The organism is uncultured Eudoraea sp. (genome assembly GCF_947260015.1).
Taxonomy (GTDB): Bacteria; Bacteroidota; Bacteroidia; order Flavobacteriales; family Flavobacteriaceae; genus Eudoraea.
This window is the reverse complement of record NZ_CAMYOM010000030.1, coordinates 1-57671: the sequence shown is the minus strand read 5'-3', so window position 1 is coordinate 57671 and position 57671 is coordinate 1. Positions and strand designations below refer to the sequence as shown.

The 57671-nt window shown below is 35.9% G+C and carries 64 protein-coding genes, 5 tRNA genes and 1 pseudogene (1 of these 70 running past the window's edge); 34 read left to right on the top strand and 36 right to left on the bottom strand.

The annotated features are described in order from the left end of the window. From Q0X66_RS12105 to Q0X66_RS12070, 8 genes are all read right to left on the bottom strand, one after another. Positions 1-300, bottom strand: partial view of an ATP-binding protein gene (locus Q0X66_RS12105; RefSeq protein WP_297706697.1) — the 5' portion only. Its footprint begins 1866 nt before the window's first position; only the first 300 of its 2166 coding nucleotides appear in the window; its start codon is at positions 298-300; its stop codon lies off the left edge, out of view. 419 nt (positions 301-719) lie between these two features. Next, positions 720-1595 carry a lipoyl synthase gene (gene lipA, locus Q0X66_RS12100; RefSeq protein WP_297706695.1) on the bottom strand — a complete coding sequence of 292 codons (876 nt, stop codon included), beginning with the start codon at positions 1593-1595 and terminating at the stop codon, positions 720-722. A 93-nt stretch (positions 1596-1688) separates the two neighbouring features. Further along, on the bottom strand, positions 1689-2255 hold the full coding sequence (locus tag Q0X66_RS12095; RefSeq protein ID WP_297706693.1) for a sigma-70 family RNA polymerase sigma factor: 567 nt from the start codon (positions 2253-2255) through the stop codon (positions 1689-1691). A 37-nt stretch (positions 2256-2292) separates the two neighbouring features. Further along, positions 2293-2502 carry a membrane or secreted protein gene (locus tag Q0X66_RS12090; protein WP_297706691.1) on the bottom strand — a complete coding sequence of 70 codons (210 nt, stop codon included), beginning with the start codon at positions 2500-2502 and terminating at the stop codon, positions 2293-2295. A gap of 73 nt (positions 2503-2575) precedes the next feature. Continuing rightward, a complete protein-coding gene (locus Q0X66_RS12085; protein ID WP_297706689.1) occupies positions 2576-3334 on the bottom strand; it encodes an anti-sigma factor in 759 nt (252 codons plus the stop codon). Then, positions 3334-3897 (bottom strand): RNA polymerase sigma factor, encoded by a 564-nt coding sequence (locus Q0X66_RS12080; protein WP_297706687.1) that lies wholly within the window; start codon positions 3895-3897, stop codon positions 3334-3336. Before Q0X66_RS12080 ends, Q0X66_RS12085 begins: the two co-directional genes overlap by 1 nt. A 233-nt stretch (positions 3898-4130) precedes the next feature. After that, the gene (gene murB / locus Q0X66_RS12075; protein WP_297706685.1) at positions 4131-5147 is read right to left on the bottom strand and encodes a UDP-N-acetylmuramate dehydrogenase; all 1017 of its coding nucleotides are present in this window, start codon (positions 5145-5147) and stop codon (positions 4131-4133) included. Next, positions 5144-6337 (bottom strand): pyridoxal phosphate-dependent aminotransferase, encoded by a 1194-nt coding sequence (locus Q0X66_RS12070; RefSeq protein ID WP_297706684.1) that lies wholly within the window; start codon positions 6335-6337, stop codon positions 5144-5146. The genes murB and Q0X66_RS12070 overlap by 4 nt, the downstream gene beginning before the upstream one ends. A 179-nt stretch (positions 6338-6516) precedes the next feature. Between Q0X66_RS12070 and Q0X66_RS12065 the strand changes: the two genes are divergently transcribed. Next, positions 6517-7824 carry an aspartyl protease family protein gene (locus Q0X66_RS12065; RefSeq protein ID WP_297706683.1) on the top strand — a complete coding sequence of 436 codons (1308 nt, stop codon included), beginning with the start codon at positions 6517-6519 and terminating at the stop codon, positions 7822-7824. A gap of 53 nt (positions 7825-7877) precedes the next feature. Here Q0X66_RS12065 and Q0X66_RS12060 read toward each other — a convergent pair whose 3' ends face one another. Continuing rightward, on the bottom strand, positions 7878-8264 hold the full coding sequence (locus Q0X66_RS12060; protein ID WP_297706681.1) for a DUF1573 domain-containing protein: 387 nt from the start codon (positions 8262-8264) through the stop codon (positions 7878-7880). Positions 8265-8441: 177 nt separating this feature from the next. Between Q0X66_RS12060 and Q0X66_RS12055 the strand changes: the two genes are divergently transcribed. The 4 genes from Q0X66_RS12055 (at position 8442) to Q0X66_RS12040 (ending at position 13891) form a co-directional block, all read left to right on the top strand. Beyond that, positions 8442-11072: a valine--tRNA ligase gene (locus Q0X66_RS12055; RefSeq protein WP_297706679.1), complete on the top strand. Its 2631-nt coding sequence runs from the start codon at positions 8442-8444 to the stop codon at positions 11070-11072. Positions 11073-11155: 83 nt separating this feature from the next. Further along, positions 11156-11749, top strand: coding sequence for a hypothetical protein (locus tag Q0X66_RS12050; protein ID WP_297706677.1), 594 nt, complete (start codon positions 11156-11158; stop codon positions 11747-11749). A 96-nt stretch (positions 11750-11845) separates the two neighbouring features. After that, positions 11846-13114, top strand: coding sequence for a sterol desaturase family protein (locus Q0X66_RS12045; protein WP_297706675.1), 1269 nt, complete (start codon positions 11846-11848; stop codon positions 13112-13114). Between the two features lie 9 nt (positions 13115-13123). Further along, positions 13124-13891 (top strand): creatininase family protein, encoded by a 768-nt coding sequence (locus Q0X66_RS12040; RefSeq protein WP_297706674.1) that lies wholly within the window; start codon positions 13124-13126, stop codon positions 13889-13891. A gap of 6 nt (positions 13892-13897) precedes the next feature. Here Q0X66_RS12040 and Q0X66_RS12035 read toward each other — a convergent pair whose 3' ends face one another. From Q0X66_RS12035 to rsfS, 6 genes are read right to left on the bottom strand one after another with little or no spacing between them, the layout of a single operon-like run. Further along, complete coding sequence (locus Q0X66_RS12035) at positions 13898-14164, bottom strand: acyl-CoA-binding protein (RefSeq protein ID WP_297706672.1); 267 nt, start codon at positions 14162-14164, stop codon at positions 13898-13900. Next, entirely contained in the window at positions 14154-14822 is a 669-nt protein-coding gene (locus Q0X66_RS12030; protein ID WP_297706670.1) for a phosphatidylserine decarboxylase family protein, read from the bottom strand. The genes Q0X66_RS12035 and Q0X66_RS12030 overlap by 11 nt, the downstream gene beginning before the upstream one ends. Then, positions 14812-15615, bottom strand: coding sequence for a phosphatidate cytidylyltransferase (locus Q0X66_RS12025; RefSeq protein ID WP_297706668.1), 804 nt, complete (start codon positions 15613-15615; stop codon positions 14812-14814). The genes Q0X66_RS12030 and Q0X66_RS12025 overlap by 11 nt, the downstream gene beginning before the upstream one ends. A 1-nt stretch (position 15616) precedes the next feature. After that, entirely contained in the window at positions 15617-16228 is a 612-nt protein-coding gene (locus Q0X66_RS12020) for an LUD domain-containing protein (RefSeq protein ID WP_297706666.1), read from the bottom strand. Positions 16229-16286: 58 nt separating this feature from the next. Beyond that, positions 16287-18278 carry an ATP-dependent zinc metalloprotease FtsH gene (ftsH, locus tag Q0X66_RS12015; RefSeq protein WP_297706664.1) on the bottom strand — a complete coding sequence of 664 codons (1992 nt, stop codon included), beginning with the start codon at positions 18276-18278 and terminating at the stop codon, positions 16287-16289. A 9-nt stretch (positions 18279-18287) separates the two neighbouring features. Then, the gene (gene rsfS, locus Q0X66_RS12010; protein WP_297706663.1) at positions 18288-18665 is read right to left on the bottom strand and encodes a ribosome silencing factor; all 378 of its coding nucleotides are present in this window, start codon (positions 18663-18665) and stop codon (positions 18288-18290) included. Between the two features lie 73 nt (positions 18666-18738). On the opposite strand from rsfS, the gene Q0X66_RS12005 reads away from it, so the two are divergent. Beyond that, entirely contained in the window at positions 18739-19491 is a 753-nt protein-coding gene (locus Q0X66_RS12005; protein ID WP_366938694.1) for a biotin--[acetyl-CoA-carboxylase] ligase, read from the top strand. A gap of 30 nt (positions 19492-19521) precedes the next feature. Here the strand turns inward: Q0X66_RS12005 and Q0X66_RS12000 are convergent, their stop codons facing one another. Beyond that, positions 19522-19914 carry an SRPBCC family protein gene (locus Q0X66_RS12000; protein ID WP_297706660.1) on the bottom strand — a complete coding sequence of 131 codons (393 nt, stop codon included), beginning with the start codon at positions 19912-19914 and terminating at the stop codon, positions 19522-19524. 4 nt (positions 19915-19918) lie between these two features. Continuing rightward, positions 19919-20560 (bottom strand): orotate phosphoribosyltransferase, encoded by a 642-nt coding sequence (gene pyrE, locus Q0X66_RS11995; protein ID WP_297706658.1) that lies wholly within the window; start codon positions 20558-20560, stop codon positions 19919-19921. Positions 20561-20567: 7 nt separating this feature from the next. On the opposite strand from pyrE, the gene Q0X66_RS11990 reads away from it, so the two are divergent. Next, positions 20568-21155 (top strand): NUDIX domain-containing protein, encoded by a 588-nt coding sequence (locus tag Q0X66_RS11990; RefSeq protein WP_297706656.1) that lies wholly within the window; start codon positions 20568-20570, stop codon positions 21153-21155. Positions 21156-21166: 11 nt separating this feature from the next. Here the strand turns inward: Q0X66_RS11990 and Q0X66_RS11985 are convergent, their stop codons facing one another. From Q0X66_RS11985 to Q0X66_RS11965, 5 genes are all read right to left on the bottom strand, one after another. Then, a complete protein-coding gene (locus tag Q0X66_RS11985; RefSeq protein ID WP_297706654.1) occupies positions 21167-22921 on the bottom strand; it encodes a M14 family metallopeptidase in 1755 nt (584 codons plus the stop codon). Positions 22922-22986: 65 nt separating this feature from the next. Then, positions 22987-23391, bottom strand: coding sequence for a response regulator (locus Q0X66_RS11980; RefSeq protein ID WP_297706652.1), 405 nt, complete (start codon positions 23389-23391; stop codon positions 22987-22989). Continuing rightward, a complete protein-coding gene (locus Q0X66_RS11975) occupies positions 23378-26035 on the bottom strand; it encodes a PAS domain S-box protein (RefSeq protein WP_297706650.1) in 2658 nt (885 codons plus the stop codon). The genes Q0X66_RS11980 and Q0X66_RS11975 overlap by 14 nt, the downstream gene beginning before the upstream one ends. 193 nt (positions 26036-26228) lie before the next feature. Beyond that, entirely contained in the window at positions 26229-26681 is a 453-nt protein-coding gene (gene coaD, locus Q0X66_RS11970; protein WP_297706648.1) for a pantetheine-phosphate adenylyltransferase, read from the bottom strand. 35 nt (positions 26682-26716) lie between these two features. Then, positions 26717-27691, bottom strand: a complete 975-nt coding sequence (locus tag Q0X66_RS11965) for a D-alanine--D-alanine ligase (protein ID WP_297706646.1) — start codon at positions 27689-27691, stop codon at positions 26717-26719. Between the two features lie 108 nt (positions 27692-27799). Between Q0X66_RS11965 and Q0X66_RS11960 the strand changes: the two genes are divergently transcribed. The 4 genes from Q0X66_RS11960 to Q0X66_RS11945 all read left to right on the top strand — a co-directional run bounded on the left by Q0X66_RS11960 (position 27800) and on the right by Q0X66_RS11945 (position 30684). Beyond that, complete coding sequence (locus Q0X66_RS11960) at positions 27800-28387, top strand: PASTA domain-containing protein (protein WP_297706644.1); 588 nt, start codon at positions 27800-27802, stop codon at positions 28385-28387. Positions 28388-28390: 3 nt separating this feature from the next. Further along, a complete protein-coding gene (locus Q0X66_RS11955) occupies positions 28391-29416 on the top strand; it encodes an RluA family pseudouridine synthase (RefSeq protein WP_297706642.1) in 1026 nt (341 codons plus the stop codon). Positions 29417-29513: 97 nt separating this feature from the next. Next, entirely contained in the window at positions 29514-30275 is a 762-nt protein-coding gene (gene yaaA, locus Q0X66_RS11950) for a peroxide stress protein YaaA (RefSeq protein WP_297706640.1), read from the top strand. Between the two features lie 43 nt (positions 30276-30318). Further along, positions 30319-30684: a hypothetical protein gene (locus Q0X66_RS11945; RefSeq protein ID WP_297706638.1), complete on the top strand. Its 366-nt coding sequence runs from the start codon at positions 30319-30321 to the stop codon at positions 30682-30684. Here the strand turns inward: Q0X66_RS11945 and Q0X66_RS11940 are convergent. Continuing rightward, positions 30681-30812, bottom strand: coding sequence for a 30S ribosomal protein THX (locus Q0X66_RS11940; protein ID WP_297706737.1), 132 nt, complete (start codon positions 30810-30812; stop codon positions 30681-30683). The genes Q0X66_RS11945 and Q0X66_RS11940 overlap by 4 nt on opposite strands. 130 nt (positions 30813-30942) lie before the next feature. Here Q0X66_RS11940 and Q0X66_RS11935 point away from each other — a divergent pair, with 130 nt between their 5' ends. Next, entirely contained in the window at positions 30943-31611 is a 669-nt protein-coding gene (locus tag Q0X66_RS11935) for a uracil-DNA glycosylase family protein (protein ID WP_297706636.1), read from the top strand. Positions 31612-31974: 363 nt separating this feature from the next. After that, the gene (locus Q0X66_RS11930; RefSeq protein WP_366938693.1) at positions 31975-34341 is read left to right on the top strand and encodes a phosphoenolpyruvate carboxylase; all 2367 of its coding nucleotides are present in this window, start codon (positions 31975-31977) and stop codon (positions 34339-34341) included. A gap of 76 nt (positions 34342-34417) precedes the next feature. On the opposite strand, the gene Q0X66_RS11925 is transcribed toward Q0X66_RS11930, so the two are convergent. The 13 genes from Q0X66_RS11925 to Q0X66_RS11870 all read right to left on the bottom strand — a co-directional run bounded on the left by Q0X66_RS11925 (position 34418) and on the right by Q0X66_RS11870 (position 45048). Next, positions 34418-35911, bottom strand: coding sequence for a M20/M25/M40 family metallo-hydrolase (locus Q0X66_RS11925; protein ID WP_297706632.1), 1494 nt, complete (start codon positions 35909-35911; stop codon positions 34418-34420). Between the two features lie 40 nt (positions 35912-35951). Continuing rightward, on the bottom strand, positions 35952-36176 hold the full coding sequence (locus tag Q0X66_RS11920) for a hypothetical protein (RefSeq protein ID WP_297706630.1): 225 nt from the start codon (positions 36174-36176) through the stop codon (positions 35952-35954). Then, the gene (gene trpA, locus Q0X66_RS11915; protein ID WP_297706627.1) at positions 36173-36946 is read right to left on the bottom strand and encodes a tryptophan synthase subunit alpha; all 774 of its coding nucleotides are present in this window, start codon (positions 36944-36946) and stop codon (positions 36173-36175) included. Before trpA ends, Q0X66_RS11920 begins: the two co-directional genes overlap by 4 nt. Positions 36947-36960: 14 nt before the next feature. Next, the gene (trpB, locus tag Q0X66_RS11910) at positions 36961-38142 is read right to left on the bottom strand and encodes a tryptophan synthase subunit beta (RefSeq protein ID WP_297706625.1); all 1182 of its coding nucleotides are present in this window, start codon (positions 38140-38142) and stop codon (positions 36961-36963) included. Between the two features lie 13 nt (positions 38143-38155). Further along, positions 38156-38797: a phosphoribosylanthranilate isomerase gene (locus Q0X66_RS11905; RefSeq protein WP_297706623.1), complete on the bottom strand. Its 642-nt coding sequence runs from the start codon at positions 38795-38797 to the stop codon at positions 38156-38158. Further along, positions 38794-39579: an indole-3-glycerol phosphate synthase TrpC gene (gene trpC, locus Q0X66_RS11900; RefSeq protein ID WP_297706735.1), complete on the bottom strand. Its 786-nt coding sequence runs from the start codon at positions 39577-39579 to the stop codon at positions 38794-38796. The genes Q0X66_RS11905 and trpC overlap by 4 nt, the downstream gene beginning before the upstream one ends. Further along, positions 39579-40571: an anthranilate phosphoribosyltransferase gene (gene trpD / locus Q0X66_RS11895; protein ID WP_297706621.1), complete on the bottom strand. Its 993-nt coding sequence runs from the start codon at positions 40569-40571 to the stop codon at positions 39579-39581. The genes trpC and trpD overlap by 1 nt, the downstream gene beginning before the upstream one ends. Before the next feature lie 37 nt (positions 40572-40608). After that, on the bottom strand, positions 40609-41172 hold the full coding sequence (locus Q0X66_RS11890; RefSeq protein WP_297706619.1) for an aminodeoxychorismate/anthranilate synthase component II: 564 nt from the start codon (positions 41170-41172) through the stop codon (positions 40609-40611). Between the two features lie 19 nt (positions 41173-41191). Further along, positions 41192-42589: an anthranilate synthase component I family protein gene (locus Q0X66_RS11885; RefSeq protein WP_297706617.1), complete on the bottom strand. Its 1398-nt coding sequence runs from the start codon at positions 42587-42589 to the stop codon at positions 41192-41194. Positions 42590-43095: 506 nt separating this feature from the next. Continuing rightward, entirely contained in the window at positions 43096-43278 is a 183-nt protein-coding gene (locus Q0X66_RS15945) for an aryl-sulfate sulfotransferase N-terminal domain-containing protein (protein ID WP_366938692.1), read from the bottom strand. 58 nt (positions 43279-43336) lie between these two features. Further along, on the bottom strand, positions 43337-43915 hold the full coding sequence (locus Q0X66_RS11880) for a YceI family protein (protein ID WP_297706615.1): 579 nt from the start codon (positions 43913-43915) through the stop codon (positions 43337-43339). Positions 43916-43960: 45 nt separating this feature from the next. Further along, entirely contained in the window at positions 43961-44593 is a 633-nt protein-coding gene (locus Q0X66_RS11875; protein WP_297706613.1) for an NAD(P)H-dependent oxidoreductase, read from the bottom strand. Positions 44594-44601: 8 nt separating this feature from the next. Next, entirely contained in the window at positions 44602-45048 is a 447-nt protein-coding gene (locus Q0X66_RS11870; RefSeq protein WP_297706611.1) for a MarR family transcriptional regulator, read from the bottom strand. Between the two features lie 134 nt (positions 45049-45182). Here Q0X66_RS11870 and Q0X66_RS11865 point away from each other — a divergent pair, with 134 nt between their 5' ends. From Q0X66_RS11865 to Q0X66_RS11765, 21 genes and pseudogenes are all read left to right on the top strand, one after another. After that, complete coding sequence (locus tag Q0X66_RS11865; RefSeq protein WP_297706609.1) at positions 45183-45722, top strand: TlpA disulfide reductase family protein; 540 nt, start codon at positions 45183-45185, stop codon at positions 45720-45722. Between the two features lie 10 nt (positions 45723-45732). After that, entirely contained in the window at positions 45733-46347 is a 615-nt protein-coding gene (locus Q0X66_RS11860) for a thioredoxin family protein (RefSeq protein WP_297706607.1), read from the top strand. A 58-nt stretch (positions 46348-46405) separates the two neighbouring features. Next, positions 46406-46714 carry a rhodanese-like domain-containing protein gene (locus Q0X66_RS11855; protein WP_297706605.1) on the top strand — a complete coding sequence of 103 codons (309 nt, stop codon included), beginning with the start codon at positions 46406-46408 and terminating at the stop codon, positions 46712-46714. A 58-nt stretch (positions 46715-46772) separates the two neighbouring features. Further along, positions 46773-48053 (top strand): DUF2851 family protein, encoded by a 1281-nt coding sequence (locus Q0X66_RS11850; RefSeq protein WP_297706603.1) that lies wholly within the window; start codon positions 46773-46775, stop codon positions 48051-48053. 12 nt (positions 48054-48065) lie between these two features. After that, the gene (locus Q0X66_RS11845; RefSeq protein ID WP_297706601.1) at positions 48066-48293 is read left to right on the top strand and encodes a PspC domain-containing protein; all 228 of its coding nucleotides are present in this window, start codon (positions 48066-48068) and stop codon (positions 48291-48293) included. Between the two features lie 2 nt (positions 48294-48295). Next, positions 48296-49303 carry a TrkA family potassium uptake protein gene (locus Q0X66_RS11840; protein ID WP_297706599.1) on the top strand — a complete coding sequence of 336 codons (1008 nt, stop codon included), beginning with the start codon at positions 48296-48298 and terminating at the stop codon, positions 49301-49303. 88 nt (positions 49304-49391) lie between these two features. Then, complete coding sequence (locus Q0X66_RS11835) at positions 49392-51002, top strand: sodium:alanine symporter family protein (protein ID WP_297706596.1); 1611 nt, start codon at positions 49392-49394, stop codon at positions 51000-51002. Positions 51003-51010: 8 nt separating this feature from the next. Then, positions 51011-51880: a helix-hairpin-helix domain-containing protein gene (locus tag Q0X66_RS11830; RefSeq protein ID WP_297706594.1), complete on the top strand. Its 870-nt coding sequence runs from the start codon at positions 51011-51013 to the stop codon at positions 51878-51880. A 36-nt stretch (positions 51881-51916) separates the two neighbouring features. Then, positions 51917-53056 carry an acyl-CoA dehydrogenase family protein gene (locus Q0X66_RS11825; protein ID WP_297706733.1) on the top strand — a complete coding sequence of 380 codons (1140 nt, stop codon included), beginning with the start codon at positions 51917-51919 and terminating at the stop codon, positions 53054-53056. 71 nt (positions 53057-53127) lie between these two features. Beyond that, positions 53128-53322, top strand: coding sequence for a 30S ribosomal protein S21 (gene rpsU / locus Q0X66_RS11820; protein WP_297706592.1), 195 nt, complete (start codon positions 53128-53130; stop codon positions 53320-53322). 88 nt (positions 53323-53410) lie between these two features. Then, a complete protein-coding gene (locus Q0X66_RS11815; protein ID WP_297706590.1) occupies positions 53411-54301 on the top strand; it encodes a tyrosine-type recombinase/integrase in 891 nt (296 codons plus the stop codon). A gap of 42 nt (positions 54302-54343) precedes the next feature. Then, complete coding sequence (raiA, locus tag Q0X66_RS11810; protein WP_297706588.1) at positions 54344-54661, top strand: ribosome-associated translation inhibitor RaiA; 318 nt, start codon at positions 54344-54346, stop codon at positions 54659-54661. 85 nt (positions 54662-54746) lie between these two features. Then, positions 54747-54820, top strand: a tRNA-Thr gene (locus tag Q0X66_RS11805). Positions 54821-54844: 24 nt separating this feature from the next. Beyond that, positions 54845-54926, top strand: a tRNA-Tyr gene (locus Q0X66_RS11800). 138 nt (positions 54927-55064) lie between these two features. Next, a tRNA-Gly gene (locus Q0X66_RS11795) sits at positions 55065-55137 on the top strand. An 84-nt stretch (positions 55138-55221) separates the two neighbouring features. Next, a tRNA-Thr gene (locus Q0X66_RS11790) sits at positions 55222-55293 on the top strand. A gap of 61 nt (positions 55294-55354) precedes the next feature. After that, the gene (gene tuf, locus Q0X66_RS11785) at positions 55355-56542 is read left to right on the top strand and encodes an elongation factor Tu (RefSeq protein WP_297706586.1); all 1188 of its coding nucleotides are present in this window, start codon (positions 55355-55357) and stop codon (positions 56540-56542) included. Positions 56543-56587: 45 nt separating this feature from the next. After that, positions 56588-56660 (top strand) — tRNA-Trp (locus tag Q0X66_RS11780). A 110-nt stretch (positions 56661-56770) separates the two neighbouring features. Further along, positions 56771-56959, top strand: coding sequence for a preprotein translocase subunit SecE (gene secE / locus Q0X66_RS11775; protein ID WP_297706584.1), 189 nt, complete (start codon positions 56771-56773; stop codon positions 56957-56959). 11 nt (positions 56960-56970) lie between these two features. Next, entirely contained in the window at positions 56971-57522 is a 552-nt protein-coding gene (gene nusG, locus Q0X66_RS11770) for a transcription termination/antitermination protein NusG (RefSeq protein ID WP_297706581.1), read from the top strand. Between the two features lie 71 nt (positions 57523-57593). Continuing rightward, a pseudogene (locus Q0X66_RS11765) lies at positions 57594-57671 on the top strand (50S ribosomal protein L11); the annotation flags it as partial.

Here is a 57671-nt window from a genome sequence, read left to right as displayed (position 1 = left end):
AACTGCATGGCCATATGGATACTCCAGTTCATTCAGCAGTACTGCCGCACGATCCCAATAAAAAAGGGTGGTTTCTCTTTTATCCAGTTCCATATAAAGCAACGCAAACTTGTGATAACAACCCACAAGGGCCTTTTCATTTTCTGTCTCTTCGGCCAAGGCAGCAGCTTTATCCAGGGATTCCAGTGCAAGATTTATTTTGTTCTGGTTTTTATAAGTCCTGGTTTCATTAAAAAAAGTTTCTAAGGCATTTACCTGATTTGTTCGCTCTTGGGACAGGACAACAGGAAAGTAAGACATGAATATGAATAAGAAAAATGCCTTGGATATTATTATATGTTGTAAAAATAATCTCAAATGACTTTTTATTTAGCAAAGAAGTTAATAAAAACACATAATTCTTATACTGTACACTAGTTACTTTTTAATATATAGAATGTTATAATAAATGTTTAACAAACCTCACCTTTGAATCAAACGTCTAGGATAAGCAACTATTGTTTATTTCAACAGAAACTATAGGTTCTTGCCTATAAAAAAGACTGTATTTTAGTTCATTTTTGGAAAATCTATTAAAAGTATCATTTATTTCATGAATAATCACTGCTTTATTAACCTAAAATAGCATCGTTCAGCCCACAGTTTTTGGTCCGATATTGGTACTAAAACCAATATTTTCCTAAAGGAAATCTTTGGAATACAGAAAGTTTATAGACTTTTTAATGAATATGTTTATGTGCTTTGTAAGAAGACCTAACCAAAGCTCCACTTTCAACATGTCTGAATCCCATGTTAAGCCCTAATTCCTCGTACTTAGCAAATTGTTCGGGTGGAATAAATTCTTTCACAGGCAAGTGCCTTTTAGAAGGTTGAAGGTACTGTCCAATAGTAACTACATCAACCTTGGCATTTCTAAGGTCTTCCATGGTCTCAATAACTTCAGATTCAAGTTCTCCCAGACCCAACATAATTCCAGACTTGGTTCTTTTAACACCCTGCTCTTTCAGGTAATGCAGAACATTAAGGCTACGCTCATATTTTGCCTGTATCCTAACTTCCCGTGTAAGCCTTTTTACAGTTTCCATATTGTGAGAAACAACTTCGGGAGCAACGTCTACAATACGATCTAAATGAATTCCAAGCCCTTGAAAGTCAGGAATAAGGGTCTCCAAAGTAGTATTCGGATTCATTCTTCTAATAGCTTTTACAGTTTCGGACCATATAATAGAGCCCATATCTTTAAGATCATCCCTGTCTACAGAAGTAATTACAGCATGTTTAATACCCATAATTTTAATGGAACGTGCTACTTTTTCGGGTTCTTCCCAATCCACATTCTCCGGCCGGCCAGTTTTCACACCGCAAAACCCACAGGACCTCGTACAGATATTGCCTAAAATCATAAAAGTAGCTGTGCCTTCTCCCCAACATTCCCCCATATTCGGGCAGCTTCCTGAAGTACATATGGTATGCAAATCATATTTATCAACCAGACTTCTTAGCTGGGTATATTTTTTCCCAGTTGGCAATTTAACTCTTAACCATTTTGGTTTGCCTTTAGGCGGTAGCACATGGGAAATAGTTTCAATGCTCATGTAAAATTTTTAAACAAATATACGACCAAATAGAAAAACAAAAGCTATCGGAAAAGGGTTCAGCTTTTAAACAAAAACTTAACTTGCAAAAAACTATCGTTTGCTTTTGATGATTTCTGCTAATAATTTTTTTGCCCGGAGCAATTTTACTTTAACATTATTCACTGGTTCTCCTAATTCTTCGGCAATTTCTGTATAGGATAGTTCATTAAAATACCTAAGATTAATAACTTTTTGATAATGCGGCTTTAATTGTTTAATATTTTGAAGAAGCTTTGCGAGATTCTGATCGGTGATTAGTTGATCCTCGGCAGTTGGGGCATCGTCAAGAACCTTTTTTATGGCCTCGTTATTACCACTATCAGTGCTATTAAGAACATTCCTTTTTCTTTTTCTTATAAGGTCTACATGTAAATTTTTTGAAATAGTAATTAGCCATGTTTTAAACTCATAAGCGGAGTCATAAGAATCTAATTTGTCGAAAGCCCTGGAAAAGGTTTGTATTGTTATATCCTCGGCATCATTTTCATTTTTAGTCCGAATTAATTGAAAACCATATACATCATTCCAGAATATGTCAAGTAAACTACTAAAAGCAATCTGAGAACCCGCTTTAGCCCGTTCTATTGTACTCTTGAGTATTTCGCCAGTTTTATCCAAACCCTGCTCTTTAATAAATCTAAAAGTAATTTTAATGTTATTGTGATTTTGCAGAAGCCTCTTTTCCGCATTCCTGCTCGCTGGGAAGTTTACCACAAAAACCGCAGGCCTCTCCACCGCTATTAAGATAAGGATTTTGACTGGCGCAAGTGCCGGCAAACCTACCATCTTTTTTAGACCATATTTTAATTGCAATGCCAGCGAATGCCAGCGCAAGAAGACCTATAGTAAGTAAAATTAACTTCATAAAGAGAATTTTCACAAAGATACAAAAATAAAGCCCCTAAAAGGGGCTGTATAATCTACAAATCATTTGTTTCTCAATAGGAAATATTGGCTACAATATTCTGAACTGTAGGAGTGTCATTTCCGCCTTGGGGCTCAATAGTTATATAACCAATCGCGTTTTCGGCATAAGGTAAGGGTCTAAGGCGGTCTTTATCATCAACATTTTTAATTACCCCCAGATTGACCATTTCACCATTAACTTCAGCCCACATCTGATAACATTGGTTGTCAGGTAAATTAGGCAAACTCCTAACATTAATATATGAAAGTTTTTTAACAGGATTAATATAGGCCACGGCTTTTAATTCCTTTGCCTTTTTATTCCCATTTACGGTAAACTTTTTAGTCTGAGGATTATTTAGAACTATAAACTGGTTTCTTACATCTTCCAGTTGTTCTTTCATATCTTCTTCCAAGTTTCTGATCTTATTATTTACGATGACATTTTCATCTTGTAAATTTTGGTTTTGATTCCAAAAGAAATAAGATGAGCCAGCAAAAAGTAAAGCCGTTATACTTGCAGCAATAGCATATCTTTGAAACTTTCTTCTACCTGTATTCTGTGCTTTAATTCTATTTAGGATTTTGGCCTTAAGACCTTCCGGGGTTTTAAGGGAATGTAATTTTGCAAAGGTTTCAAGATTTGCCTGTAACTCATCATAGGTCTTTCTAACTTCAGGGTACATTGCTATATATCGCTCCACTTGCATTGATTCTTCAAGAGTGGTCGTTCCCAACAGATACTTTTCAAGTAAATCAGTACCTAAGAATATTCGTATTTTTTCTTTCATCACATTAAAATTAATAAGGGTAAAAGTATCATAGAGTTTCCATAAATCTTTTTAAGTTCTCTTAGTCCAATTTTTAACCTGGATTTGATAGTTCCCAACGGAATATTTAATTCATCGCTGGCCTCTTGTTGTGTCATTCCTTGAAAAAACAAGGCATCCAACACCACATGATATTTATGTTCTATCTTCTCCATGTTCTCTTTGACATCCATGAACTCGGGTCTGATACTGTCTACACCTAGATTATATACGTCAGAAACATCAATTTGGATTTCCTTATCAGATTTGGTGTTTACACTACGTAGCTTGTCAATTGCTGTGTTTCTTGTAATCCTGAAGAGCCAGGTAAATAATTTTGCTTTCGAGGAATCATAGGAGTCAGATTTTTTCCAGATCTTCACAAAACTCTCCTGTAATACGTCCTGTGCCAGTTCAGAATCTCTAACTACTTTAAAAGCTACCCCGTAAAGTGTATCGCCATAGTGTTCATACAGCAATGAGATAGCCTTCTCATTGCGTTCATGCAACAATTCAACAATATGTTTTTCAAGTAGTGAACTCATATTAGATTAAAGACATCAAATAATTCGGAAAGAAAGCATCCAAAATATTATTCTGCCCCGTATATAGTGTAAACGCTAAATTATAAAATTGATTGTTAAGAAAGCGTTTTCTCAATTTTAATTAGATAAATGTGCAACTGGTTATTGTACATTTAATTTTTGGTTAGTTTGGTTTGGTATAACCCCCGTGAATTCTTTCTCGGGGGTTATTTTATGGCTTTTTTCTGTTCTTTTTAGCTAATTATATTTACTTCAGGCTTAATTTCGATGCCAAATCGCGTTAATACGGCATCCTGAATTTTAGTTGCTAATAGTAGTAACTCCTGTCCACTTGCTCCTCCATAGTTCACCAAGACTAAGGCCTGATTCTTATGAACCCCGGCATCACCAAATCTTTTTCCTTTAAATCCGCATTGTTCAATAAGCCATGCAGCAGGTATTTTATAAGTAGTTTCTGAAATTTGATAAAAAGGCGCTTCAGGATTATTCTCCAAAAAAGTAATAAACTTCTCTTTTGTTATAACTGGGTTTTTAAAGAAACTTCCACTGTTGCCCAATTTAACAGGGTCTGGGAGTTTCTTTTGGCGAATTGCAACTACAGACTTGGATACATCCTTGATTGTAGGGTTGTCAATCTTATTTTCTTTTAATTCTGTTTCAATTGCACCATAAGACGTATTTAGTTTATGGGGCGGTTTATTTAGTTTTAAATTTACAGACGTAATAATATATTTACCCTTCCCTGAATTCTTGAAAATAGAATCTCTATAGCCAAACTGGCAGTCAGACTTAGTAAAAGTGATGAGTTGCTGAGTAGAAACATCCATGGCTTCACAACTTTCAAAACAATCCTTGAGTTCAACCCCGTATGCGCCTATATTTTGTATTGGTGAGGTACCTACATTTCCGGGAATTAATGATAGATTTTCTAGCCCTCCGTAGTCGTGATTAATGGTCCAAATTACTAATTCATGCCAGTTTTCTCCCGCCATAATCTTCAGGATTACGTGATTTTCATCTTCTGAAAGTATGGTAATTCCCTTGATGTTAATGTGCATAACTAATGCATTTAAATCATTGGTAATTAGCATGTTACTTCCGCCGCTTAACACAATTTTTTTCGGGTAACCCTTTTGTTGAAGTACTTCTTTGAGACTCTGGATTGTGGTTATTTCTACGAAATGACTTGCAAAGGCTTCAATACCAAAAGTATTATACTTCTTCAAAGATATATTATGGCGTATTTTCACAAAGCCCGGTAGGTTTTAAGTGCTTCTTTTAATATTTGCACTGCTTTTATTAAACGTTCTTTTTTAAGAACATAAGCAATTCGTATCTGATTCTTACCCATTCCTTCGGTTGCGTAGAATCCTGCAGCTGGTGCAACCATAACGGTCTCACCGTTTAAATCATATTTCTCCAGAAGCCATTGTGCAAAATGATCTGCGTCTGTTATAGGCAATTGCGCTATACAGTAAAATGCGCCGTGAGGCCTGCCTACAATTAAACCGTCTATTTTATTCAATTCAGTTATAAGCAAATCACGCCTTTCTACATATTCTTCTATAACTTCCTTAAAGTACTCCTGTGGTGTTTCTAAAGCAGCTTCACTGGCAATTTGGGCATATGTAGGAGGTGAAAGTCTGGCTTGGGCAAATTTTAGGGCTGTTTTTATAATCTCCTTGTTTTTAGAGACAAGACAACCAATTCTTGCGCCACACATACTATATCTCTTGGAAACAGAATCTATAACGATGGCGTGTTCTTCCAACCCGTTTTCCTGTAATATGGAATAGTGCTCTTTTCCATCGTAAGTGAACTCTCTATAGACCTCATCTGCAACCAGAAAAAGATTATATTTTTTTACCAATAATGCCAGGTTCTGAATTTCGGTTTTATTGTATAAATACCCAGTAGGATTTCCAGGGTTGCATATAAGGATTGCTCTAGTCTTATTTGTAATGAGCTTTTCGAAATCCTCAATGGGAGGTAGCGCAAAATTGTTTTCAATTTTTGAAAGCACGGGAGTTACTTTTATTCCCATAGCTGTTGCAAAACCGTTGTAATTGGCATAAAAAGGTTCAGGAATTATAATTTCATCCTGAGCATCAGCAATGCTTCCCATAGCAAAGGAAAGAGCTTCAGATCCCCCGGTTGTCACCAAAATGTCATTGTGTGCGACGTGTATTTTTTGCTTTTCGTAATATTTACTTAATTTTTTACGATAGATTTCGGAACCTTCGGTTCTACTGTAGGCTAAAACTTCAATTGTGTTATTTTTGACCGCATCCAACGCCTGTTTAGGAGTTTTTATATCTGGCTGGCCAATATTCAGATGAATTACTTCAATACCCCGAAATTTGGCATCTTCCGCATAGGGAACCAATTTCCGGATTGGGGATTCTGGCATTAATTGACCCTTCCTTGAGATGGCTGGCATAAAATTCTAAATTTTAGCAAAAATGGGAAATCATTATGGACAAAACAACATAAAGTTAAATATTATCAGTTCATCTAATGGAATGTTAAAGTACTATAAACTTCTGCTATTATTTAGTATCTTTAAGATATATTGAACTAATTATTAGCAAGTTGCGTCAAATTTTTAAATATTTTTTATTGTTAATTCTGTGGTTGCCATTTTATGGTATATCACAAGGTTTTGGATTGCCAAATGGGAAAAAATTCGAAAAGGTTAATTTTAAATTAATCAATAATCTTATAATTATTCCTATTGAAGTTAACGGGGCGAATTTGTCCTTTATCCTGGATTCAGGGGTGAGTACACCTATTCTATTTAATGTATCGGACCAGGATTCCATTCAATTAAAAAACGTATCGGAAATCACAATTAGGGGTCTTGGGGATGGGGACCCGATAAAAGCGCTTAGTTCAAAAGGAAACTTTTTCAAAATAGATGAAATTAGAAATTTTAATCAGTTATTATGCGTTGTTCTGGACAAGGAAATGAATTTCTCCCCAAGTCTGGGAATCCCTATACATGGAATCATTGGATATGACCTCTTCCGGGATTTTGTTGTCGAAATTAATTATGGTTCACAATACATTAAATTTCATGATCCCCGGTTTTATAAAGAAAAAGAGAATACCAAATCGCAGACATTACCTTTAGCTATTAGACGAAACAAGGCTTATATTGATGGAAATGTTGGTTTAAATGGGGAAAACGATGTACCGGTAAAACTTTTAATTGATACAGGTAGTAGTGATACTGTTTGGCTCTTTAGGGATGAGGAAAAAGGGCTTGGTATTCCTGTACAAAACTATCAGGATTTTTTAGGTCGGGGATTGAATGGAAGTATCTTTGGTAAACGCACCAGGTTAAATAGAATTAATATAGGAGAATTTGTATTAAAGGACGCGAAAGCAGCATTTCCTGATATGGAAACCTTTAGTACCCTGGCCATGACAGGGAATAGAAACGGTAGTATTGGCGGGGCCATTCTTAAACGCTTTAATATTGTTTTTAACTATCCTGCCAAAGAAATTACCTTTAAAAAGAATAGACATTTTGGTGCTCCTTTCCAGTACAATATGTGTGGCGTTCAATTACAGCATAATGGAGTGCGATATATCGCAGAACGGATCGCAGATAGCAGAGGGGTTGTTATAAATAGTGAAAGTACATTTGGGGATGTGGAAATTCTTATGGAGAACCAGACCCGACTTAGTTTAGTACCTGAGATTATTGTTTCAGGTATCAGGGCAGGAAGCCCGGCCGAAGAGGCTGGTCTTAAAGAAGGAGATATAATTTTAGCTGTAAATGGTAAGCGTATTTATAGTTATAAACTTCAGGAAGTCATGAACTTGCTCAATGAAAAAGAAGGAAAGCGCATTAAGGTACTTATTGAAAGATACAACAGAGATTTGTTATTTTCATTTGTACTCAAAACAGTATTTGAATAAAAAAACCGGAATTTTCATTCCGGTTTTTATTTATTAATATAATACAGATTTTTCTATTTACCGTCTACACTTGTCACTTCGCCTTTAATTTTTAACACTTTAGTAGGTGTATCAGCGTTTGATATCACTGTTATAGCCTTTCTAATTGGTCCAACTCGCTTAGTGTCATATTTTACTTGTATTTCTCCTGTTTTACCCGGCAAAATAGCTTCTTCAGGTTTTTTGGGGATAGTACAGCCACAACTGGAACTTACTTTACTTATAATTAAAGGTGCCGTTCCTGTATTTGTAAATTCAAATACCCTTACGCCATCACTACCTTTTTCAATTACACCATAATCAACGGTCTCCGATTTAAATTCTATCTTGGCCGCCTTATCCTGGGCGTTTACACTAAATGCAAGTAGGCCTACAAATAATATTAGTACTATTTTTTTCATTACTTTTTGGTTTTGGGTGAATCTCAAATGTAAATGTTTTAGTATCAACATCCAAAATTCTTTTGTTATCTTCTAACGTTACTTATTTTTGTTTCGTATTTGCATTCAAGTTTAACATTTTTAGTGATAATCATTTTTTGATACCGGTATTGATTAAACAAAAACTGTACCAAAATTATGGATATTCCATCAAAATATGAGCCTCGGATAATAGAAGACCATTGGTATGACTATTGGATGGCCAACAATTATTTTCATTCATCACCCGATAGTCGTGAGCCTTATACCATAGTTATACCGCCACCTAATGTTACCGGTATTCTGCATATGGGGCATATGTTGAATAATACCATTCAGGATGTGCTTATTAGAAGAGCGCGCCTGCTTGGGCTTAATGCATGCTGGGTACCAGGAACAGACCATGCTTCCATAGCAACAGAGGCAAAAGTCGTAGCTAAATTGAAGGAACAGGGAATAGATAAAAAGGATATTTCAAGAGAAGAATTCCTGGTTCATGCCTGGGAATGGACACACGAATACGGGGGTGTAATTTTAGAACAGCTTAAAAAGTTAGGTTGTTCATGTGATTGGGATCGCACAAAATTTACGATGGATGAAGACATGTCTGCCTCCGTTATTAAAGTTTTTGTTGAATTATTCAATAAAGGTTTGATATATCGTGGTTATCGTATGGTGAATTGGGATCCTGAAGCAAAAACGACATTATCAGATGAGGAAGTAATATACGAAGAGCGCAATGGCGAGTTGTATTATCTGGCATATTCCATCGAAGGTTCTGATGATAAGGTTATAATAGCAACCACACGTCCTGAAACCATTCTGGGTGATACTGCCCTTTGTGTCAATCCAAACGATGAACGTTACAGAAAGTTGAGAGGTAAAAAGGCAATCGTTCCCATATGCAATAGGATAATTCCAATAATTGAAGACGAATATGTTACTATGGAATTTGGAACTGGTTGTCTAAAAGTCACACCTGCACATGACGAAAATGATAAGCTTCTTGGCGAAAAACATCAGCTTGAAACAATAGATATTTTTAATGAAGATGCTTCATTAAATTCTTTCGGAATGCATTTTGAAGGGATGGACCGGTTTTTAGCACGTACAGCCATTGTTAAGGAATTAAAACAAACAGGTGTTTTAACAAAGGTGGAACCTTATGTAAATAAAGTCGGTACTTCCGAACGAACAAAAGTCGTCATAGAACCAAGACTTTCAGATCAATGGTTTCTTAAAATGGAAAATTTGGCAAAGCCGGCTTTAACTGCTGTTCTGGAAACCAGGGAAGTGAACTTTTTCCCTAGAAAATTTGAAAACACATATCGTCATTGGATGGAGAATATTCGGGATTGGAATATTTCCCGGCAACTTTGGTGGGGACAACGCATACCCGCTTATTTCTATGGAGATGGCGAAAACGATTTTGTTGTTGCGGAATCAAAAGAAGATGCTCTGGTCAAAGCAAGAGATAAATCTGGGAATATTGGGCTGACTGAGGAAGATCTGAAACAAGATGAAGATGTATTGGATACCTGGTTTTCTTCATGGCTCTGGCCAATTAGTGTTTTTGGTGGAATCATGGAACCAGATAACAAAGAGGTTAATTATTATTACCCTACGAGCGATCTGGTTACCGCACCCGATATTTTGTTTTTTTGGGTAGCCAGGATGATTGTTGCTGGTTATGAATTTAGAGGAGAAAAACCATTTGATAATGTTTATCTAACGGGTCTGGTTCGGGATAAAGAAAGGCGTAAAATGTCCAAATCTCTGGGTAATTCCCCTGATGCACTAAAATTAATTTCAATATTCGGGGCAGATGCCGTACGAGTTGGCTTACTACTAAGTTCTGCAGCCGGGAACGACCTTTTATTTGATGAAGCTCTTTGCCAGCAAGGAAAAAACTTCGCCAATAAAATATGGAATGCCTTTCGTCTTGTTAAAGGATGGGAAATTGCCGAACTACCGCAACCTGAGTACTCTTTAAAAGGGATTGAATGGTATACAGACAGATTTAATCAAGTGCTTGTGGAGATAGAGGACCATTTTAGCAAATACCGTATATCAGAAGCATTAATGGCAATTTACAAACTGGTTTGGGATGATTTTTGCTCATGGCTGCTGGAAATAGTTAAGCCTGCCTATCAGCAACCAATTGATCAGAAAAGTTACACTGCAATCATATCTATATTTGAGAATAATTTAAAGCTTTTACACCCATTTATGCCCTTTCTAACGGAAGAAATATGGCAGCGTATCTCGGATCGTAAACCATCTGAGGCCCTGGTCATTGCTAACTGGCCAGAAATAGAAAGTTATGACTCTGAACAAATTAAGGCATTTGATTTAGCGGCAGAAGTAATATCCGGTATTCGGAATATTCGCAAAGAGAAGAATATACCTTTAAAAGAAACTTTAGAACTTTCAGTACTAAATAAAGAAGGAATAACTGAAGACTGGGATGTGGTAATCAAAAAGCTGGCTAATGTGGAGCCCATTAATTCCGTACATAGCGCTGTGGATGGTGCACTGTCATTTAGAGTTAGAAGTAATGAATATTTTATACCTGTTTCCGGAACACTTGATATAGATGCCGAAATAAAGAAGATCAGGGAAGAACTTTCGTATACCAAAGGTTTCCTGCAATCCGTTCATAAAAAACTTGCTAATGATCGGTTTGTTAATAATGCCCCAGAAAAGGTAGTGGCAATGGAAAAAAAGAAAGCAGAGGATGCGGAAGCTAAAATTGAAACATTGGAAAAAAGTTTGAGTAGTTTGGAGTAATCAAGATATGTTTTTTAGAGTAAATAATGTCATTATTTGAGGTTTTCCCAGATGATGTTTATCTTTAGACAAAGTACGTTCGGATGAAACCAATACTGATATCATTTTTCTTTCTATTTATTATTTCCCTGGGAGCTCAAGAGGGTCAATTAGAAATATTACCAGCAGAAATTCAAATAAATACTGCAGTCTTACCGGCACCAGAAGAAGATAAAGCAGATGCTATGGTATACGGCTATGACAAACAAGGCAAATTGGTAGTGTTGCGTAAAGGAACCAATAACCTGGTGTGCCTGTGTGATGACCCCTCTAAAGAAGGTATAAGTGTCAGTTGCTATTCTAAGAAACTTGAACCCTTTATGGCCAGGGGGCGAGAACTTACTGCTCAGGGTAAAAACTTTAAGGAAAAACGAGAGATTAGAGGAGAAGAAATAGCTTCAGGAAAAATAATAATGCCTGAGGAGCCTAGCATGATGTATATATTTTATGGCACCGATGAGAATTATGATAAAACTACCGGTAATTTGAAAGACGGAAAGTTTCGATATGTTATTTATACACCATTTGCTACAACCGAATCTACAGGGCTTCCCAGTAAACCTCACGCACCAGGAATGCCATGGCTTATGGATCCCGGAACTCATAGAGCCCATATAATGGTTGGTCCTTTCAACTAGTATATGCATGCATTATTTATAAATAGACTGGTTTGTCAGTATGGGTTGAAATGCTAATTGATGAATTTTTCTATCTTTGAAGAAGCACATTTTTAAATGGAATCTTACGCAACTGCACTCCTTTATGCCATTCCTTTTTTTATTTTTTTATTGGGTATAGAAATACTCTTCGGATACTTTGTTAAAAATCAAAAGCACAAGGTTCTGGATACTGTAAGTAGTATTAGTTCCGGTCTGACTAATATTTTGAAGGATTCCCTTGGTCTGGGGATCATAATCGTAAGTTATCCTTATTTATTGGAGCACCTCGCATTAACAGAAATAAAAACCAGCTGGTTAGTTTGGGGTATTGCCTTTATTGTTATCGATTTTGCAGGTTATTGGAATCACCGGCTAAGCCATCATGTTAATTTTTTTTGGAATCAACATGTAATACACCACAGCAGTGAGGAATTCAATTTAGCATGTGCCTTGCGACAGTCAGTTTCCAATTTAATAGGCTATTTTCCACTTTTCTTAATTCCTGCAGCAATTCTTGGAGTTCCTACAAAAGTTATTGCAATTCTGGCACCCATCCATCTTTTTGCCCAGTTTTGGTATCACACTCAGCATATAAGAAAAATGGGATGGTTAGAATATATAATTGTTACACCGTCCCAGCATCGGGTTCATCATGCAATAAATCCTGAATATATTGATAAAAACCTTGGTCAGGTATTATGCATATGGGACCGTATGTTTGGTACTTTTCAGGAAGAACTGGCAGAGGTGCCACCCCAATATGGAGTTTTGAAACCAGCTCGTACCTGGAATCCACTACTAATTAATTTTCAGCATATTTGGCGATTAATTAAAGATGCGTGGCATACGGAGAACTATTTGGATAAAGTAAGAATATGGTTTATGCCTACAGGGTGGAGGCCAGAAGATGTTAAAGAGAATTATCCGATAAGTGTAATACAAGACGTATATCATTTTCAACGGTATCAAACAAAAGCTTCATTTGCTTTTAAAGGGTATATAATTTTTCAAATGTTAACTACTTTAATATTATTACTATTTATGTTTTATAACTATTCGGAAATTGGTTTCAATGGCTTACTTTTATTTGGAGTCTTCGTTTTTTTAGGAATATATGGCTATACTACCCTTATGGATAGAAGCAAAAATGCTGTATGGATAGAACTTTTTAGAGGAATACTTGGACTTTTGCTCATTTTTTTTACTGGAGATTGGTTTGGTATTAATGCCCAAGTTACGGGAGGAGGTTATTTTGTTGGGATGTATTTTGTTATTACAATTATTGGAGGGATATATTTTACCTATATAGAAAGAGAATCATTAACTGCCGATGCAGTGTTATAAGAATAAAATATGGGGATAAGACCATACATACTTGCTGAATCTAACTGGGCAGCCATTAAAAAGACAGATTTTGAAATGGCTATACTACCATGGGGAGCTACCGAAGCGCATAATTATCATTTACCCTATGCCACAGATATATATGAGGCGGATTATATTGCCGCTGCTGCGGCAAAAATTGCATGGGAAAAGGGTGCAAAACCAATTGTTTTACCAACAATTCCGTTTGGTGTAAATACAGGGCAATCTGATATCTTACTCGACATAAATCTTAATCCCACTACTCAACTGGCCATCTTAAACGACATAATAGACACCCTTAATCGTCAGGGGATTTACAAGCTTTTGATTTTTAACAGCCACGGCGGAAATAATTTTAAGCCATTAGTTAGAGAATTAGGGTTAAAATATCCGCATATGTTTATTTGTTTCTCCAATTGGTTTCAGGCCATGAATAGATCAGATTATTTTGAAAATGAAGGCGATCATGCGGAAGAAATGGAGACAAGTCTTATGTTATATCTTAAACCTGAATTAGTATTGCCAAAAGATAAATGGGGGACTGGTAAATCTAAAAGTTTTAAGATTAAAGCATTTACAGAGGGCTGGGTATGGGCGGAGCGAAAATGGTCAGAGATAAGTGAGGATACCGGCGTAGGGAATCCGGATCTTGCCACCAGGGAAAAAGGTAAGCGATTCTTTGGGGATATATCTTTAAAAATAGGAAATTTAATTTATGATTTATGCAAAGCTGATTCTAAAGATCTATATGAATAATAGCCCTTATGGTTTGTTGACGATCTCTTTTTGCACTAAACTTACATATAGGTCCATCGCTTCATTCCGATCAATATTCTGCGCCTGAATCAAGGCATTGGCCTTAAATGCATTTATTAATGGGGTCTTACTTCCAGGGTTATTGTAGTTTTTATTGGCAATTTTGTAGTAGGCATATAACTTCAGTAATAAGTCTGCTGGTAAAGGCTTCTTATAGTCATTTACAAGCTGTACTGCTTCTAGAAAATCGCTATATAATTTATCATTCTTCATCCCTGTGAGGAGTTGTGGCGATGCAGGTTTTGGCACCGACAACTTTCTGATTTAATTTTACGGTGATAGCACTGTCTAATGGTAATAGTAAATCTACCCTGGACCCGAATTTAATAAAGCCCGAATCTTCACCTTGTTGAGCGTTTTCACCAATCTCTGCATAATTTATAATACGCCTCGCCATTGCTCCCGCAATTTGTCTGTAGAGAATATCCCCAAATTTTGGTGTATGAATCACCACGGTTGTTCGTTCATTTTTTTCACTTGATTTTGGATGCCAGGCAACAAGGAATTTACCAGGATGATATTTAGAGTATTTAATAACCCCGCTAGATGGATATCTGGTTATATGCACATTGGTTGGTGACATAAAGATGGAAACTTGTATGCGTTTATCCTTAAAATATTCTTCCTCTTCTACTTCTTCTATAGCAACTACCTTCCCGTCAACAGGAGCCAGTATATCATTAAAATTTTTATTAATAACTCTCTTCGGATTTCTAAAAAACTGGAGAATAAGAATTAATATGATTAATGCTAAAATTTGAACCGTATACTTTAACCAAGGTTCAACTATATAAAAGTGAGCCAATACAATAGCAATACCAACGCTAAAAAAAGTTGTTAGTATAATTTTCTGGCCTTCTCTATGAAACATACGAAAATAACATTAAAGTTAAATAAGCAAAAGGGGCAGCAAATATTAAACTATCTAAGCGATCTAACATACCGCCATGTCCAGGTAAAATGGCGCCACTATCTTTAACACCAGCCTGTCTTTTTAATTTAGATTCAATAAGGTCGCCCAAACTTCCTGTCAGCACAATAACTCCCGCTAGAATGACCCATTGTGCCGGGTTTACAATATCTTCATATTTTGCCATAAAATAGGCAGCTCCCAAAGTAAAAACCAACCCTCCCAGGGTTCCTTCAATAGTTTTTTTAGGCGACACCGCCGGATATAGTTTTGTGCGCCCTAATGTTTTACCCACTACATAGGCAAATGAATCATTTACCCAAATTAATATAAAAATCCCCATAATAAGGTATTTAGCAAATTCATTATCCTTATATGGGATCATAGTCAAGAAAATACATCCGCCACCAACATAGAAAAGACCTGCTATAAATTTTTCGTAATTATAATAGATTTTTTTCTTTTTAGAAAATAGGTAGTAAATCAAACTAAGGTTGACAATGATAGTCAGAAACATGAGCACATTGATCAATATTTTATCATCTATAAGATAAATATAAGCCCACCATAGGCCTAAATAAGCTATAAAAACATAGTACCCCCGGAGATGTACTAATCTTTTATATTCATACAAACATGCCAGACCAAAGACCATAAAAAGAAAGTCAAATGCATCTGAACTTAGAAAAACGGCAGAAAGAAGCAAAATTACATAAACAGCTCCGGTCAATAATCGCCTAAGAAGTTCTTTCATACTAAAGGTCTTCCATAAGTAATAAGTACAGGTGTTTTGTACTGCTACCATAGGTTAGAAAATCATTGGCATTTTCTTCAGTTCCCTGAAAATGTTTAATAGTAGTAATATTTGCGGGGATAACTTGTCTGTATTTCTTTTTGATTGTTTTTAAACCCTCTCCAATTGTGCTTACTAACTGGCTGGTTGTGGCGAAAACAATAACATTATCTGGCAACTCGTTAAGCTTCTTTTCTTTAAGCTGGTTTGAGCAAACTAAAATAGATCCGTTTTGGGCAACCAAATGCTCACAGGTAGTAAAGAAAATTTCACTCTCGTTTGCCCTATCTGTAAACCTTAAATTGTCTTTAGAAAATTTGTCTTTTAAGAGGGGATTCATTACAAAGAAAGGAACTTCCTCCCAATGATTTTCCTCAATTATATTTTTTAAAGCTTCTGAAACTTCATCAAAAGAATCACAATAAATAAATTTACCACCATTCTTTTTAAAATGAATCGTAAACTTCTCATCAACCGGGATATTTAGGTCGGGCATATGCATCCCCCTGGTTTCCACCGTTGCTTTGGAAACTTTCTTTTTACCACCACCAAATAGCTTGTCAAATATACCCATCGATATAATTAGGCTTCAAATAATGCTCGACTTATTAAAAAAACAACGTTTAGAATTATTATTTATTTTCTTTGGTAGATTCTTCAGGTGCTAGCTCATCAGTATCAACTATTTCCTGACCTTTTTTATCAAATACTTTGTCAAAAGGGCGACTGCCAAAAATTTTAACTAAATCCTCTTTAAAGATAACTTCTTTTTCCAATAAGCGTTCAGCCAATGCTGTAAGTTTATCTTTATTTTCATTCAGCACTTCAATAGCTCGTCTATACTGCTCTTCTATTAATTTAGAAATTTCCTCATCAATTACCTGGGCAGTTTCTTCACTGTAAGGTTTGGTAAACCCATATTCATTTTGACTGGAGGAGTCGTAGTAGGTAATATTTCCAATTTGGTCATTAAGCCCATAAATGGTTACCATAGCACGGGCCTGCTTGGTTACTTTTTCCAAATCACTAAGAGCACCGGTAGATATTTTATCAAATATCACTTTTTCAGCGGCCCTGCCTCCTAAAGTGGCGCACATTTCATCTTTCATTTGATCCGGACGAACGATAAGGCGTTCTTCGGGCAAATACCATGCTGAACCCAGAGATTGACCTCTTGGGACTATAGTAACTTTTACTAATGGCGCAGCATGTTCCAGCATCCAACTTACAGTTGCATGGCCAGCCTCATGATAGGCAATAGTCTTTTTCTCTTCCGGGGTAATAATTTTATTCTTTTTTTCAAGTCCACCGACAATTCTGTCCACCGCATCAAGGAAGTCTTGTTTGTTAACGGCCTTTTTTTCTTTACGGGCCGCAATAAGTGCAGCTTCATTGCAGACGTTGGCTATATCTGCTCCCGAAAATCCAGGTGTTTGTTTGGCCAGAAAATCAAGATCAAGTGTCTCAGAAGTTTTTATTGGTCTAAGATGTACTTCAAATATTTCCTTTCTTTCCCGAATATCGGGCAGATCAACATAAATCTGTCTGTCAAATCTACCTGCACGCATCAAAGCTTTATCCAATACATCAGCTCTGTTGGTAGCAGCCAATACAATTACATTGGTATTTGTTCCAAAACCATCCATTTCCGTTAATAACTGGTTCAGGGTATTTTCACGTTCATCATTAGATCCAGTGAAATTGTTTTTACCTCTTGCCCGTCCTATAGCATCAATTTCATCGATAAAAATAATTGCCGGAGATTTGTCCTTCGCCTGCTTAAACAGATCCCTAACTCTTGAGGCGCCTACCCCAACAAACATTTCAACAAAATCTGATCCAGATAATGAGAAAAAGGGAACTTTTGCTTCTCCCGCAACTGCTTTAGCGAGCAATGTTTTACCGGTACCCGGAGGTCCCACCAAAATCGCTCCTTTTGGAATTTTACCTCCTAAGGAAGTGTACTTATCAGGGAACTTCAAGAATTCTACTATTTCTTCGACTTCTTCTTTGGCACCCTCTAAACCGGCAACATCTTTAAAAGAAGTTCTTGTATCGGTTTTTTCGTCAAATAACTTTGCTTTAGATTTTCCAATATTAAAGATCTGACCACCTGCACCTCCACCGGCACCTCCGGACATTCTTCTCATGAGATAAATCCATATACCAATGATCAGTACAAATGGGAGTATAGAAAACAACAACTCCATAAAGACATTAGACTCTTTATCAAATTCTACTATGGTATCTAAGTTATTCTCCTTTTTTATTTCGGTTATTTCATTTTGAAAAATTTGTAAATCACCATAATCCAATACATATTGGGGAATAGAACCTGTTGAAGGAAACAAAGGCTTTTCAGACACATCTTTATGCACATCCTTTGCGAGTGCTTCATCAGATAGGAAAACTTTAGCCTGATTGGTGTTGGTGATAATCAATATCTTGGTGATATCTCCATTGCGAAGATATTCCTGCAATTCTGAGGTAGTTGTTGTTTTGGTTGAAGTGAGATTATCACTTCCAAAGAATTGGAACGCAATTAAGAATATTGCTATCAAACCATAAATCCACCAGGAACTGAATCTAGGTTTCTTTTGCGGGGTATTATTATCTTTTGCCATTGTCTTTTTTTACTGATTAAAACTACTTTCTACCATAGTGCACTTTGCGTCTCCCCAAAGCCCCTCCACGTCATAAAATTCTCGTATATGTTTTTGGAATACATGAACAACAATGTTTACATAGTCCAGCAACACCCATTCTGCATTTTCAGATCCTTCAACATGCCATGGTTTGTCTTTTAATGCCTTACTTACTGTTTTTTGGATTGAATTTACTATCGCATTAACATGCGTATTAGAAGTGCCATTACAAATTATGAAGTAGTCACAAACAGTATTTTCTATTTCTCTTAGGTCAAGTACATTTATCTCGAGTCCTTTAACTTCTTCTATTCCATCTAAGATTAAGGTAATTAACTCATCTGCACTAGCTTTCCTTTTCTGCATTCAATAATTTTAATTTCTACAAAGTTATTGTTTTTTTGTTTTCTTAGCTACTGTTTTTAACATAACATTGTAGATGAAAAACGTACAAGCCTATATGCAAAGGATCAAACTTGATGCCACGGATTCAACAAACGCCTACCTGAAAAAGTTATTGCTTTCAGAGAAACTGGAAGATTTTACAATTGTTACTGCGAATGAGCAGTTGAATGGTCGCGGGCAAATGGGGACTCAATGGGAGTCAGAAGCAGGTAAAAACCTAACTTTTAGCGTTTTAAAGTACTTTAAAAACTACCGTATTCATGAACAATTTTTGTTAAATATAATCGCATCATTAGCGGTTTACCATACACTTAAAAAATTATTTATACCAAATTTACGAGTTAAATGGCCTAACGACATTCTGTCAGGTAATTTTAAGATATGCGGTATTCTAATCGAAAATAATTTAAAGAATGATTTAATTCAGTCTTCTATAATTGGATTTGGATTGAACGTTAATCAACTAGAATTCGGAAATTTAAAAAAAGCATCATCGATAAAAAAAATTAAGGGTAAGACTTTTAATCTTGATGAGGTGCTCACATCTTTAGTGCTAAATCTTGAAATACTTTTTAATGAATTTGAATCTGGAAAAGTTTCTGATATTCGTAAACAGTATGAAATGTTACTATTTAGGATAGACAAACCGTCTACTTTCAAAGACAGGGATTCCAAGTTGTTTACAGGGTATATTCGTGGAATCTCTGCGGAAGGTAATTTAGTAATAGAATTGGAAGATTCTATTTTAAAGGAATATGCATTTAAGGAATTGGAACTTTTACACTAAAACTTAATGGTTATACTATAGGAATGATTTTTAAATTTCGCTCAAATTATCTGATAGTGCATTCATAAAATTAGTAATGGGCGTTTTTATCATCATAGCCATCATTGAATTAAATTCTCCTTCGAAGCTTAACATTACTTCTGTTTGGTTATCGTTTTTAGAATCGATATCCACAGTAAGTGTAAATGGCAATTTTTCACTGGCAGCTCCTAATACCAGTTTATTAAAAGGTTGTTGTTTTTTTCTTTTAAGTACTATTTGCGGCATCCCTTTAAGAGCAAATAAGAAAGTGTCTGTGTCTAAAACTTCAAATTTATCGATGCTATCCGGCATTAATTGCTCAAAATTTTTAAGATCAATAACAAATTCATAAACATCCTTTACGTTTTTTGAAACGGTTTTCTTTTCAGTTACTATTTCCATTATTTCATGATTTCCATATTGAAGGATTGTTTCTCCATTCAATTAGTGTTTTTAATTGGCCCTCCTTAATATGTTTGCTGGAAGAGGCTTGCTCAATAAGATATTCATAATTGCTAAGCGTGTGAAGTTCTATCCCTTTATCTTTAAAACTCTCTTCAGATATACTAAAACCGTATGTAAAAATTGCTAACATACCCTTTACCACTGCTCCGTTCAGCTTTAAGGCTTCTACTGCATTAAGGCTGCTTTTACCAGTGCTTATAAGATCTTCAATAACAACAACAGTCTGATTAGCTGATAACTGACCCTCAATTTGATTTTGTCTTCCATGGGACTTAGCTTCCGGCCTTACATAAATAAAAGGCAACCCCAGATAGTCCGCAACAAGCATCCCAATTCCAATTGCCCCCGTGGCCACACCAGCAATTATATCTGGCTTCCCATATAAGTCGACAAGTTGTTTTGCAATTTGTTCTCTTATATAATTTCTGATCTCCGGAAAGGACAGAATTACCCTGTTGTCACAATAAATTGGAGATTTCCACCCGGAGGCCCAAGTAAAAGGATTTTCTGGTTTCAACTTTATTGCATTAATTTGCAGTAGGAGCTCGGCTGTTTTTGCCGCAGTGTGCTTATCTAAAACCATTTCACAAATGTATAAAGTTTTTGTTAAAGATGCCCCTTTGATTTTAACAAACAAATTGTCGGATACCGTGAATGGTGAGTATTTTATGATGAATGGCGAAGCCATTAACAATGCAATCGATGCATTGGCAAAAAAAAAGATGAACAGGGCATTTATTTATCATCCTAACCACGAGGAAATTTTAAAAAAATTTACAAAAAAAATTCCAATGGAAATTGCCGGTGGTGGTGTGGTGACCAACAAAAAGGGTAAAGTTCTTTTTATATATAGGAATGATAAATGGGACCTGCCCAAAGGAAAACGTGAAAAAGGCGAGTCTATTGAAGATTGTGCACTTAGAGAAGTTGAAGAAGAAACTGGGGTAAAAGGGTTAAAGATTGAAAATTTCCTGAGGACTACTTACCACATTTTTAAAAGAAACGGAATCTACAAGCTCAAGGAAGTTCATTGGTATGCAATGAAAACAGCTTACAAAGGAAAGTTAGTTGGTCAAAAAAGCGAGGGCATAGAAAAAGTTAAATGGAAAGGGCCTCAGAAAATTCATAAGGCTCTGGAAAATTCTTATACCAATATAAAATCACTATTTGCAGATTAGTTTTGTTTTAATTAGTTAGTTGTATCCTTTGGAATACGATAAACAGGATACCGTAAATGGGAAGCTTCATAATATTTGGAACGCGTATATATCCATTGCAATTGATCGTATGAATTTTGACTAAAGGCTTCATCCCTCTCTTTTTTGTATTCAAAACTCTCGCGAAGGCGATGATTATCTCTTAATATTTCTAGTGCAAGATCCTCGAACACATAGGGTGAGAAACCTTCTTTTTGCTGTAAAATAGGATCAAAAAAATTCCAATTAAAAAATGAATCTACAGCTGCGGGTTCAAGAGTTTCCATAATATATCGAATTCCCGGCTGATCTGTAGGAATTATATAATCGCCTTCATAAACGGCCACGCGTTTATTTGAACACAAAACCTTGGTGTTATAATGCGGGTAATGCCCTTCATAGGGATTGAGTCTGGTTTTGTAATCTTTTATTTTATATACCTCTGCGATTAGTGAGGTATCTTCTTTTACAAGTGAATATGAAATCTCATTTAAATCCATAAGATTTATAACCCTATTCCATGCCTTACTCACAACATATGCCTTCGGAATTGTCACAGAATCTTTGGACACAAAATAATTGTGGTAAGAGACTTCTTTGTTAAATGGCCTACTACGGTCATAAATTAGTCTGGGTAAGCCTGTAACCTCACTTTGAACAGTGTCTGCATGGTAGCCTTTGAAATTCAGTATCGTAGTACGCGTGGAATCTATTTCCCAGGATAACGGATAATACTCCCAATTCTTTCTGCTGCTCTGGATATCCTCTCGTATTTCTTTTATTTTTTTACTTTGGGATTCGGCTAGTAACATAACTTTATTTAAAAAAGTGTAAGTGCCTTTTACCCTTTGCTTGTATGGTTTAAGCATATGTGTTTCCAACATCATCCCTAAGGTGCCCCATAGGGCCGTGTAACCTGTAGAATATCTTGGGTGGTCCATAAACTGAGAGAATCCATTTTCAGGAACTTTGTTATACACGTTGACAAAAGGAGCAATATCCCAGCCTTCGTCTACCAGTGAAGCTTCTAAAGCTGGTTTAAACTCATGATGTAAATAAGCTCCCATTTTATCTCCCAATTTATTATGCTGGGTAAATAGATGAGTAAGTGTGTATTGATAGTCTGCGCCATTACTGACATGATTATCAATAAAAATATCTGGCTTAACCAAATGAAAGATTTTAGCAAATGTTCGGCCATTCTTGGTGTCATTTTTTATAAAATCTCTGTTAAGATCATAATTTTTGGAATTTCCCCGAAAGCCATACTCTTCAGGCCCATTCTGATTTACTCTTGATGTAGAATTCCGATTCAAAGCACCGCCTACATTGTAGATTGGAATGGTTACAAGGACAATATTTTTTGGCGCTGGTAGTTTTTTAGTCCCCAAGTCTCTAAATAAAAGCATGCTGGCGTCCACTCCGTCACTTTCGCCTGGATGAATACCACTATTAATTAATATAGTAGTTTTTCTCTGTCCTATTTTGTCGAAATTAAAGTCGCCTTCAGGGTTGTATGTCACCACATGCAGAGGATATCCACTATCTGTTTCACCAATAGTTTGAATATTTATTTCTGGAAATTCTTTTGCTAAAGCAATATAGAAATCAATGGTCTCCGCATAAGTAGGTGTTTTTTTCCCTTCAGAGGCTTCAAAAGGGGTAACAAATTCAGTTTTTTTGTCTTCTTCTTTATTTTCGCAAGAAATAAGTGAAGCACATAAAAAGAAAACTAAGAGGCGTTTCATGAAAATTGGAAATATAAATTCTGGCAAATCCCTTATCAAAATTAAACAAAATTCCGGCTTATGATTTAAGCTGCCTTCGTAATCTCTTCAATTTCCTTCTTTTGTATAGGCTTGTTTTTGTAATCTATAATGTGGTGCGTCCTGGTCATATAGTATTGCCAGTTCTCCCTGTCGGCCGGATCTATAGATGAAGTTAAAATATTGATTCTTATCTTATGTGCTATGGGCAATGTTATGAATTCTTCAAGAAATTGCCATCCATCCATTATGGGCATGTTTATATCCAAAAATATAACCTCGGGGATTTCTTCGTTATTTTTTATAATACTTTTAAAATCATCAATGGCTTCTTTCCCGTTTACATAACTATTTATATTCTCACTTACGTTTAAGGTGCTAAGCATTCTTTTAATTCCGAAAACGGTTATTGGATCATCATCTATAATGGCTATTGACTTAATTTTTGTCATTAAAATATATATTAAACGTAGTTCCTTTACCCACCTCACTGCAAGCCATAATCTTTCCATTCATGGCCTCAATTTGATTTTTAGTAATATATAACCCAATACCCCTTGCATCTGAGTTATCATGGAATGTTTTGTACATTCCAAATAATTTTTCTCCATATTTATTCAAATCAATACCAAGTCCATTATCTTCTATACTAAAAATAGTATATTTCTCGTTTTTAGAGACAGTTAATTTTATTACCGGATCTCGGCTGTCGTCCTTATATTTTACAGCATTGGTAATAAAGTTCATTAGTATACTGTCAATATAAGCGGGTATTACATTAATAGAAGTGTCATCGGGTATATTATTTATAATTTTAGCATTGTTCTTTTTAAGATATGCTGCTAAATTTTGCTCCGCAGCTGCAATTTTTTCATTTAGATTAACTGGTTTTTTATCTAGATTTACGTTGGTACTAATGGCCACTACTTCATTTAGGTTGTCCAGGGTTTCCAATAAGTTATCGGATGCCTCGGTGAGCATTCTTACTATATTCTCCTGTTCATTCGCGTCTTTTTCCTCGACCAGAAACTCCAATAACATGGAAAAATTTGCCGTATGAGATCTTAAATTATGTGATACAATGTGAGCAAAATTAATTAACTGTTTGTTTTGAATAGAAGTAACATTTATAAGGTCTCTAAGTTCCTGCTCCTGTTGTTTAAGATCAGAAATATCCATGCTTATCCCTATCAGACCATTGGCCTTACCATCCGGACCAATAAGTGGAATTTTGGAAGTCAAAAATTTCGTTAAACTTCCATCTTTTTTCACACTTATTGTTTCTTTACCCAAAATTGGATTTAAGCTATTAATGACATCCAGGTCTTCTTCTCTGGAAATTAAAGCGGATTTTTCGTCGTAAAAATCATTATCACTTTTGCCTATAACCTCAGATTCTTCCTTTAACCCACAATAAATCAATTCTGATTTATTCACTAAAATTTTCCTGGATTCAAGATCTTTTATATAGACATTAAGAGGTAAGTTATCTATTAATGTCTTTAATAGTTTTTTCTCTTCCCTAATTTGTTTTTCTTTTTTCTTTACTTCGGAGATGTCCTGTGCAGTTGACCAAAGTAATTTTCTTCCTTTTTTGTTGCCTACCAAGGATCCACTTATTAAAACGGGATATGTCGTTCCATTCTTTTTGGTAAACATATGTTCAAAAGGACCATAAGTACCTTTTGAATCTACTTCCTCTAAGAAATTAATCAATTTATGCTTGGATGAATCTGGTATAATATCGGCGAACTTTAAGTTTGCCATGTCTTCTTTACTATAGGCTGTTGCCGTTTCAAAGGAACTATTAAAATCCAGGATCTCCCCGGTATCAAAATCACTAAGTATATAAGCAATTGGAGACAACTCATATAAGGACCTAAATTTCCTTTCACTTATTTTAAGCTTCTGTCTGGCCTCAACCATTTCTTTAATCATACGGCCCTCGGCCAAAAGGGATACTACTTTATCATCTTCGTTGTAAATAGGTTTTAGACTGAAATCTACAGGGATAGGTTGTTTATTTTTATCCAGAACCACTATCTCACTCCGCATAAACTCTCCCTGGGCTGCGGCAGCTACAACCTGCTTTAACCCTTCTTTTACCATATCCGGAATTGGCCACCAGTAGGCGTCCCAAAACTTTTTGTTAATTATATCCTCCTGCTTAAGGTCGGAAAATTGTAAAGCAGTATCGTTTACTTCCAGGAAAGTACCTTCGGTATCCAAAATACCGGTAAACTGATAAGAAGAATTAAAAATACTGCTGAAAATACGTTCTTGTTCTTCCGTTCTTGCCTTGTTCAGTACTTCATCTGTAATATCTTTAAATGTGCCAATAAGGCCCAAAAACTTTTCATTTTTAAAAACAGGTTTTCCTGCCGCTAAAACTGAGATTTCTTTTCCTTTTGCGGTTATTAATTGTAAAGTCTCATTCCAGGCTATCCCCTTTGTCATAGCTCTATCAACTGCCATGGCTATTGTATTTCTATTATAGCCTTCCTTATAAAAATTTATACTACTTTCAATATCTGGTTCAAAATCTTCAGGTAGCTCATGAATTCTTTTGGTTATTTTACACCAGGATAATTTATCCTGGACTGCGTCATACTCCCAACTTCCAATTTTTGAAATTTCGGATTTATCCCTAAGCAAAATTTCAAGCTTTTCCAGCTTAATATCATCAAAAATTGTATCAGAAATATCCTTTGTTTGAATAATGACACCAATAATATTTTCCTTTTCGTCATACCACGGAACATTTACCCACTCAAACCACTTTTCATTTTTTTGAGTATCATAAAAGTTTTCTATGCCAGTTAGCCTGGCTTTGCCTTTAAGTACAGCATTGAGGTCTTTTTTCCAAGATTTACTGATGTCTTCAAAGAGTTCAAATAATGACTTTCCAAGAACAGCTCTTTTGGCAAAATCAAAATCGGTAATCCATTTATCTGAGGCATGGATTATTTTGAATTTCTTGTCCACAAATACCGTTGAAATAGGTAACTGTTTTATAAGGTAATCATAGGAAGGTGTTCGGGTTTCACGCAACATTCGACCGTAATTTCTTACTAAAGTAATGCGATTTTCCATCATTTGTCAATGATTGTTGTGAACTAGTCCAAACTCGTTGTGTGACTCCAATTTTACATGGGTTACACGATAAAATAACTCAAAAAGAAAGTAAATTCCTACTAAAATTCAATATTTTGTGAAATTTCGGGTATTAAATACAAAAAAAGTGAAGGCGTATAGCCCAAGAAATACATGGGCTAATCGATAAACATCATTAAAATTTAACAGTACTGGGTACTAAAACACTATAATCTCCGCCATTTCTGATGACATCTCTTACAATTGATGAGCTGATAAATGATTTACCGGAAGCGGTAAGTAGAAAAACTGTCTCAATTTCTGAAAGCTTTCTGTTGGTATGTGCAATAGCCTTTTCAAACTCAAAATCTCCCGGGTTTCGAAGTCCGCGAAGAATATATGTAGCATTTACTTTCTTACAAAAATCTATTGTAAGGCCTTCATAAGTCATAATTTTGACTTTCGGCTCGTCTTTAAAGGCCTCTGAAATAAACGTCATACGTTCTTCTAGAGAGAACATATATTTTTTTTCAGCATTTATTCCAATAGCAATGATGAGTTCATCAAAGAGGCAAATTCCCCTTTCAATAATATCGGAATGACCCAAAGTTATCGGGTCAAAGGAACCTGGAAAAATAGCGCGCTTCATTAGGATTCTTGGTTTAGAAGTTAAATTTACTCAATTTACTTTAATGCTTCATTTATGGCATTTTCAAATAGCTCTGGTAAACTTATGCCTGCTTTACCGGCCTGTTGTGGTAAGATGCTCTCTTCTGTTAAGCCTGGAGTTGTATTCATCTCTAACATGCAAGGCTCGTTCCCTATAAAAATAAATTCGCTTCTGGAGAAACCTGTCATTTTTAAAACATCATATGCCTTTTTTGCCTGATGTCTTACGTTGTCTTCCTGAGTTTTGGTTAAACGGGCGGGAGTAATTTCCTTTGATTTCCCCTCATATTTTGCTTCATAATCAAAAAAGTCATTATCCGTAACAATCTCCGTTAAAGGTAAAACCATTGTTTTACCTTTAAAAGTTATGACGCCCACAGAAACTTCAATACCGCTTAGAAAAGATTCAATGATAATCTCATCGTCCTCCAGAAATGCCTTGTCAATTGCTGCTTGTAAATCTTTTTTCTCATAAACTTTGGAGATACCAAAACTACTTCCAGCTTTATTTGCTTTTACAAAGCAAGGAAGGCCAACTTTTTCGACAATGGCCGGATGATCAATAGTGTCGCCCAAATTCAGATAGTAAGAATTTGCTGCCTTAATGCCATAAGGTTTAAGTGTACTTAGTAAATCTCTTTTATTAAATGTCAGGGCCGCCTGATAATGACCACATGAAGTTTGAGGAATTTCTAAAAGGGCAAAATAGGCCTGCATCAATCCGTCTTCCCCTGGAGAACCATGAATTGCATTAAATACGCAATCAAATCGGAGAATGCGATTCTGAAACTTTATCGAAAAATCGTGCCTGTTTACGATTGTTTCATTTTCGTCATTATCCAGGTAAACCCATTTTTCTTTGGAGATTATAATGCGATATGCATTAAATTTTTCCTTGTCTAAATATTTATATACCACATTACCACTCTTTATAGAAATATTATATTCACTGGAATAGCCCCCCATGATAATGGCAATATTCTTTTTCATGTAATGTTATATAAATAAACTCTTAACCTATTTAGACAAATATCACGATTTTAACGTAAATAAAAAATGATAGGGTTTCCTATATTTGTGTCATATTTAAAAAAAGCAATGAAGAATTTTTGGAATTTTCTTAGAAGTAAAGTTTTTCTGTTCAATATAGGGCTCGCTTTTTTAGTGATAGTTGTAATATCCATATTTGCCTTACAATGGTTAAAAAAATCAACAAACCATGGAGAATTTGTTGAAGTTCCTGATTTGTCAAAGTTATCCGTTATGGAAATGAGAGGCGTAATAGAGGATGCGAATTTGCGATATGAAGTATTGGATTCAGCCAATTTTAACCCTGAATACCCCAGGTTTTCTATAATTGAACAGGATCCTCCTGCAGGGAATAAGGTAAAAGAGAATAGAAAAATATATATTACTGTTAATCCTTCCGGTTATAAAAAAGTAACAGTTCCAAATATTATTCAGGTTACTCAACGTAATGCAGGGTCAATGCTTCGGGCTGTAGGATTAGATGTTGAGCGTATTACTTATATTGATGAGTTGGGAAAGGATATGGTATATTATATTAGGCATAAGGGTAAGACTATCAATCCTGGCGATAAAATACAAAAAACTTCAAAAATTGAACTGGTCTGCGGAAATGGAACAATAACTGGCCGGGCGCAAGTCAAAGCCGATTCACAATAGGAAATGGCACTTAACAACACTTCCAATCCTGAAGAGGAGGAGCTTTATGAGCATTATAATTTTGTTGCTTCCAAAGGACAGGAACCCTTGCGGGTAGATAAGTTTTTAATGAATTTTATTGAGAATGCAACTCGGAATAAAATTCAATTAGCTGCAAAGGAAGGCCATATATGGGTTAACGAATCTGTTGTAAAACAAAACTACAAAGTAAAAGCAGGGGATGAGGTTAAAGTGTTTTTCGAACACCCACCTTATGAGTTTTTGTTATCGCCTGAAGATATCCCTCTGAATATCGTCTATGAAGATGAAAGCCTTCTGGTTGTAAACAAACCTGCCGGAATGGTAGTACATCCTGGACATGGTAATTATTCTGGCACCTTAATTAATGCCTTATTATTTCACATAGAAGGCTTGCCAGTAAATTCTGACGAAAGGCCAGGTCTGGTTCATCGTATCGACAAAGATACTTCCGGATTATTGGTAATTGCTAAAACAGAAATGGCCATGACTCATTTGGCGAAACAATTTTTTGATAAAACCAGCGAGAGAGAATATGTAGCACTGGTTTGGGGAAATATAGATACGAACGAAGGCACCATCGAGGGGCATATTGACCGCAATCCAAAAAACCGACTTCAAATGCAAGTTTTTCCTGAGGGTGATAAGGGAAAAGCTGCAATTACACATTATAAAGTTTTAGAACGCTTAGGATATGTAACTCTGGTTTCTTGCAAACTGGAGACTGGAAGGACACACCAGATTCGTGCACACATGAAATATATTGGACATACTATTTTTAATGATGAACGCTATGGAGGGGACAAAATATTAAAGGGCACAACTTTTACCAAATACAAACAGTTTGTGGAAAATGCTTTTAAAATCCTGCCAAGACAGGCTTTGCATGCTAAGACTCTTGGATTTCTACATCCGGTAAGTGGTAAAATGATGCGTTTTAATAGTGAATTGCCCGATGATATGGCAAATTGCATTGAGAAGTGGAGGCATTATTCCCGGCATTCTCAATAGCAATAAATTTCTTTGATAGGGGTATTGATAAGTCTTTTCATTCTTATAAAGGAATTCACAAAAATCCTCTTTACTTTTATCTTAAAATTATTGAAATATGAAGATTCTGCTTTCTCCCGCCAAGTCGCTAGACTTTGAACGCCCTTTACCCACGGTAAAATATTCACAACCGAAGTTACTTGAGCAGTCTGAAAAACTAATTAAGGTACTGGTAAAGAAAAACCCTAAGTCCCTATCTAAATTAATGAGTATTTCAAATGACCTTGCTGAATTAAACTGGGAACGCAACCAAAAGTTTTCACTGCCATTCACCCCGGAAAATGCCCGTCCTGCCATATATGCTTTTAATGGGGATGTTTATCAGGGATTAGATGCGTACAGTATTTCTGAGAAGAAACTGGTAAGGTTGCAGGACACACTTCGAATCCTTTCTGGTTTATACGGCGTTTTAAAGCCTCTTGATCTTATTCAGCCCTATCGTTTGGAAATGGGGACACAATTAAAAATTGGTCGAAAAAAGAATCTTTATGATTTCTGGAAACAAAGTGTGACCAACTTTTTAAACGATGAATTGGAAGAAGGAGAGCTTTTTATTAATCTTGCCAGTAATGAGTATTTTAGCGCGGTGGATGAGAAAAAATTAAAAACTAATGTAATTACTCCTGTATTTAAGGATTGGAAAAACGATAAGCTCAAAGTAATTAGTTTCTTTGCCAAAAAGGCCCGGGGTTCCATGGTACGATATATACTGGATACAAACGCAAGAACTCTTGAAGACATCAGGGGATTTAACATGGACGAATATATCTACAGTAAAGAGCATACTTTAAAAGAAAATCAACCTGTTTTTATTCGATAGAATAATTTTCTGAAACAAACGTTTATTTAATAAACAATTTGCTATGAAAAATATTGGTTTTGTTCTTCTAACCTTTTTAGTATTTACATTTAGCTGCACAGACAGGGATGATGACGTAGATACAGTCAATATCCGTATCGAAAATGATAGTAATATCAATTTTGAAGAGGTCCAGGTAGGTACTAATGAAGAAATGTATACAAATGTCGCACCTGGTGATTTTTCAAATTATTTGGTATATGAAATGGCTTATCAATATGCCTTTGTTGAAATCAAATCTGGGGAGGACATCTATGTACTTCAGCCTATAGATTTTGTTGGCGAAACGGAACTTCCGATCGGTTTTTACACCTATAAGTTAAGTGTAAATGAGGAAGGAGAAGTTGGTCTGCAGTTTGTTGTGGACTAGGTTTTTTTGCTCTTAGTCTTTTTTTTCTTTACAACCACCACTTTTGCCTTAGACTTTTTCGGTCTTAGAACTCCGTACGATTTATTAGAAATCTTACCTCTTTTGGTTTTTATATCCCCTTTACCCATAAGTACTATATATTTCACTTAAAGTACAAAATTTAGCATTAAAAAGCAATCTCCCTTTTTGCCTTTTTGCAAAATACTATCTTTATAACTTTAAGAGATTTTTGGAAATCAGCGAAAATTAGAATTCAAATTGTTTTTACATTCCCACCCTTATCAACCTTTTTTATTTAATGATGCTACAAAACTGATTGTGGGCACCTTACCACCACCCAGATTTACGACTGGCGATTTAAAGGAAGGGGATGTAGATTTTTGTTATGGGAGCAGGGATGGGCAGTTATGGCCTATTTTGAATCAAATTTTTGGATTGAAGTTAAAGTACGAAACCACCAGTGAGTCCGTAAAACAGCGCATGGATTTTTTAAGAGAACAAAAAATAGGAATCTGCGATATTGTTCAAAGTGCACAGCGTATAAAAGTAGATGCATCCGATTTGGGAATGAAGAATGTTACCCTTAGAAACCTAATTGCTTATTTACATAAATACAACAAGGTAGAATGGTTATTGTTTACGGGAGGAAATAGTAAAAATGGACCGGAATATTTTTTTAGAAAACATATTAAGGAGCATGGTTTGAGATTAGAGCCAATTTCTGAAGAAATACCTCGTGTACATGAGTTTGTGCTTTCTGGTAAGTTAAAAAGAACCATCAGAACGGTATCTTTAACAGCTCCTTCCGGCTCAGCTAATAGAGCTGTAGGTAGTTTTGTTTCTTATAAAAAGAAAAAGGCGTTGAATCCTGAGTATACAACTTTGCAATTCAGAGTAGATCAATATCGTACTTTTTTTAAGCACTAATCTTGACGGGCAGACAAGCTGAATAAACCCGGGGAATTAGAAAAAACACTTTCGCATGACTATGTTTTTAATTGGGAATGATTATTTTTCAAATAGAAATTTAATTTGAGCTACATGTTTGTTTTTTAATGAGGACAAATTATTTTGTGATTTGACACCTTTTGGTTTAAAGATTATATTATTATACGGATATTTAGAGATTTAAACCAATATTTAGGTACGACAATTAAGAGGATTCAATTGAATAGGTAAGAAAATTTATGCATAAGACGGAAAGATTAGAGGAATGTGGGGATGCTCATTCCCCTTTTGTTTGATCAATGTGAAAAAGGACTGAAATCTGGCAAAAATCCACAACAAATTTTGGATTTATTTTTCCAGAACTACGCAAATATAGATACGGAGCAGCAAAGAATTGATTTTATGTTCAGTGTCATTCAGTATGTTGAACGACAAGTGGTATTGTATGATAGTGTGGAAGATGCCGCATTTCCGAAGTTACATGAACATTCAAGCTCTTTATCCATAAAAGATTACTTTCAGTTAGTAGATAAAAATAAGAGCTGGGAAAAGATTGCAAAGAAATTGTCAACCTTTAGCGCGCGTATTGTTTTAACCGCTCATCCGACTCAGTTCTATACCCCGGATGTACTTGATATCATAGAAGAATTAAAATCACTCATTCTTAAAGATAAGATTAATGATATTGATGTTGTTCTTCAACAGTTAGGGCTCACTTCATTAATAAATACAAAGAAACCTACACCACTGGATGAAGCAAAAAACATTATTTATATTCTTAGAAATGTATACTATGCTGCTGTCGGGGATTTATTCACATATATTAAAAGCAATATAGAGAATGATGATTTTGACAATTACAATATTATAAAACTAGGATTTTGGCCTGGTGGTGACAGAGACGGGAATCCATTTGTAACGGCAGATATTACCAAGGATGTGGCAGATGAACTCCGTATTAATCTAATGAAATGTTACTATAACGATCTTAAAATTCTTCGTAAAAAACTTACTTTTAAAGATCTGCGTCCTGACCTGAATAATTTAAGGGACAGACTTTATGTAGCTATGTTCGACCCCAATAGAGTAGTTAGCTATGATGATATTATCGGGCCTTTAATTACCGTGCGAGAAATATTGATAGACAAGTACAATTCACTTTACCTGAAACAGCTGGATGTCCTTATGGACAAGGTAAAAATTTTCAAAACACATTTTGCTACTTTGGATATTCGACAGGACCACAGTAAGCACAGACAGGTAATTGAAACGGTTCTTAAGACCAATGGTTACATAAAAGAACGCCTTGATGAACTTACCGAAGCTAAATTAAGGAACATTCTTCTCAAAGCAAAGTTGAAATTAGACCCTAAGGATTTCAATGATGAAATTGTGAAAGATACTATTGCAAATATCTCCCAATTAAAGGATATCCAGAATAAAAACGGTGAAGAAGGCTGCAACCGATATATTATAAGTAATTCGGAAGATATCTATTCCGTTCTTTTTGTTTACGCACTTTTCAGATGGTGCGGTTGGGAGAAGGATAAAATTACTTTTGATATCGTTCCGCTTTTTGAAACAATGAACGGAATGGATACTGCCGAGGCCACCATGCAATATTTATTTGATTTACCTGACTACCGTTCGCATCTCGAACAGCGTGGTAATAGGCAGACCATGATGCTCGGATTCTCGGATGGAACAAAAGATGGCGGCTATTTAAAAGCTAATTGGTCTATTTTAAAAACCAAGGAAGTTTTGTCCAAAGTTTGTTCTAAGAATGATATCGATGCAATATTTTTTGACGGCAGGGGTGGACCTCCGGCACGCGGGGGAGGAAAAACGCATCGCTTTTATGCCGCACAAACTAAGGATATAGCGAATAATGAAATACAATTAACCATTCAGGGCCAGACCATAACAAGTACTTATGGTACCAAGGAACAATTCATGCACAATTCAGAACAGTTATTAACGGCAGGATTATCAAATAACCTCTTTGGAAAAGAAAATGTGATCTCCAGGGAATCACGAAAGTTGATGGAAGAACTCTCTGATCTTAGTTTTGCTAAATACGATGCTCTAAAGCAACATGAAATGTTTATTTCATATCTCGAAAACAGGAGTACACTAAAGTATTATACTAAGGCTAATATTGGCAGTAGACCAGGAAAGAGGGGTCAAAAGGCAAAATTGGAACTTACAGATTTAAGGGCAATATCTTTTGTAGGCTCATGGAGCCAACTCAAACAAAATGTGCCCGGGTATTTTGGTATAGGTACGGCTATTAAAAAACTGAAAGATAAAGGAAGGCTCAGGGAATTAAAGAAGTTATTCAAGGAAGTACCCTTCTTTGAAACCTTAATGCTTAACAGTATGATGTCTTTATCAAAGTGTTATTTTGAGCTCACAAGTTATATGAAAGACGATAAGGAATATGGCGCATTCTGGAATATCCTGCATGATGAATTTCTCTTGTCAAAACAGATGTTATTGCTTATCAGCAATTCCGAAATACTTATGGAAAACGAAGCTGTTTCAAGAGAATCAATTAAAATCAGAGAAAATATTGTACTGCCCTTATTGGTAATACAACAATACGCTCTGTATCAAATTAGCGAGAATTCTGATTATAAAGCACTTTACGAAAAAATAGTTACGCGTTCTTTGTACGGCAATATCAACGCAAGTAGAAATTCTGCATAACCGTCGTTTGAACTGGTTTTAAAAATAATTTAAAGCACTTTGAAGATTCTTAACTCAAAAAAGATTGCAAATCTTTTTATTCTATTTTATTGCTCATCATTGCGTAAAACACCCGAATACCATATGCAATCTGACCAATTTTTAAATTTTCGTTAGGGCTGTGTTGATTGTTGTCAGGATTCACAAGAGGAACGAGAAAGGCAGGAATCTTAAGTTCGTCAATAAATGGTGCAATTGGAACAGTACCGCCCATGATCCGGATTTGTACTACATCTTCTGAGAAAGTTTTTTTAAATGTATCTACCAGATAAATACCGTATGGATTGTCCAAATCGGTTCTGAATGCATTCGTGACGGTGCCCTCGGTAATTGTGATGATTTTATCGTGTTTCATTCTTTGGCTCTTATCCGGGACCTCAGCCATAACATAATATCCTTCATTTTCGATATGTTTCTTTACAAGGTTTTTCAATCGAATTCCATCAGATTCAGGGACAAGCCTGATATCTATTTCAGCAGTGGCAGTTGCCGGGATGATCGTCCTGGTTTTTTCACCAACCCATCCCGAAGATAGCCCCCGAATATTTAATGACGGATATTGCAGGGCTTCCTGATAAAATGTGCCGACCTTTTCAGCCTGTTTAATCTCCAGGTAAGAATTGATCACTTTTCCGTCATCAGGTACACTTTGCAGGATATTTAATGTTGATTCATCAAGGCTAATACCATCATAGTAGCCATCAATTAGTACTTTACCATCTTTATCTTTCATACCGGCTAATACCCGGGCCAATTGAAACCCGGGATTTGGAGCATAATTGCCATAATGACCACTGTGTTGTGGATTTATTGGACCGTAGGTAGTTAGCGTTAATGTTGTTATTCCTCTGGCACCATAAGCAATTGTTGGCTTGCCGGAAGAATGCACTGGGCCATCGGAAATCACCAGAAAATCTGCCTCTAACAATTCTCTGTATTCCTTTACAGCCTTAGGCAAAGGAATACTGCTTTTCTCTTCCTCCCCATCTAATATTACTTTAATATTAAATGGAATTTCCACATTGTTTTTTTTCAAAAGATCTATGGTGTTCAGGAACATAACAATGGGCCCCTTGTCGTCTGAAGTAGAACGGCCAAATAGGCGCCATTCATAATTCACATCCTCCTTTAAATCATCAAATGAAATTGTTTTCCATTCATCATTATCCTTTGTTTTGAGCACTACTTTATAAGGATCTGGTTGATTCCACTTGGCAGGATCCACGGCCTGTCCATCGAAATGCATATAAAAGAGAATTGTTGGCTTGTCATCTTCCATAGGGAGGGCGGCAAAAAAAAGCGACTCTCCTTCCGTAAAGAGCACGGATGAATTAAAGCCCCTTTCATTGAATTTTTTGGTGAGCCATGAGAGGTTTCTGTTGATATCTGAATGATTTAAAGCATCATTAGGGATCGCTACAAATTCCCTTAGTTCATCTATTGTATGTCGGACCTGGGCTTTTAGTTCAAGGTCTTGAGCATTGTTAATCCAAAAAATAAGAAGACATAACCAGGTCAATAAATTTTTCATACAATAGTTTAAATTGATAAAGATTTAATATTAGGCAATTCTATGGGTTGATCAAATGCTTGAATCTTAAAGCAAGTAACCGAATTAAAAGAACAAAAGGAAATCCATGTAAAACAAGATCGAACCAATCCATAGGTTTCATGCCATTACCACCTCCAAAAACCCATTTTAATTTACCCCAAATATGAGGTTCCGGGAAAAAAGGAGCCATTCCCAGGGTTAAACATAACAAGATTACAATTTTCCAATTATTAATTACATTCATGGCTTGTGATTAAGAGGTCTAATAAATTCTGAAATCCCAGCCGTACCTTTTTGTGATAACATTTTAATAAAAGCAGAACCAATGATAGCTCCCTTGGCTGTCTTTGTAGCCTGCTCAAATGTTCGGGCATTACTTATACCAAAACCTACAATTTGGGGGTTTTTAAGATTCATTCTGGCAATTCGATCAAAGTAAGCTTCCTGTTCTTCTCCCAAGCCCTGTTTAGCCCCGGTGGTACTGGCAGAACTTACCATGTAAATAAATCCCTCTGAAGCGTCGTCTATTTGTGAAATTCTGGATTCACTGGTTTGCGGAGTAATTAGAAAAATGTTGATTAAGTTATATTTCTTAAAAATAGTCTCATATTCTTCCTTGTAAACGTCCAGAGGTAAATCCGGAAGGATAAGACCATCAATACCTATTTCCTGACATTTTTTGCAGAAGTTCTCTACTCCGTACTGCAAAACAGGGTTAAAATAGCCCATAATGATCAAGGGAATTGAAACGGTTTTTCTTATTTCTTTTAATTGATTAAACAGTAAATCTGTTCCCATGCCATTTTTTAACGCCATTGTGGAACTTTTCTGAATGGTAGGTCCATCTGCCAAAGGATCGCTGAATGGCAGGCCTATTTCTATCATATCTACACCGTTTTTTTCCAAATCCTGTATAATAGAAACCGTATCATTTAGATTGGGATAACCGGCAGAGAAGTAAATGGAAAGTAGTTTTTTGTCTTCTCCCAGCTTTTTTTGTATTCTGTTCTTCATTTTATAGGAACCAATTATAATTTGAAATAATCTATATAAGCCTGTAAATCTTTATCACCTCTTCCAGAAAGGTTAATAACAACAATATCGTCTTGTGCAAACTTTCTTTGGCCAAATATGGCGAAAGCATGTGCTGTCTCTATAGCTGGTATAATGCCTTCTAATTGAGATACCATTAGTCCTGCCGTCATAGCTTCGTCATCGGTAATAGAAATAAATTCACCCCTCCCGGATGTGAACAGATGGGCATGCATAGGACCTACGCCCGGGTAATCCAGGCCTGCAGAAATTGAATATGGTTCAGTTATCTGACCATCTTGAGTTTGCATAAGTAGCGTTTTACTTCCGTGAATAATACCAACTTTTCCCAGAGCAGAAGTTGCAGCACTTTCTCCCGAATTAACACCTTTTCCGGCTGCTTCTACGGCAATGATACCAACATCTTCATTATCCAGATAATGGTAATATGTGCCAGCGGCATTACTTCCACCACCCACACAGGCCACAACATAATCAGGGTTCGGGATGCCTTCTTTTTCTAGCAGCTGGGACTGTATTTCCTCTGAAATTACTGATTGAAATCTGGCTACCATATCGGGGTAGGGATGCGGGCCTACAACTGAACCTATAATATAATGGGTGTTTACCGGATTATTTATCCAATCGCGTATAGCCTCATTCGTAGCATCTTTGAGCGTTCTGCTACCCGATAAGGCAGGCCTTACTTCTGCCCCTAACATTTTCATTCTAGCCACATTAGGTGCTTGACGTGCAATATCTATTTCACCCATATATACCACACACTCTATTCCCATAAGTGCGCAAACCGTAGCAGTGGCCACCCCGTGCTGTCCGGCACCTGTTTCTGCGATGATTCGTGTCTTACCCAATCTTTTGGCCATTAAAATTTGCCCAATTGTATTATTGACCTTATGCGCTCCTGTATGGCATAAATCTTCCCTTTTCAGATAAATTTTTGTTTTGTACTTATCAGAAAGGCGTTTTGCAAAATAGAGCGGTGTTGGCCTTCCTACATAATCTTTTAATAATGCACGGAATTCTTTAACAAAAGATGGCTCTTCCATAATCTGAAGGTAGTTTTGCCTGAGTTCTTCAGTATTAGGGTATAGCATTTCTGGTATAAATGCTCCACCAAACTGTCCGTAATAGCCTTTTTCATCAGCATGATAAGTCATATTCTTATATTTTTTATGAGATGGTTTCAAACAACCGATTCTTAAATTTCTTTAATTTATCTATATCCTTTAGGCCCGGAGATATTTCAAATCTACTATTGACATCAATAGCATGACAATATTTAGATTCTTCTTTTTGAAGAAACTCTAAAACATTATCAAGTTCCTCGAGACCTATTCCGCCACTCAGGAAATAGGGCTTTTTTGATGGATACCCCTTTAGTACTTGCCAATTAAATTGATATCCATTGCCTCCGGGCAACTTACCCTTTGTGTCGAATAAAAAGAAATCGGATGATTTCTCATATGGACTAAGTTGTGCGAAATCAAAGCTGTCTTTTATACTAAATACCTTAAGAATGTCAATCTTGATCTTTTGGTCTTTAAATTGCTCTTTTAGCTTAGCACAGAATTCAGGGGATTCATTTCCATGTAATTGTATGGCATTTAATCCATATGTATTGGTGCGATCTAAAATTTCATCAATATTGGCATCAACAAAAACCCCAACTTTGCCAGTCGTCCTGCGCAATTTAGGAATAGACCCATCAAAAAATCGTTTGGAAGGCTTCCAGAAGATAAACCCGAGGTAATCTGGCTGCAAATCTGCCACCTCCCCAATATTATACTTCATGCCGCATATCTTTAGTTTCATGTAGCCATTTGGTTTATAAATTCCCTGGCACTCTCCCCGGGATTCGTTGTCTTCATAAAATTTTCTCCAACCAGGAAACCCTTATATCCAAATTCTCTTAGTGTTTTAATAGCAGTAATAGAGCTAATACCACTTTCTGAGACCTTGATAAATTCATCAGGAATCTGTTGTGAGAGTACAGCGCTGGTTTCCAGGCTTACCTCAAATGTTTTTAGGTTACGATTATTTACTCCTAACATATCTAAACCGGGCATCATTGATTTAACTAATTCTTCTTCATTATGAACTTCCAGTAAAACATCCAAACCTAAACTTTTTGCTAATTCTGATAAAACCTTTATTTGTTTTCTTGTCAGAATTGCGGCAATAAGTAAAATAGCGTCAGCCCCGTGAGCGCGGGCTTCTATAATTTGGTATTCGTCTATGATAAACTCCTTTCTTAATAGTGGAAAATCAACGGCGGCTCTGGCGATTATTAAATCATCAAGAGACCCTCCAAAATATTTGGCGTCTGTTAAAACAGACATACCACAAGCCCCTGCATTCATATATCCTATTGCAATATCCTGTACACTGGAATTTTGATTGATCACAGATTTAGATGGGGATCTTCTTTTGTGTTCTGCAATAATCCCGGTTTTACTTTTCCTCAATGCATTAGCCAAGGATACAGGTTCCCTTTGGAAGAGCAATGTAGCCTCTAATTGCTTTAGAGGGATTACAGTTTTTTTAAGGTGTAAGTCCCTTTTCTTATCATCAACTATCTTTTCCAATATATCCATCATGCACTTAATTGCTGTAATTTTCTTAAGGCATTTAGACCATTTCCGTTAAGAAGAGATTCTTTTGCCTTCTCAAAACCTTGTTTTGGACTAACATCCAAAACTGTGGCGATAGCCACTCCGGCATTTGCGCAGACTACATTGTTTTGGGATTCCGTACCTCTGCCCTGTAGGATATCCATAAATATTTGGGCAGATTTGCCTATGCTTTCACCTCCTGTTATTTCGTTTTCCATTACAATTTCTACTCCAAAATCTGAAGGATTTAAAATACCCTCGGTATTATTTGAAATAGTTTTGGTACTCCCCGTCAATGAAATCTCATCGTATCCATCTAATGCATGGAGTACGGTATATTTTTTATCGGTATTCTGATAGAGATACCCATACATTCGTGCTAATTCTAAATTAAAAACGCCAACTATTTGATTTTTTGGAAAGGCGGGATTTACCATTGGACCAAGCATATTAAAAAAAGTCTTTACTCCAAGTTCACGTCGTATTGGTGCCACATTTTTCATTGCGGGATGAAACAAAGGGGCATGTAGTACACATATCCCGGCTTCTTCTATTGATTTTCTGAGAAAGTCAGGATCATTGCTGAATTTCACACCTAAAAATTCCATGACATTACTGCTCCCACAGGTAGAAGATACCCCATAATTACCATGTTTGGTTACTTTAATACCAGCTCCTGCTGTAACAAAGGAAGCCAAAGTAGAAATATTAAAGGTATCCTTGCCATCACCTCCTGTTCCGCAAAGATCAATTGGATTGAATTCAGATAGATCAATGGCCAGGCATAGTTCCAACAATGCGTCCCGAAATCCCTCTAATTCTTCAATCGTAATACTACGCATCATGTATACTGTAAGAAATGCAGCGATTTGGCTATTATTATATGTTCCTTTGGCAATATTAACCAATACCTGTTTTGCATCTTCCTTGGAGAGGATGTCATGATTGATCAATTTATTTAGAATCGTTTTCATTTGTTTTAAATTTAATAAGGAAACACAAATGGTTTAATTAATCCATAAGCCAATTTTTAAGAATTTGCTTGCCTTCCGGAGTGAGTACAGATTCCGGATGAAATTGAACAGCACAAACATCATACGTTTTGTGCCTTAATGACATCAGCTGGCCATTTTCATCAAAAGATGTAGCTTCAAGAACGTCCGGCAGTTGAGGATCAACAACCCACGAATGATATCTGCCTACTAAAATTTCCCTGGGTAAGCCTTCAAATAAAGGCTCCTCGTTTTCAAGGATTATTTTTGTAGCGACCCCATGATAAACTTCGTCCAGATTTATCAACTTACCACCAAAAACTTCACCTATGGCCTGCTGTCCAAGACAAACTCCAAATATGCTTTTAGTTGGTGCATATTTGGCAATTATTTCTTTAAGAAGTCCTGCTTCATCAGGGATTCCGGGACCCGGAGAAAGTACTATTTTCTCAAAATCATCAACTTCCTCCAATTTTAGCTGGTCATTCCGTTTAACCACTACTTCGCAACCCAAATCCTCCAGATAATGTACCAGGTTATAAGTAAAGCTATCGTAATTATCTATTACCAGTATTTTGTTCATGGTTTATTTATTGTCCTTTTCAAATAGTTTCTGCAATTTCCAGAGCTTTATTAAGAGCTCCTAATTTATTATAAGTTTCCTGCAACTCCTTTTCCGGTTCAGAGACAGCTACTAAACCCGCTCCTGCCTGGTAATGAAGTTGGTGATTCTTACTTAAGAAGGTCCGGATCATAATGGCGTGATTAAAATCTCCGTCAAAATCCATAAATCCGATGGCCCCACCGTAATAATCTCTGTTGGTGGTCTCATACTTTTCAATGAGCTGCATAGCCATATGCTTTGGTGCTCCGCTCAGGGTACCTGCCGGAAAAGTGTCAGCGACAACTTTCATAGTGGGTGTTTCTTTTTTCTTTTGCCCTGTAACTTTGGAAACAAGATGAATAACATGAGAAAAGAACTGGACTTCCCTATAGTTTTCAACATTTACCATATTTCCATGCCGACTTAGATCGTTACGTGCCAGGTCTACAAGCATAACATGCTCGCTATTTTCCTTCTTATCTTCTGTTAGTTTTTTAGCTAATAATGCATCTTCTTCATCATTTCCGGTTCTTTTAAAAGTACCCGCAATTGGATGTATTTCTGCCTTCCCGTCTTTAACAATTAATTGTGCTTCCGGTGAACTGCCAAAGATTTTAAAATCTCCATAGTCAAAATAAAACAGATATGGAGAAGGATTAATAGAGCGAAGGGCTCGATAAACATTAAATTCATCTCCTTTAAATCCTTGTGAAAACCTTCGTGAAAGCACTAACTGAAAAACATCTCCTCTTTTACAATGTTTTTTAGCCAGGGATACGTGTTCTTTATATTCTTCATCATTTAAATTTGAGGAAGCTTTACCTTCCTTTCTGAAATTATAGGAGGCAAAATTTCTTATATTAAGAAGCTGTTCAATTTCTGAAATATTATTATCAGAATCATAGCAATGAGCAAATATATAAGCCTCATTTTTAAAATGATTTATCGCTATTATATTTTGATAAACAGCATAATAAATATCAGGAATATTCAGGGCTCCGTCTTTCTTTGTGATAGAAATATCTTCAAAGTACCTAACTGCGTCATAGGACATATAGCCAAACAATCCATTATTTATAAATTTAAAACCATTAGATTCGGTCTTAAACTTTTGGCTGAAATTATGTATAATTTCAACAACATCGGTTTCGCTGTTTATAGTTATTACATTTGCAGATTTGTCCGGAAATAACTGAGTAATTTGCTCATCCTTAACTTTGATAGAGGCTATAGGATTACAACATATATATGAAAAGGTATTATCATTTGCCCTGTAATCACTACTCTCCAAAAGAATACTATTAGGAAACTTATCACGAATTTTTAGATATACGCTAACCGGGGTTATGGTATCTGCGAGGATCTTTTTATAATATGTCTTAAGTTCATATGCCATAATCTGCAAGAGTTTAGATCTTGATACTACTAATTCTGAAAATCAAAAAGGCTTGTCGTGATAGACAAGCCTTTTCGTATAGTAATACTACAATGGTGCTTAGCTCACGACTTTATACGTAAGTTATTCCACCACCAAGTATTTGCTATTCTAAATTTCATTGAGTCAAATATAGAAAGGAATTTCATAATTACAAATGAATTTAAAGGAAATATAGATCCAAAATCCATTATTGCACAAAGTGATTATAATTAATGGTACTGATTCCTAATACTTCAATTCCATTCGTTCAGATCCATATAATATATCTGCTTAAGCCCAAGAACTACTTTTGTAGCTATTGTTAGCAAAATAAATATAATTAGCGTGCAAGCCTGATTACATTTCATGTCGATTAAGCTTGTTTGTGGTTGTCTTGTGTAAATGGTTGAGGTGTGGCTTGTGTTTATTTTGACAGTGTCTATTATTAGTCCTACCTCTTAGTCAAAGGAAATAGTAATACTATTTTAAGTATAAGGGTATAAACCTAATACCGAAATCTCCAAATTAGTGGCGTTATTATTAAAAGGTTGTTCTACTGCTTTCTTTACCAGAACTATCACGATAAGGTAGCAGGGTTTTTCTGCTTCAATTTTTAACGAAGCGGTTAATGGTGATATAATGTGTGGGTTTAAGGTCGATTTTATCAAATAAAAAATCCTGAATATTATATAGCATATTCAGGATTTAATAAAGGGGGAATATTAACTAGAAAACCAGATCTATTACCAGATCAAATTCGTCATAGATTGTTTTATCGCCAAGGTCCTCAAAGAAACTTCCTGAGCCATACTTAACATCATATTGGGCTCTGTCTACTTTTAAAGTGGCCGTTGCTTTACTTCCATAAACAGAAAAATCAAAAGTGACAGGCTTGGTTATCCCTTTAATGGTAAGATCACCTTTTACTTCGTAAGAATTTTTACCCGAGGCTTTAACTTCTGTAAATACCAGGGTAGAATTTGGATAGTTTTCAACCCCAAAGAAATCATCAGACTTGAGATGGCCTTCTAATTTACCTTTATATTCGCCTTCAAGATCTGTCGTGATTAAAGTTGTCATATCTACTTCAAATTCGCCGCCTGTCAGTTTTCCTTCATCGAACAGCAGGGTACCGGATTTAAGGTTTACAGTTCCAGTATGAGAACCTGTAACTTTATAAGCTTTCCATGTAACCTTACTTTCCTTTGCTTTTACTTCTTTCTTTTCTTCATTAACAGGAGAGTTAGCAACCGCTGTCGCTCCAAAAACTATGGCCAGTGCCAGACTTAATACATTCTTTTTCATGTTTCTAAATTTGATTTATTTTAATAATTTTTTTAATGTAAAGTGTTATATATGAGTGAATAATAATTCTTTTGATTGTCGAACCTTCTTATAATGTTGGGTATCATCCTCTGCAGATCTATATCCTATCGTAGCAACTACAGATGAGTTTAATCCCTTATCATTTAAACCTAGTAGTTCATTATATACTTCAGGTTCAAACCCTTCCATAGGGCAGGCATCAATTTTTAAACTCGCAGCTGCGGAAAGTAAGTGGCCTAATGCCAAATAGGTTTGCCTTGCGGCCCATGCTTCTTTTGTTTTATTAGGAAGATCTACTAATTTAGATTTCATGAAATCTCCATAAGGCTGTAAATTACTTAATTCAATTTCTCTTGTGTCGCTAACATTAGTTAAATAGTTATCAATGAGATCAGCGTCAAAACTAGTATTGTTAGCAAAGACGATTAAATGAGATGCATCAGTGATTTGCGATTGATCCCATGAGGCTGCTTTTAATTTTTCCCTTAGTTTGATATCCTTTATAATAAAGATATGATAGGGTTGGAGCCCATATGAAGAGGGACTTAGACGAATAGCTTCTATTAAAGTATTCAAATCTTCTTCAGATATTTGTTTTTGGCTATCAAATTTTTTGGTTGCATATCGCCAATTGAGGCTTTCAAGGTACTTGTTCATATGTAGTATTAAAATTTATTGAATAAAAGATTTAATTGTTCAAGTTCTAAGTCGGTAAAATTGGCTAAAATTTCTTTTTCTGCTTTTTCCAGCACTATGTCCATTTCAGATAGCACTTTTAATCCCTCCTGAGTAATGGTAATCTCCACTTTGCGCCGGTTAGACATGCATACAATCCTGTCCACATAACCCTTCTTTATTAATTTATCTACCAAACGGGTGGTATTACTCATTTTACTAATCATTCTCTCATTTAAAGTCGATAAATTAGCAGGTTTACTTTGCTGACCTCTCAGTATACGTAAGACATTAAATTGTTGTGTCGAAATTCCAAAAGGTTTAAAGGCATGTGATATATTTTCGGTAAGCTTGTTGTGTATTAGCATTAAATGAATAAGAGTCCTACTTCTAAGGGGAATCTTCTTGTCCGTCTTTATTAAAGCTTCAACATTCATGTACTTACAATATTTGTATATACAAACGTAAGTATTCAATAATAGATTACAACATGAGTGCATATAAAATTTTGTTAAATCTATTTTTCATTATAGTTCATTGCATAATTTTATGGGATCTAGAAACAATCGCCATGATTCGTATGATTCTATGTTTTAGTATCCTTCTTTTTATAGGATGCGGAATTAAAGAAAGTAAGAAAACGAAATCGGAGACTTCAGAATTAGTTAAAAATGAATTCACTTCTCCTGATAGTTTGGGCATCCCTATATATAATTTTGATGAATTGGAACCTCTCCTGAATAAGATGGATGACAAAATACATATCATCAACTTTTGGGCAACTTGGTGCGGACCATGTATAAAGGAATTACCCTATTTTGAAAAAATAAACCAGGAAGGAAAGGCCAATAATTGGGAGGTAATATTGGTAAGCCTGGATATGCCTTCCATGTGGAAATCTAAGCTAGTTCCTTTTATAAAAGCCAAGAATCTGCGATCGGAAGTAGTCGTATTAAATGACCCGGATCAAAATAACTGGATCCCAAAAATTGATAAGAACTGGTCCGGGTCAATTCCAGCTACTTTGATCTACAATCGTAAAGAAAGAAAGTTCTATGAACAGCCATTTACGTATGAAATGCTAAAAAAAGAAATTCAAGAATTCAGATAAATAAGTAAACATGAAATATATATTGGTAAATTTTGTTTTCATCACATTTTTTTTGAGCTACACTGGTTATCTTAAAGAAATTGACAAGGGTTATGGTATTGGAGATTATGCAACAGACTTCAGTCTTCCTGATATAAATGGTAAAAAGGTCTCTTTAGCCGACTACAAAGATGCCAAGGGTTTTTTAGTGATTTTTACCTGTAATACCTGCCCATATGCCATCGCCTATGAAGATAGAATAATTGACCTCGACAAAAAATACAAAACAAAGGGAGTACCGGTAATTGCCATAAACCCTAATGATCCAAATTTACAGCCCTCAGATGGTGTAGAATATATGAAAAAAAGAGCAATGCAAAAAGGGTTCACTTTTCCATACTTGGTTGATATTGGACAGGAAATATTCCCACAATATGGAGCAACTAAAACACCACATGTGTATTTACTCGAAAAAAATAAACTCGGAAATGTCGTGCGCTATATTGGAACAATTGATGACAACTACTCTAATGCGTCTGCAGTTAAGACCAAATATGTTGAAAATGCTGTAGATGCTATGTTAAAAGGGGAGGAAATATCAATTACAACTACCCGGGCTATTGGCTGTTCAATAAAGTCGCGATAATTGTAAATGTTTGTGAAAAGTGCGGGAGTTTGTACCTTCGCCAAGAAATAAAAATAGAATGGCGGATTTATTACAAGAGGAATGGGTTGAGCAACTGGAGAACGATGATAACACTATTATTCTGGATGTAAGAACACCGGAAGAAGCAGATCAGGGTCAAATTCCTGAATCGATCAATATAAATATTTATTTGGGACAAGAATTTTTAGAGGAGCTAAAGAAATTGGATAAATCTAAAAATTATTATGTTTACTGCAGATCTGGCCAGCGAAGCCGGCAGGCTTGTGCGATAATGAATAGTATTGGCATTCCGAATGCCTACAACCTCATGGGGGGAATACTGGAATGGAACGGAGATATAATCTAATTATCTTAAACCTTTAATGCTGCATCCCACTTTCAGTGGGATCTTTTATTTTAGGTGCATGCGCGAAGATCTCCTACACTACATATGGAAAAATGGAAAGATTCCATTCGCCAATCTATACACCTCCAGACAGAAAACACTTCAAATTATATCGCTGGGAATTCATAACCATGATGCAGGACCTGATTTTTTTCATGCCAAATTGGAAATTGATGGACAACTTTGGGTAGGAAATGTAGAAATCCATGTAAAATCTTCTGATTGGTATGTGCATCATCATAATATAGATCGTAATTATGACAATGTAATATTACATGTAGTTTGGGAAGAAGATACAGTAGTATATAGGAAAAACAAGGAAGAAATACCCGCTCTTGAACTTATTAATTTTATACCGGGAAATATACTGGCCAATTATTTTAAATTATTCAATTCATCTAAAGATAACTTTATCAATTGCGAGAGGGAAATATATTCTATTGATAAATTTAAATTTTCAGTTTGGTTGGAACGGCTATATTTTGAGAGGCTGGAGGAGAAATCAAATGAAATAAACAGATTGTTGGCAGAAGCGAAAAACGATTGGGAAAATGTACTCTTTATACTATTATTGAAAAACTTTGGACTAAAGTTAAACAGCGAGGCTTTTTTAAGCCTGGGTAGAGCACTAGAATTTGGTATTGTCCGGAAGTTAACCCAAAATGTATTTCAGTTGGAAAGCGTTCTATTTGGTTTAGCAGGGCTGTTGGATAATGAATCATCCAAGGACAAGGTTTTAACCCAAATGAAAAGGGAATATTCTTACTTGAGAGATAAATTCAAGATTAAAGAGAACGGTGTTCAGATTGCGTCGTTTTTTAGATTACGCCCTGCCAGCTTTCCTACTATCCGCCTATCACAACTTGCTAATTTATATGTCAGACAACCACAACTATTTGGCAATATTATCGCCATAAAGGACGTAGACCAGGTTTATGAAATTTTTAATATATCTACTAGTAAATACTGGCAAAAACATTATGTTTTTGGTAAGATTTCGCCTAAAAGAGAAAATAAACTTACAAAGAGTTTTATTAATTTATTACTTATAAATACTATACTCCCAATGATTTTTTGTTATTCCAAATGGCAAGGGATAGATGTAAGTTCAAGGATAATTATGATTATAAACAAACTAAAAAGTGAGGATAATAAAATTATTAGAAAATTTAATAACCTTGGTGTTAATTGTACCAATGCTATGTATAGTCAGGCCATACTGCAACTTTATAATACTTATTGTACTAAAAATAGATGTCTGGAATGTGTAGTAGGCGATAGTTTATTAAAAGGAAAATAGTATTTTTAAAAAATGAATATTTTCTATAGTCTTTTATATTATTTTCAGAAACGCGGCTTTGAAGTATGCAGACGGATCGCGGAGAGTCTTGGTATTAGGGCACGTGTTGTAAGAACCTCTTTTATCTACCTTACGTTTGTAACTTTGGGCTTTGGCTTTGCGTTATATCTGTTTTTAGCGTTTTGGTTGAGAATAAAGGATTTGATCTACACCAAAAGGAATTCGGTTTTTGATCTTTAGATATGATTAGACTTTTTCGCTCTAAAATTTACATTGCAATTGCATTGATGCTGTCAGTATTACTGACAGGGACCTTGGGATATCATTTTATATCCGAATTATCCTGGTTAAATGCCATTTATATGACCATAATTACGGTTACAACTGTTGGATTTAATGAAGTTGGACCTTTGGAAACAGAAGGTAAAATATTTACAATTTTTTTAATAATATCCAGTGTTTTTATATTTGCTTATGCCATTTCTGTGATTACAGAATATTTATTCAGCAAAAATCAATTACAGCTTCTAAAAACAAAAAAGGTGAGAAAAATGATCAACAATCTATCCAATCATGTTATTATTTGTGGATATGGACGAAATGGAATGCAAGCGGTGGAACGACTTAAGGCATACAAAAAACCTTATGTAGTTATTGAAAGGGATAAAGATATTATTGAAAAATATGAAGTGGACGTCTTGTTTGTGGAGGGTGATGCCAATGAGGATGAAACTTTATTAACAGCTGGAGTAAAGGATGCTCAATATCTTATTGTTACCTTACCGGATGATGCAGATAATTTGTTTGTTGTATTGTCAGCGCGTCAACTAAATCAAAAATTATTTATCATAAGCAGGGCTTCTCAGGTTACCTCCCAAAATAAATTGAAATTAGCTGGCGCAGATAGTGTTATTATGCCGGATAAAATTGGCGGTGATCATATGGCATCTTTGGTTGTAATACCAGATTTGATAACGTTTATGGATAAATTATCTACCGAAGGTGAAAACACCACCAACCTGGAAGAAGTTGCCATTGAAGATTTTGCAGATCAAATGGAATGTAATTCCTTAAGGGACCTTGATCTTCGCAGAAAAACCGGATGTACTATCATTGGCTATATAGAGCCCGACGGAAATTATATAATTAACCCTGAAGCGGATTTACCTTTAGAGCCTAAAAGTAAAGTAATCGTTTTAGGAAGGCCCGAACAGATTAAAAAGCTTAACGAAATGTTTCATATAAACTAGACCAAAGGAGATAATTAGATTTTTTTGTATTACTATTTTTTAGGATATTGCCGCCATTACGGACCAAATTAAACCAAATACAACTCTTATGAAGTATAGACTTCTTTCAATTTTATTACTGTTTCTGCCAGTTTGGACATTTGCTCAGGACAAAGGACTTGATGAAAAAATAAATGACGCATTTATGCCTGTTGCAGTTTGGTGGGAAGGCTTTATCCTTACATCAGTTCCTATTGCTGGATATAATCTGCCGATAGTTCTACTCCTCTTAATATTTGGAGCTACTTTCTTTACTATTTATTTTAAGTTTCCCAATATCACAAAATTTAAATTGGCCATCAATACCGTACGTGGTAAGTACGATGAACTGGATCATCATAGCGTGGAAAAGGCTGAATTAAATATTGTAGATGGTGATTTGGTTGATACCATTGCGGATGAAAGTAAAGAGGGTGAGGTAAGTCATTTTCAGGCTCTTGCTACTGCCGTTTCCGGAACAGTAGGTCTTGGTAATATTGCTGGAGTAGCTGTGGCCATTGCTCTTGGTGGGCCCGGAGCCACTTTTTGGATGATTGCTTGTGGTTTAATTGGGATGTCAACGAAATTTGTTGAATGTACCCTTGGGGTCAAATACAGAGATGTGGGTGAAGATGGTACCGTTTATGGCGGACCAATGTATTACTTATCCAGGGGACTAAAGGAAAAAGGATTTACGCGCTTAGGTAAAGTTTTAGGTATTCTGTTTGCTGTGTTGTGTGTAGGTGCTTCTTTTGGAGGAGGTAACGCATTTCAGTCTAATCAGGCGGCGGTTCAACTTTCTACTATGTTAAATCTGCAGGGTGGAGCAACCGGAGTTATTATTGGTATAATCCTTGCTATTCTTGTAGGCATTGTTATCATTGGAGGAATAAAAAAGATTGCCAGTGTTACGGAAAAAATTGTACCATTTATGGCCGGAGTCTATGTTTTGGCTTCATTGATAATAATTTTTGCGAATATTAAATATATAGGTGATGCTTTTGCCATGATATTTAATGGAGCGTTTACCCCTGAGGCAGGTTTAGGGGGTATTGTTGGAGTTATTATTGTAGGCTTCCAAAGAGCTGCCTTTTCTAATGAAGCTGGTGCCGGATCTGCAGCCATTGCCCATTCTGCTGTTAAAACAAAGTACCCTGCCAGTGAAGGCATAGTAGCGCTTTTGGAACCATTTATAGACACGGTAGTGATATGTACCATGACAGCATTAGTTATTATTTTCTTTAATATGGACACCGGGGCCTTTGAGTATGGCAATGCCGTTAACAGTACTGTTTTAATCACTGAATCCGGTAATTATATTGGTGGAGTTGATCTAACATCAATGGCTTATGAATCTGTTATTCCCGGATTCAGATATATCCTTACCATTGCAATTATACTATTTGCATTTTCCACAATGATTTCATGGTCCTATTATGGTCTTCAATCCTGGAAATACCTTTTCGGACGAGGCAGAAGAGCGGACGTTGTCTACAAAATATTATTTTTATTATTTGTAGTTATTGGTGCCGCAGCCACTTTAGATGCGGTAATTAAGTTTTCTGATGCCATGATTCTGGCATTGGTATTCCCAAATATGATAGGCTTACTGTTTTTGTTTCCCAATGTGAAAGAAGAGCTTAATAAGTATGTAACAGACATTAAAGGTGTAAGTAAATAAGAATTTCCTTGAAAAGTTTTAAATCCCACTTTAAGTTCAATAAACAGGAACGTAGTGGGATTTTCTTTTTATTGGTAATCATTTTCAGTTTACAGCTTATCTACATGATGTTCAGAAATGAGGTGGTTTATAGCTCAGAGGCAAGCTTGGCATTGGATACCGAAGCTCAAAAACTATTGGATTCAATAAGGGAACAAAGTAAATTGGAAGAATCACCGAAGGTTTATCCTTTTAATCCAAACTTTATAACCGATTATAAGGGTTATACCCTTGGCATGTCTAATGAAGAGATAGATAGACTACACTTATTCAGATCTGAAAACAGGTGGGTATATTCCGCAAAAGAATTTCAACAGCTTACCCTCATTTCAGATTCCTTACTACAAATATTAGCTCCATTATTTAAATTTCCTGAATGGGCAAATCGACCAAAAAACAAAAAAAAAGAAAGATCGGAAAAATTAGTAGTAGCAGCCGTGGAGCATAAAGATTTGAATCAGGCTACTTCAGAAGAACTTAAAGACATTTATGGAATTGGCGATAAATTATCGGCTAGGATTGTTAAGTTCAGAAACAGATTAGGGGGCTTTATGGTAAACGAACAACTATATGATGTATACGGTCTTGAGGAAGAAGTTGTTTTAAGAATATTAGAAGAATTTCAGGTTAAGGTGCAACCGGCAATTGAAATGATCAATATTAATTCTGCTACAAGAAGAGAGATGGAACAGCTGATTTATATTAATCAAAACCTTGCTATTCAAATAGTTACATATAGAGATAGTGTTGGGATTATCCGATCAATTAACGAATTAACAAAAATTGAAGATTTCCCGGCAAACAAGATTGATAGAATTAAATTATATTTGTCGCTCTAAAAAATTACGATAATGATTACAGACACTATGTCTATTATAAGTTTTGATTATTCTGAGACCCAACACCATGTTGCCGAGTCTGCTAAGAAATTTGCAGAACAATATATAAGGCCGCACATTATGGAGTGGGACGAATCTCAATTTTTCCCTGCTGATCTTCTTAAAAAAGCCGGAGAATATGGATTTATGGGTGTATTGGTTCCTCATGAATTGGGTGGAGCCGGGTTGGGCTATCATGAGTATATAGCCATTATTGAAGAGATATCAAAGGTGGATCCGTCAATTGGCCTATCTATAGCCGCTCATAATTCTTTATGTACTAATCATATTTTAACTTTTGCGAATGATGAGCAAAAACAAAGGTGGATTCCAAAACTTGCTACCGGAGAGTGGATCGGTGCCTGGGGATTAACAGAGCACAATACGGGTTCAGATGCCGGAGGAATGAGCACAACGGCCATTAGAGATGGTGATGATTGGGTTCTTAATGGAGCAAAGAATTTTATTACACATGGTATAAGTGGAGATATTGCTGTTGTTATTGCAAGAACAGGGGAGAAGGGAGATAGTCATGGGATGACCTCTTTTGTTATTGAAAAAGGGACATTGGGTTTTACAAGTGGCAAGAAAGAAGATAAATTGGGAATGCGTGCAAGTGAAACTGCAGAATTGATTTTTAATAATTGTAGGATTCCGGATAGCCATAGACTTGGTGGAATAGGCGAAGGCTTTGTTCAGTCTATGAAAGTTTTAGATGGGGGTCGAATATCTATTGGAGCTTTATCTCTGGGAATAGCTAAGGGTGCCTATGAAGCTGCATTAAAGTATTCTAAAGAACGCGTGCAATTTGGTAAACCTATTAGTTCATTTCAGGGTATTTCGTTTAAACTGGCAGATATGGCTACTGAAATAGAAGCCTCTGAATTATTGCTGCATAAGGCTGCTTTCCTAAAAAATGAAGGTCGTCCGATGACCAAAATTAGTGCAATGTCAAAAATGTTTGCTTCTGAGGTCTGCGTAAAGGTGGCCAACGAAGCTCTCCAAATTCATGGAGGTTATGGGTACACCAAAGATTTCCCCGTAGAAAAGTTCTACAGGGATGCAAAGCTTTGCACAATAGGAGAAGGTACCACGGAAATACAAAAAGTAGTTATAGCGAAGAATATTTTAAAATAATTTGTTACTGTTTAATTAATTCATTCTATATTTGCAGTCGAAAAATCATTAAAGAAAGGAGGTTGTAGCCTATGTTGATAATACCAATAAAAGAAGGAGAAAATATAGACAGAGCTTTAAAACGTTTTAAACGAAAGTTTGATCGTACTGGTACAATGCGTCAGTTGAGAAAACGTCAGCAGTTTACCAAGCCTTCAGTAGAAAGAAGACAACAAATACAGAAAGCGCAGTATATTCAGGGTCTAAGGGACCAAGAAGAAATATAATAAATAGCTTTAAGCATTTTAAATTCCCGTCGCGATAACTATCGAGACGGGATTTTTTTATGAAAATAACTAAAGGTAACTTTGTGAGATGTCTTTAACTGCTTTTATATCCTATCTTAATCATGAAAAGAACTATTCACCTAATACGGTGAAGGCATACGAAAAAGATATTCAGAGATTTAAAGAATTTTGCTTTAAGGAGTACGATTTAAAGCAAATAGATAAGGCAGAGTATAATTTGATAAGAGGGTGGGTAGTTCAATTGGTCACAGAAGGATTGTCCAACAGATCTGTAAACCGGAAAGTAGCTTCATTGAAGGCTTATTATAAGTTTTTATTGAAAATCGAAAACATTCAGGTTAATCCATTAGCTAAACATAAGGCCCTGAAGACTCCTACAAAAATTGAAATTCCTTTTTCTGAAACGGAAATGGAAATGCTTTTACAACAGGTGCATTTTGAAGATGGATTTGAAGGCAGTAGGGATAAGTTGATCATAGAATTACTATACACTACAGGAATAAGGAGAGCAGAGCTTATTAATCTTAAATTAAAGGATATTGAACTGTCTCAAAAAACGATGAAGGTATTGGGTAAAAGAAATAAGGAACGAATTGTTCCACTCCTGGACTCAACTATAAATCTGTATGAGATTTATTTGGATAAAAGAATAAAATTGGACTCTATAAAGGAAAGGGACTTTGTTTTTCTTTCCAAATCCGGGATTAAAATTTATGAAACACTTGTTTATAGAATTATTAATGGGTATTTTAGTAAGGTCTCTTCCAAAGTTAAAAAGAGTCCGCATATACTTAGGCATACCTTCGCCACGCACTTGCTTAATAAAGGAGCAGATTTAAATTCGGTAAAGGAATTGCTAGGTCATTCTAGTTTGGCCTCTACTCAGGTTTACACACATAATAGTATAGCTGAATTAAAAAAAGTACATGCATCTGCTCATCCAAGGAGCAAGAAATAGTATAACGTTCTTTTCTATTGTTTAACCTAAAATATTCAACTTATGAAGGTAAATGCGCAAGCTGTGAATTTTAATGCAGATTTAAAACTTCTAAATTTTATTCAAACGCGTTTAGACAAACTAGAACTTTTTTATGATAAGATTGTCAGCTCTGATGTGCATTTAAAGGTTGAAAATACTAGTGAAAAAGAAAATAAAATTGTCGAGATCAAACTGTATATACCAAAAGATATGTTTGTAGTTAAAAAGCAATGCAAATCTTTTGAGGAGGCAATTGATTCTGCATGCAGTTCTCTGGAGAGAAAATTGGTTAAAAAGAAGAAAAAACCAAGGTTCCAACCCTCTTTAAAATTTTTATAAAATAGTTTTGATTAAAAAAATAATTATCTACATTTGCAGTCCGTTAGAAATAGCGGACTTTTTTATGCATTAAAGGCTTTAAAAAGCCGATGTAGCTCAGCTGGCTAGAGCAGCTGATTTGTAATCAGCAGGTCGTGGGTTCGAGTCCCTCCATCGGCTCGTAAGTATATAAAATAGCAAGGAGGGGAGATACTCAAGCGGCCAACGAGGACAGACTGTAAATCTGTTGGTTTTACCTTCGCAGGTTCGAATCCTGCTCTCCCCACAACTGGTTTTTGAGAGCGGTTTTGTGAATATTGCTTTTGGATTTCCGGGTTCAGATAAATTTAGAGCCTGGTAATAATCGCAATTTGGGCCTTAGAAGATGTTCGGTAGGATTGGTGAAATATTGAAAATTAAAATTGCGGGAGTAGCTCAGTTGGTAGAGCGTCAGCCTTCCAAGCTGAATGTCGCCGGTTCGAACCCGGTCTCCCGCTCAAAGAAATTGAGTAAACGTTTCTTATTTTGATCAAGGTTAAAATTAACCTTAATATTAAAATATAAAACCTGTTGACCCACAAGCCGACGTAGCTCAGGGGTAGAGCGTTTCCTTGGTAAGGAAGAGGTCACGGGTTCAATTCCCGTCGTTGGCTCAAATAAAATAGGCATTAATTATTATACACTAATATAAACTAAGATTAAATTCACTCAAAAATGGCAAAGGAAACTTTTGATCGTTCCAAACCGCACTTAAATATTGGTACTATTGGACACGTAGATCACGGTAAAACTACATTAACTGCCGCTATTACTTCTGTTTTAGCAAACGCAGGATTATCTGAAATGAGAAGTTTCGATTCAATCGATAACGCTCCGGAAGAAAAGGAACGAGGTATTACAATTAATACATCACACGTTGAATACTCAACAGCGAATCGTCATTATGCACACGTAGATTGTCCTGGTCACGCGGATTATGTAAAGAACATGGTAACGGGTGCTGCACAAATGGACGGAGCAATCTTAGTGGTTGCTGCCACAGATGGTCCAATGCCTCAAACCAGAGAGCATATCCTTTTAGGTCGTCAGGTAGGTATTCCAAGAATGGTGGTTTTCATGAATAAAGTAGACATGGTTGATGATGATGAATTGCTTGAGCTTGTTGAAATGGAAATAAGAGAGCTTCTGTCTTTCTACGAGTACGATGGTGATAATGGACCGGTTATTTCCGGATCGGCTTTAGGCGCTTTAAATGGAGAGCAAAAGTGGGTAGATACAGTAATGGAATTAATGACTGCTGTTGATGAATGGATTGAATTGCCAAAAAGGGATATTGAAAAAGATTTCTTAATGCCAGTTGAAGATGTGTTTACCATTACCGGTCGTGGTACTGTTGCCACCGGTCGTATTGAAACCGGAATAGCTAATACTGGTGATGCTGTAGATATTATTGGAATGGGTGCTGAAAAATTAACATCTACAGTTACCGGGGTTGAGATGTTCCGTAAAATTTTGGATAGAGGAGAAGCTGGTGATAACGTAGGTATCTTGTTAAGAGGTATTGAAAAATCGCAAATTAGCAGAGGAATGGTTATTTGCAAGCCAGGTTCTGTTAAGCCGCATGCTAAATTTGAAGCTGAGGTATATATCCTTAAAAAAGAAGAAGGTGGTCGTCATACACCATTCCACAACAATTACCGTCCACAGTTCTATGTTAGAACAACGGATGTTACTGGAACAATAAATCTTCCAAGTGGAGTTGAAATGGTAATGCCTGGTGATAACGTAACTATTACTGTAGACCTGATCCAGCCTATCGCATTAAGCGTAGGACTTCGATTTGCAATCCGAGAGGGTGGTAGAACGGTTGGTGCCGGTCAGGTAACTAAGATTTTAGATTAATCACGATATAATATTTTGCGGGGATACCTTTCAGTGTAAATATAAACGGGTGTAGCTCAGTTGGTAGAGCACTGGTCTCCAAAACCAGGTGTCGGGAGTTCGAGCCTCTCCTCCCGTGCAGATCAGAAATAGGAGTGTGCAGAGAAAGATACAAAGTGTTGGTCTTATTTTGAGGCCGAGTAATAGAGTTTAAAAATTGCATTCTTAATAAGGAATAAAATAATAGGTATGTTAACTTATATAAAGGAGTCCATAGAAGAATTAAGACATAATGTTACATTACCATCAAGGGCAGAATCGTCTAACCTTATGGTTATTGTTGCTGTGTTTTCTATATTGTTTGCTTTGGCAACTTGGGGTGTAGATACCGTATTCAGCAAATTTATTCAACTTTACTTTAACACCTTAATTAATTAAGTTTGAGACCTATGTCTGAAGTATTAGAAAAGAAATGGTATGTAGTAAGAGCTGTCAGTGGCCAGGAGAATAAGATCAAGGGCTATATAGAAAGCGAAGTGGAACGTCATGGATTTGCTGATTATCTGGAAGATGTATTAGTTCCAACTGAGAAAGTTGTGCAGATAAGAAATGGGAAAAAGATAAATAAAGAGAGGGTTTATTTTCCAGGATATATAATGATCAAAGCTAATTTGGGAGGAGAGATGATTCATATAATCCGCTCCATAACAAATGTAATTGGCTTTTTGGGTGAGACAAAAGGTGGTGATCCTGTTCCATTGAGAAAGGCCGAAGTAAACCGAATGTTAGGGAAAGTAGACGAATTAGCTATAAATACAGACAGCATTGCGATACCATTTATTCTTGGAGAAACTGTTAAGGTTATAGACGGACCTTTTAATGGATTTAATGGTACGGTTGAAAAGATTAATGAGGAGAAAAGGAAATTAGAAGTAATGGTGAAAATTTTCGGCAGAAAAACACCATTGGAATTGAGTTACATGCAAGTAGAAAAAGTATAGAAAATTGTTACGTATATATAAAAGTTGTGTTGCTTCCAAAATATAACACGCTTTAAATTTAATTTAAAACAATGGCAAAAGAAGTAAGTAAAGTAGTTAAACTACAAGTTAGGGGAGGTGTTGCGAATCCGTCGCCACCGGTTGGACCC

Coding starts and splice junctions, on each gene's coding strand:
- Q0X66_RS11890 (WP_297706619.1), bottom strand. CDS start 41,172: ATGAACAAAATACTGGTAATAGATAATTACGATAGCTTTACTTATAAC.
- Q0X66_RS11855 (WP_297706605.1), top strand. CDS start 46,406: ATGGCGGATTTATTACAAGAGGAATGGGTTGAGCAACTGGAGAACGAT.
- Q0X66_RS12035 (WP_297706672.1), bottom strand. CDS start 14,164: ATGAAGAATGATAAATTATATAGCGATTTTCTAGAAGCAGTACAGCTT.
- Q0X66_RS12045 (WP_297706675.1), top strand. CDS start 11,846: ATGGAATCTTACGCAACTGCACTCCTTTATGCCATTCCTTTTTTTATT.
- Q0X66_RS11815 (WP_297706590.1), top strand. CDS start 53,411: ATGTCTTTAACTGCTTTTATATCCTATCTTAATCATGAAAAGAACTAT.
- pyrE (WP_297706658.1), bottom strand. CDS start 20,560: ATGGTTTTAGATAAGCACACTGCGGCAAAAACAGCCGAGCTCCTACTG.
- coaD (WP_297706648.1), bottom strand. CDS start 26,681: ATGAAGCGCGCTATTTTTCCAGGTTCCTTTGACCCGATAACTTTGGGT.
- trpD (WP_297706621.1), bottom strand. CDS start 40,571: ATGAAAACGATTCTAAATAAATTGATCAATCATGACATCCTCTCCAAG.
- nusG (WP_297706581.1), top strand. CDS start 56,971: ATGTCTGAAGTATTAGAAAAGAAATGGTATGTAGTAAGAGCTGTCAGT.
- Q0X66_RS12000 (WP_297706660.1), bottom strand. CDS start 19,914: ATGGAAATAGTAACTGAAAAGAAAACCGTTTCAAAAAACGTAAAGGAT.
- Q0X66_RS11940 (WP_297706737.1), bottom strand. CDS start 30,812: ATGGGTAAAGGGGATATAAAAACCAAAAGAGGTAAGATTTCTAATAAA.
- Q0X66_RS11975 (WP_297706650.1), bottom strand. CDS start 26,035: ATGATGGAAAATCGCATTACTTTAGTAAGAAATTACGGTCGAATGTTG.
- Q0X66_RS11835 (WP_297706596.1), top strand. CDS start 49,392: ATGAAGTATAGACTTCTTTCAATTTTATTACTGTTTCTGCCAGTTTGG.
- Q0X66_RS12005 (WP_366938694.1), top strand. CDS start 18,739: ATGAAAAACGTACAAGCCTATATGCAAAGGATCAAACTTGATGCCACG.
- Q0X66_RS12050 (WP_297706677.1), top strand. CDS start 11,156: ATGAAACCAATACTGATATCATTTTTCTTTCTATTTATTATTTCCCTG.
- lipA (WP_297706695.1), bottom strand. CDS start 1,595: ATGAGCATTGAAACTATTTCCCATGTGCTACCGCCTAAAGGCAAACCA.
- Q0X66_RS12020 (WP_297706666.1), bottom strand. CDS start 16,228: ATGGGTATATTTGACAAGCTATTTGGTGGTGGTAAAAAGAAAGTTTCC.
- Q0X66_RS11860 (WP_297706607.1), top strand. CDS start 45,733: ATGAAATATATATTGGTAAATTTTGTTTTCATCACATTTTTTTTGAGC.
- Q0X66_RS12090 (WP_297706691.1), bottom strand. CDS start 2,502: ATGAAGTTAATTTTACTTACTATAGGTCTTCTTGCGCTGGCATTCGCT.
- Q0X66_RS12070 (WP_297706684.1), bottom strand. CDS start 6,337: ATGCCAGCCATCTCAAGGAAGGGTCAATTAATGCCAGAATCCCCAATC.
- ftsH (WP_297706664.1), bottom strand. CDS start 18,278: ATGGCAAAAGATAATAATACCCCGCAAAAGAAACCTAGATTCAGTTCC.
- Q0X66_RS11850 (WP_297706603.1), top strand. CDS start 46,773: ATGCGCGAAGATCTCCTACACTACATATGGAAAAATGGAAAGATTCCA.
- Q0X66_RS11865 (WP_297706609.1), top strand. CDS start 45,183: ATGATTCGTATGATTCTATGTTTTAGTATCCTTCTTTTTATAGGATGC.
- trpA (WP_297706627.1), bottom strand. CDS start 36,946: ATGAAGAACAGAATACAAAAAAAGCTGGGAGAAGACAAAAAACTACTT.
- raiA (WP_297706588.1), top strand. CDS start 54,344: ATGAAGGTAAATGCGCAAGCTGTGAATTTTAATGCAGATTTAAAACTT.
- Q0X66_RS12080 (WP_297706687.1), bottom strand. CDS start 3,897: ATGAGTTCACTACTTGAAAAACATATTGTTGAATTGTTGCATGAACGC.
- Q0X66_RS11885 (WP_297706617.1), bottom strand. CDS start 42,589: ATGGCATATGAACTTAAGACATATTATAAAAAGATCCTCGCAGATACC.
- Q0X66_RS11985 (WP_297706654.1), bottom strand. CDS start 22,921: ATGAAACGCCTCTTAGTTTTCTTTTTATGTGCTTCACTTATTTCTTGC.
- Q0X66_RS12030 (WP_297706670.1), bottom strand. CDS start 14,822: ATGTTTCATAGAGAAGGCCAGAAAATTATACTAACAACTTTTTTTAGC.
- Q0X66_RS12060 (WP_297706681.1), bottom strand. CDS start 8,264: ATGAAAAAAATAGTACTAATATTATTTGTAGGCCTACTTGCATTTAGT.
- Q0X66_RS11925 (WP_297706632.1), bottom strand. CDS start 35,911: ATGAAAAATTTATTGACCTGGTTATGTCTTCTTATTTTTTGGATTAAC.
- Q0X66_RS11965 (WP_297706646.1), bottom strand. CDS start 27,691: ATGAAAAAGAATATTGCCATTATCATGGGGGGCTATTCCAGTGAATAT.
- Q0X66_RS11955 (WP_297706642.1), top strand. CDS start 28,391: ATGGCACTTAACAACACTTCCAATCCTGAAGAGGAGGAGCTTTATGAG.
- Q0X66_RS11880 (WP_297706615.1), bottom strand. CDS start 43,915: ATGAAAAAGAATGTATTAAGTCTGGCACTGGCCATAGTTTTTGGAGCG.
- rsfS (WP_297706663.1), bottom strand. CDS start 18,665: ATGCAGAAAAGGAAAGCTAGTGCAGATGAGTTAATTACCTTAATCTTA.
- Q0X66_RS11875 (WP_297706613.1), bottom strand. CDS start 44,593: ATGAACAAGTACCTTGAAAGCCTCAATTGGCGATATGCAACCAAAAAA.
- Q0X66_RS11845 (WP_297706601.1), top strand. CDS start 48,066: ATGAATATTTTCTATAGTCTTTTATATTATTTTCAGAAACGCGGCTTT.
- Q0X66_RS12085 (WP_297706689.1), bottom strand. CDS start 3,334: ATGAAAGAAAAAATACGAATATTCTTAGGTACTGATTTACTTGAAAAG.
- trpB (WP_297706625.1), bottom strand. CDS start 38,142: ATGACTTATCATGCTGATGAAAAAGGCTATTACGGACAGTTTGGTGGA.
- Q0X66_RS12040 (WP_297706674.1), top strand. CDS start 13,124: ATGGGGATAAGACCATACATACTTGCTGAATCTAACTGGGCAGCCATT.
- Q0X66_RS11920 (WP_297706630.1), bottom strand. CDS start 36,176: ATGAATGTAATTAATAATTGGAAAATTGTAATCTTGTTATGTTTAACC.
- rpsU (WP_297706592.1), top strand. CDS start 53,128: ATGTTGATAATACCAATAAAAGAAGGAGAAAATATAGACAGAGCTTTA.
- Q0X66_RS11980 (WP_297706652.1), bottom strand. CDS start 23,391: ATGACAAAAATTAAGTCAATAGCCATTATAGATGATGATCCAATAACC.
- yaaA (WP_297706640.1), top strand. CDS start 29,514: ATGAAGATTCTGCTTTCTCCCGCCAAGTCGCTAGACTTTGAACGCCCT.
- Q0X66_RS11990 (WP_297706656.1), top strand. CDS start 20,568: ATGTATAAAGTTTTTGTTAAAGATGCCCCTTTGATTTTAACAAACAAA.
- secE (WP_297706584.1), top strand. CDS start 56,771: ATGTTAACTTATATAAAGGAGTCCATAGAAGAATTAAGACATAATGTT.
- tuf (WP_297706586.1), top strand. CDS start 55,355: ATGGCAAAGGAAACTTTTGATCGTTCCAAACCGCACTTAAATATTGGT.
- Q0X66_RS12055 (WP_297706679.1), top strand. CDS start 8,442: ATGGATATTCCATCAAAATATGAGCCTCGGATAATAGAAGACCATTGG.
- Q0X66_RS11905 (WP_297706623.1), bottom strand. CDS start 38,797: ATGAAACTAAAGATATGCGGCATGAAGTATAATATTGGGGAGGTGGCA.
- Q0X66_RS11945 (WP_297706638.1), top strand. CDS start 30,319: ATGAAAAATATTGGTTTTGTTCTTCTAACCTTTTTAGTATTTACATTT.
- Q0X66_RS12025 (WP_297706668.1), bottom strand. CDS start 15,615: ATGAAAGAACTTCTTAGGCGATTATTGACCGGAGCTGTTTATGTAATT.
- trpC (WP_297706735.1), bottom strand. CDS start 39,579: ATGGATATATTGGAAAAGATAGTTGATGATAAGAAAAGGGACTTACAC.
- Q0X66_RS11840 (WP_297706599.1), top strand. CDS start 48,296: ATGATTAGACTTTTTCGCTCTAAAATTTACATTGCAATTGCATTGATG.
- Q0X66_RS11960 (WP_297706644.1), top strand. CDS start 27,800: ATGAAGAATTTTTGGAATTTTCTTAGAAGTAAAGTTTTTCTGTTCAAT.
- Q0X66_RS11870 (WP_297706611.1), bottom strand. CDS start 45,048: ATGAATGTTGAAGCTTTAATAAAGACGGACAAGAAGATTCCCCTTAGA.